Origin of the sequence: Pseudomonas sp. NPDC096950 (assembly GCF_044762525.1) — a bacterium.
GTDB lineage: Bacteria > Pseudomonadota > Gammaproteobacteria > Pseudomonadales > Pseudomonadaceae > Aquipseudomonas.
This window is the reverse complement of the sequence record NZ_JBIWEL010000008.1, coordinates 1-56,142: the sequence shown is the minus strand read 5'-3', so window position 1 is coordinate 56,142 and position 56,142 is coordinate 1. Positions and strand designations below refer to the sequence as shown.

Sequence of the window (56,142 nt, the reverse complement as noted above, 5' to 3'; positions counted from 1 at the left end):
CCAGGTCGGCGCCAACCTCAGTTGCGGCCAGCCCGGCAAGGCGTATCTGGTGATCTAATCGTCCTGATAAATCGGTAACTCGATACAAAACCGCGCCCCATCAACCGAGTTGTTCACACTCAGCCGTCCGCCCATGTTCTCGACAATCCCATAACTCACCGACAGCCCCAGCCCGGTCCCCACACCCACCGGTTTGGTGGTGAAGAACGGCTCGAAAATCCGCTCCAGCAAGCGCGGATCGATACCGCCGCCATTGTCCTCGACCCACAGTCGCACCGATCGCGCATCGCGCTCGGCATACACAGAAATCCACGGCTTGAACTCTCGATCACCCTCGCGCTTGCTCAACAGCGCATCCCGCGCATTGACCATCAGATTGATCAGCACCTGCTCCAGTTGATCGACATAACCGCGCACCTGCACGGTAAACCCGGTTTCGCTGACCCGCAGTTCCACGCCTTTGCCGCGCATGCCTTCGGCCAGCAGCGACAGCGTGCCTTCGATGGCGTCGACCGGGTTGAACGGGTGCTGCTCGACCTCCGAACGACGGCCAAACACGCGCATGTGATCCACCACCCGCGCCGCCCGCTGGACCTGGGCGTCGATGCGGTTGAGCTTGTCGGTCAGGTAATCGATTTGCACCTCGCCGCTGCCCAGGCGCTTGAGCACATTGACGATGGCCATGCGCATCACGTTCAGCGGCTGGTTGATTTCATGGGCCAGCCCGGTGGCCATTTCGCCGAGGGTGGCCATTTTCGCGCTCTGGGTCAGTTGCTGTTGGGAGCGTCGGACCTCGGTGTTGTCGCGGCCCACGGCCTGGATTTCCAGCAAGCGGCCCTGTTCGTCAAACACCCCGCGATCCGACCAGATCCACCAGGCGTGCTCGCGCCCCGGCAGTTGCAGGTTGATTTCGGCGCTGCTGACCGGGTGCTCCAGGGTCAAAAGGCTGAGCCGCTGGAGAAACGCCTCGCGCTGTTCCTCCGACATCCAACTGCCGAGGTTCATGCCGGGCAGTTGTTCAGGTTCACATTCCAGGTAAATCGCCAGCGGCCGGTTGCCGAAACTCAGGGTCAGGTCCGGGCGATAACGGCAGATCATCGCCGGGGAATCCTCCACCAGAATCCGATAACGCTCTTCGCTCTGTTTCACTTGCTCGGCGGCCAGGGTCGCCTCGGTGACATCCAGCCACAGGCCGACGGCTTCCACCGGCAACCCGAGGTCATCGCGCAACAACTTGGCCTCGTCGAGCAGCCAATGGTAATCGCCGCGACAGTCTCGCAGCCGATAACGGGCGCGCACCGAACCTTCGCGCAGCAAGTGGCGAGTGCGTTCGAAGTAGCGGTCGCGGTCCTCGGGGTGGACGCGCTCGATCAACGCCGCAGCGTCACAGTTTTCCAGGCTCCAACCCAACAGCGGCTGGAGGCTGGCGCTGAAAAACGTCGGGTGCAACGCGCCTTCGACATAGCGCTGGACGTAGATCACCGCCGGTGAACTGGCGATCAGGTTGTCCAGCCGCGCATGGGCGGCGGCGGTGTGTTGCTGCTGATTCTTGATGTCGCTGATGTCGAGCATGAAACCCACCAGCCGCTGACTGTCTCCGCTGCCGATGGCCTGGCCTTGCAGCCTGTACCACAGCGGATGGTGCTCGGTGTCGCAGCGGTGCAGGCGCACGCACAGGGTCAACGGCTCGCCGTGTTGTTGCAACGCGTGCAGGCGACTGCGCATCTCTTCACGATCGGCGGGATGAATTTGCAGCAACCAGTCATTCAGCGTCAGGCGGGCACTGTCCAGGTGCAAAGTGGCAGCGAGGGATGGCGCCAAAAGAATCTCATCGCTGGCGCCGAAGGCTTCCCACCATCCCGTGCCCAGCAAGACTTGCAGCGATTCCAGTCGCTCCAGTTGCAAGTGGTGGTGCTGCTCGCGCAAACGACCGAGCAACGGCCCGGCCAGTGCGCTGACCAGCAGCAGCCAGTCGCGGTCACCCAAATCTGGCGCGTGTTCATGCACCGGGTAAAAACCGCACAAAAGCCACGCGGCAACCCCGTGGTCATCGCTATAGGGCACGGCAAAACCCTCGGCGTTGCCGAACACGTCTTGCACGCGCAGGTGTTCGCTGCCGTGACTGATGCTCAAACGCTGGGGGGCGGAGCCGTTCAAGCTGTCGAGCACCGTGCCCAGGCGCTGATCGTTTTGCCACAGCTGTGGAGCGTCATGGGCGCTGAACTGGCGATGGATCTGCCAGCCTTCTTCCTGTTCGTCGAGCAAGGCCAGGGCCACGCACGGCATGTGCCAGCGCTGGGCGATGATTTGCAGTTGTTCGCTGACGATCACCGGCAACCGCGCCAGGCTGCACGCGCGCAGGTGTTCGCTGATCTGCCCGGCCACGGCGTGGCATTCGTCGCGGCTGTGGGCTTGATGGCGTTCGAGCAACAGGTCGCCGATGTCCATCAACTGCAATAACCAGCCACCGGCGCACGGTTGCACCCAGCCGCGCAGGTGCAAGGTCTGGTCGGCCAGCCCGAGGAAATCCAGGTCCAGGCTTTGACCCTGCCAGTCGGCGGGCTGACCCTCGATCGACAGGGTGCTATGAACTTGCACGTAGCGATGCAGCGGCAACGGCTGATCGTTGGGCGGTTGTTGGGCCAGCGAGTGCCGCAGCGGCCCGGCCATGTGCAACACGTGACCTTCGTCATCCAGATGCACATGCAAACCCTGCGGTTGCACCAGCAACGGCTCGGGCGCCTCGACAGCGGGTATGGCGGGGCGCTTGAGCAAGCGAGCGAAAAGCTTGTCCCCGGAGGTCAAAATTGCAGACTCGACGTAGCGCTCAGGTTGGTTGGCAGGTTGGGCACCGTGCCCACGCCCGGCAATACCAGAAACGGCATGACCTGATTCAACTTGCTGGTGGGGTAATTCACGCTGACGGTCAGGGTGCCTTTGCTGGTGTCGTAGACCGCGCTGGTATCCACGCCGATCACCAGGTTCAGCGCGGTCGGCACCCACGCCAATTGCTGTTGCAGCGTGGCGTTCGCGGTGTTTTGCACCACCGTCGCGTAGCCGGGGGTATTGGGATCGACCGCCACACTGCGGCGCACCGCTTCGGCGGTGGCCTGGTTGAATGACTGCATCAGCACGAACGGCAAGCTGTAGCTGACCAAACCGTAAAACACCGCGAAAAAGATCACGAACACCAAGGCGAACTCAATCGCCACAGCGCCTTTTTGCTTGCTGGGGAGGCCTGCTTTCATGAGTGCGTCTACCCTGACAATCACTGCGTAATATCAGCATAGAATCATTCAGCCAAAACGGACGGTTTTTACCGGATGCAGAGCCTTGTCGTGATTGTCTGGCTAACCCTGTGCGCGGTTCAGGATGCGCGCCACCGCCATATCGCCAACGTCCTGACCCTCGGCGCTGGTGCGGCAGCACTGGCGTATCTGCTGTGGACCGGCAGCACCTGGCTCGGAGCGGAGGCAAAGCAGGGCGGTTGGGCGTTTTTACTGGCGCTGGCCTTCACCTTGCCGGGCTACGCGATGAAGCGAATGGGCGCCGGCGATGTGAAACTAATGACAGCTTTGGGCCTGGCGACCGACGGTATTCACGTGCTTGGTGCCTTTATCGGTGCTGGAGCGGCAAGCGTGTTGTGGTTAGTGCTTGCGCCAAAAGTCTGGCTCCATATGAATCAAAGGCTTAAACATGGCGTCCGACATGTAAATCCAAAATGGTCAGAAAAACAGCCATATGCGCCGTTCGTGTTGGTGGGCATGGTGTGTACGCTGTTTTGGATCCATTAGTCGCGAGAAGCCACTAGTTCTATGTACATAGTCGGAAAGTGCGTCTACTTTCAAAGTTAGAGTAGTTATACAACTGGTGGCTATTAGTACAGGAATGGTCAGCTTTCAGCCTGCATGGAGTAGCACGTGAACAAGCTTACGTCTGCGGTAAAAGTCCTTGTGGTTGACGATCAGCCACTGATCGTCGAAGAACTGTGTGAATTCCTGGAGAGCAGCGGTTATCGCTGTGTGCCTTGTGAATCCAGTACGCAGGCCCTGGAGCGCTTCACACAGGATCCGGACATCGGTCTGGTGCTGTGTGATTTGCACATGCCAGACATGGACGGCATTCAGCTTGTACAAGAACTGCAACGGCTGTGCGGGCGACATCGGGCGTTCGAGGCGATCATGCTCACCGGGCGCGCCGACAAACAGGATGTGATCAAAGCCTTGCGCGCCGGGATTGCCGATTACTACCAGAAACCGATTGATCTGGATGAGTTGCTCGAGGGTTTGCAACGTCAGGAAGTGGCGTTGCAGGAGCGCCAGAAAGACGTGCAACTGGGGCACCTGAATCAGAAGCTGCAATACCTGTCCGAGTCGATCGATGATCTTTATCAGGACCTGGACAAAGTGCGCCGCAATCCGCGTTCGACTTCCGGGCCCGGGGATTTCGTGGTCAGCCAGGCCGACCAGGAAGAGATGCCGTCGATCTTCAATCAACTGTCACCCCGGCAACTGGATGTGGCGCGGTTGGTCGGCAAGGGGCAGACCAATTACCAGATTGCCTGTGAGTTGGGGATTACCGAGAACACGGTGAAGCTGTATGTGTCGCAGGTGTTGCGGTTGACCCATATGCACAACCGCACGCAACTGGCGCTGGCACTCTCGCCGAGTAACTCCGGAATGCGCCAGCGCGTCACGGCCCACTAAATCCCCTGGCTGCCCCCAATCAAAACTGTGGGAGCGGGCTTGCTCGCGAAAGCGTCGGCACATTCAACATCAATGTCGCCAGACACACCGCCTTCGCGAGCAAGCCCGCTCCCACAGTTGATTTTCGGCGAACAAAGGATCTGTGAACGGCGCACTACTTGCTGATTTCAATCTTCCCGCCCGCGTCCGGGTCGTACAAATCCGGAATCTCATACCGATACTTCTTCAACCAACGCTGCATCGCCTCTTCCCGCTCCGCCGCGCTCGCGGTTTGCGGTGTTTTGGATGCGGCTTTGTTGCGGCTTTGCAGCACCAGCCAATTCTCGGTTTCCTGCTGTTGCGGTGATGACGGGCCGGCGTCGATGGCCATCGCGCTCAGCGGGAGTATCAACAGGCTCAAGCCGAATAATTTCATCATCGCCAACTCCTATTTAACCGACGTTGGCTGGGCATCCGTCACCGTCGCCACTTGATCACCCACCGCCGCTTTGCCCTTGCCCGGCTGCTTGAGTTTCTCCGCCCGGGCCTGGGCATCGGTGAATTGTTCCGGCGTCAAATGCGAGCGGCTGACCACTTCCGCCGCTTGCTGCCAGTTGTCCTGATACAGCAGCAACGTCACCAGATTCGCCGCCGCCAGCGTGTCGTGCTGCTTGAGTTCGATGGCGGTAAGGAATTCAAAACGCGCGTCTTCGAGGCGCAACTGGTTGAGGTAGACCACGCCCAAATCATTGCGAATTTTTTCGTCAGTCGGCGCCAAGCGAGCGGCGCGTTGCAGGTGGGCCTGGGCCTGGCCGTAGTCGCCCCGCGCGGCGAACAACTGGCCCAGGCCTTGTTCCGCATCCGCCGACAAGCACGTCCCCAACAGGCTGCGATATAACGGTTCCGCCTCGCTGCGCCCCAGCAGGCGATAGACCTTGGCCTTGCGCAAACGTACCTCGCTGAGGTTGTCGGGCAGGCTCTGCAAATTGGCCAGGCTGGCGTGCAGCTTGCCGTCGCTGGCCAGATCATCGGCTAGGTTCAACGCCAATTCCTGATCGGAACTCAACTTGCTGCAACTGGCCGGCGACATCATCGCCGACCACGGCGCCTGGCCGTCAGTGGCGCAACCGGCGAGCATCAGCAGGCTCACTGCAGCGATCAATGCTTTCATCTCTCTCCCTCAATAAGTGCGCGATTCAAGACGCAAACGCCCGGGTAATCGCGGTAAATCCGGGTCCGGCCAGTACGATCAACAGGGCTGGAAACAGAAACAGCATCATCACCACGGACATCTTGGCCGACATTTTCGAAATGTATTCCTGCAGCCGCGTCAGGCGCCGATCGTCGAGCAGTTGCTTGAGCGCCAGCAGGGATTTCATCGCGCCGCCGCCCTGATGAATCAGTTGCTCAAGGATCACGCAGGTGTCACTGAACTCATCCACCGCGAGCATCAGCGCGGCTTTGTGCAATTCCTGGCTGAGCTCCAGACCCGAGTCGACGCGGGTCAGGATCAGACGCAATTCGCTGGTCAGTTCCGGCAGGAGTTTTTGCCCTTCGGTGCTTAGCACTCGCAGCGCTTGTTCGACCGCCATGCCCGACTCGAAGAGGATGCGCAGCAGCGGGATGAAGGTGGAGATTTCCACGGCGATGGTTTGCTGCCGACGTGCAGCCGCATAGGCCAGCAGGCGTTTGGGCAGCAAGTAACCGAGGCCGGTGCCAAACATCGGCAGCAACCAGCCGTTAGCGGCGAGGGGGAAGAACATTTCTTTCAAGAACAGTCCCAGCCCCAACATCAACAACGGCGTGCCGATCTGACACGCCGCATATACCGCGCGCTCATTGGCGCGTCGCCAACCGAGGCGGCTGAGCAGAGTCTGGGTTTCGCTGTCGATGCTGACCGAGCGCTGGCCAAACCTGCTGTTGCCGAGCACCCGCAGCCAACTGCCGAAACGGTTCTCCCGCACCAATTGCCCTTGAAGGCGCTGGGTCACCTGTCGCACTCGCCGACGCTCTTGCAGCAAGTGGTTGGCCACCAGCAGCAAGGCCCCGAGCAACAGCATCAGACTCGCCAGCAAGACCATGTCAGACACTCCGCAACATGCGCCACAGCGCCAGGCAGCCAACCACCTGCAGCACCACCGCGATGATCAACATGGTCTGGCCGCCCGAGTCGTGCCACATGCCGAGCATGTAGCCGGGATTGGTCAGCATGAAGTAACTCACCAGAATCATCGGCAACGAACCCAGCACCCACGCCGTCATGCGGGTTTCACCGGTCATGGCTCGCAATTGCCGGGCGCCCTGGTCCCGTTCGCGAATCAGTTTGATCAGGTTCTCCAGCAACTCGCTGGCGTTGCCGCCGTAGCGATGATTGACCTTCAGGCCGAGGGCAAACATGCGCAGTTCGTCCTGTTCATAGAGCTCGGCGAAGTCACTGACGGCGTCCGGCAAATTCACCCCGAGCTGCACGTTGCGCTGGACCCGGCCCATGGCGCGTTTCAGCGGATCCTCACTGGCCTCGATCCCGCCCATGACCGCGTCGGCCAGGGTGCGTCCGGATTTGAGGCTGCGCACGATGTGATCGAGCAGCTGCGGCAATTGTTCGATCATGCGTTTAAGGCGGCGGCGATACAGCCATGAGATGTACAGCCTTAAAACCAATGGCGGCGCGAACAACAGCGTTAGCAAACCGACCCAATCGGCGAGTAAAAAACCGAGCAACATCGCCACGCCCCACAGTGTCAGCCACAACCCCAGGCGTTCGGTGGGACGACCCAGACCCGCCCGCAAAAACATGCGCTCAAGACCGACCCACGTGGTTTTTTCCGGCGCCAGTTGCGGCTGTCCCTGGGCCAGTCGACTGAGCACCCGTTCGTTGCCGGTCTTGCGGATCCCGTGCACAAACAGCCACACCGAGAGCCCAAGCAGCACCACGCAAATCAGGCTGAGAATCAGCGGGACTATCATGCCGAATGCTCCATGGATTCAGCCCAGGCTCAACTCGTGACGCAGCTTGTCACCCGCCGGATTGACTGCTTCGCGCAGGAAACCGATACCGGTGCGCCGGTCGAGGCGGAACAGGGTATTGGTGACATAGACGTCCTCGCGCACGCCGACCACTTCCACCACTTCGCTGACACAGCGCCGGCCATCGGGCATGCGCGTCAGTTGAATGATCACGTCGAGTGCCGCGCAAATCATCTGGCGCAAGGTGCGCTCCGCCACCGCGCGCCCAGTGAGGCCAACCAGGGTTTCCAGGCGCAGCAACGCGTCCTGGGCGTTGTTGGCGTGCACGGTGCTCATCGAACCGTCGTGGCCGGTGTTCATCGCGGTGAGCACGTCGAGCACCTCGACGCCACGAATCTCGCCGAGGATGATGCGGTCCGGGCGCATCCGCAGGGCGTTGCGAATCAGGTCGCTGGCTTTCACTTCACCGTGACCCTCGGCATTCGGCGGCCGGGTTTCCAGGCGCACCACATGCGGGTGGCCGAGTTGCAATTCGGCCACGTCTTCGATGGTCACCAGCCGTTCGTGAGGGTTGATCAACTGGCTGAGAATATTCAGCAGCGTGGTTTTGCCGGTGCCGGTGCCGCCACTGATCAGGATATTGCAGCGCTTGCCGACGGCGTTTTGAAAGAACTCGAAAATCGATTGGTCGATGGTTTGCATCGCCACCAGGTCGCTGCTTTTGAGCATGTCCTTGCGAAACTTTCGAATCGACAGACAGGGGCCGTCCAAGGCAATCGGCGGAATGATCGCGTTGACCCGGCTGCCGTCCGGCATGCGTGCATCGACCATCGGCGAGGACTCATCAAGCCGCCGCCCCAGTGGTGCGAGGATGCGCTGTATGACCCGCTCCACATGGTGCGCATCGATAAACCGCAAATCGCTCAGGTGCAGTACGCCGTCACGCTCGATGAACACCCGGTGCGGGCCATTGACCAGGATTTCCGTGACTGCGGGATCGCGCAGCAAGACTTCCAGCGGCCCGAAACCGGTGAGTTCGTCGACGATTTCTTCGGCCAGTCGCTCCATTTCATAGCGGGAAATCGCCAGGTGCAGGCGGGCGATGTATTCGGCGACTTTGTCGGTGACGAACTGCGACAGCAGTTGCCGCGAACCTTCCAGCAGGTTTTTCCCGGACTCTTCGATGGCGTCGATGATGTAGCGGTGCAGCACCAGTTTCAGGCCTTCATGATCGGCGTTGCCGGCGGTGCTGCGCTGGGGCGCGCCGAAAAGTTTTTCGCTGCTCATTGCGCGCCCCTCAAGCGGTCGAACCAACCGGTCCTGGGTTTGGCCAGGCCTTCGGAGCGCTTGGCCAGTCGTTCGCCGAGGGTGCGCAGGCTCTGCGTGAGTTTCTCTCTGGGCGCCAGTTCGAACAGGGTGATGCCCTGGTTTTTCGCGTTGAGCCGCACTTCCGGGCTGTAGGCCAGTACAGCGATGACTTCGAGGTTGAAGGTCTTGCCGAGGGTTTCCGAATCCGGGGCGATATGGCCCAGGTAGCGGTCGACCAACAGGCGCCCGTGGTCGAGCTTCATGCCTTTTTCCCGCCACAGGTTGAGCACCGCCAGGTTGCGGCGGCAGTCGAGGACGTTCTGGTCGCTGTACCACAGCAACTTGTCGCAATGGCTGACAAAGGTGCGCAGGGCTTCGCTGTCCGGTTGACCGGTGAGGTTCACCACGATGTGTTGGAAGTGTTGGCGCAGGGCGCTGAGCAGCATGTACAGCTCGGCGGCGCTGGTGCTTTCCAGCGGTGCGTCATTGCTGGCGTAGGCGAGGATCCGCAGCCCGGCTTCGGCGCTGGTAAAGGCGCTGTCGATCAGCGTCGCGTCGAGGCGGCGCAAGTGGCGCAACGCGTCGCCGAAGTGAAACGAACTCTCCAGCCCCAGCAACGCCAGGCTGTCGCCACGGGGCAGCCCGAGGTCCAGCAGCAAGGTTTGTTGCCCGCTCTTTTGCACCACCAGCGCCAGGTGATTGGCCAACAGTGCGCCGTCGCCATTGCTCTGGGTGCCATACAACACGGTGAGGCCACCCAGTTGCGTATTCGGCGTCACGGGCGGCAGGCGTTTGCTCAGGCGCCGCACCAGCCCGGCGACTTCGCTGGAGCGCGAACCATAGGCGACGAAATCCCGCGCCCCGGCGCGCATGGCATTGAGCACCAATTGGTTGTCCATGCCGTCGCCGAGGGCGACGATGGCCAGCATCGGTTTGGCTTCCAGGGCACCTTCGATCAGCGCGCTCTGGGCCACCACGTGTTCGCGGTCGAGGCCGACGAACACCAGGCTGGCGAAGGTCACGTCCACCAGGGCCAGCAACTCGTCGAGGCTGCCACCACCGGCGCTGACCACTTGGCCGAGGGGCGCGAGGGCGCCTTGCAGCCACTCCAGGTCGGTGCTGTTGCGGGTGATGGCGAGAAAGGTCTGGCTCAGGCTCTGGCTCATTGCGACAGTCCGCTGCGTTTGTCGAAGTTGCCGTTTTCCAGGAAAAACATGCGGTAGAAATTCGGGTCGTAGTTGCGCAGTTTCTCCCCCGGCAACGACGGCAATTGAGCGTCGGCGGCCAGGGGTTGAACCAGGTGCGGGGTGACGATCATCAGCAACTCCCGTTCTTCACGATTGATCTGTGAGCTGCGGAAAAATGCCCCCAGAACCGGGATGTCGCCCAGCCCCGGAAACTTGTTCACCTGGGAACTGTTGGTGGTGCTGATCAAGCCGCTGATGACGAAGCTTTCACCGTCGGCCAGGGAAATACTGGTGTCGGTGCGGCGGATGGTCAGGGCCGGGACCGTAGTGCCGGCGATGTTCACGGCGTTGCTGAAATCCAGTTCACTGACTTCCGGCGCGACTTTCAGGGCGATGCGATTGCGGCCGATGATGGTCGGCGTCAGGGTCAGGCGAATGCCGAACTCCTTGTATTCGATAGACACGTTATCGCTGCCGGCGCTAGGCACCGGAATCGGGATTTCGCCACCGGCAAGGAAGCTTGCGCTCTGTCCGCTGAGCGCCACGAGGCTCGGCCGCGCCAGGGTATAGGCGAAGCCGCTGCCTTCCAGCGCATTGATGATCATCATGGTTTTGCCGCCGATCCACGAGAAGTTGAACAGGCTGTTATCCACCGGCAGTTTGGGCGTCACCACACCGTCGATGGCCGGCAAAGTGCCCGGCGCCCCGAACAGGAAATTGCCCCGTGTGCCGATCAATGACGCGGTGGCTTCCTTGAGTTTGGTGCGGCTGACTTCGACGAAGCGGATATCGGTTTGCACCTGTGACGGCAGCGATGGGTCATCGGACGGCAGCAGCGTGTCGCCGGTGAGGGCGGCGGTGGCGCGGCCCTGGACGAACACCATGCTCTGGCGCGGTTCGCTGGCGCAGGCGGTCCAGATCATCAGACTGGTGGCGCCGGGGGCCATGCCGGTCAACAGGAATGCGCTGTTGCCATTGGGGTGCACGTCGGCAATTTTCGGATCGCCGATGGCCAGGCGAGTGATTGCCACCGGCGATTGCAGGTCCTGTTGCAGGCCTTCGCCGATCTCGATCACCGGCGGCAAACGCCCGAGCGCGGCGCAATTGCCGGTCACCGCGAAGGCGCTTTCCAGGGGCAGCGCCAGCAGCATCAAGGCCCAGAATGCGGATTTGAACATCGGCATGGAACGACTCTGCATGCAGCAGCATCCTTGATCAGTCATGGGGTTTGTTGCGTCAGCTGATTGCCGCGAATCACTTCGATGGCGGGCCGTGTTGTCCCGCCATGACCGCCACTGGCCGGGCCTTTTGGCGCGGCGCCGAGGGCCAGTTGAGTGAACTGGAAGAGCTGACTGTTGGCGCTGTCGAGCTTGCCCGGCGACTCGTTTTCGCCAGCCCAGTATTTCGCCAGGCGTTGCTCTTCACTGCTGCGCACCGCCAGGCGCAAAGTGCCGACCTGGGTCGCCAGCATCAACCGGCTCAAGAGTTGTTCGGGCACCGCCAGCACCACGGTGCGCGCGGCGACGCGACGTTGATCCTGTTTGAGTTTGTCGTCGGCGCTCAGGGCCGGCGTGGCCGGTTGACCATCGTTGGTCAGGCCGAATTGTTCACCCACCCCGAGCACGCGCATGGCGGGCACCACGATCTGTGCCGACTGCTGCAAGTTGCTGGTGTCCTGGCGCAGAAACAGCAGCACATCCACGTAGTCCCCCGGCACCAGTTGCCCGGCGGCGCCGATCACTTCGTCCACCGCCACGGCGAGGGCGCGTTCATTGCTGCGGATCATCCGCGCCAGGGTGCCGCCGGCCTCAAAGCTGTCATCGCTGAGCCAGGTGCCGGCGCTGAGGTGGCGCCAGGGCGTGCGGCCGATGGCCTGGTCGAGGTTGTTCAGGCTGCCGGCGGGTGGGTTGCGGAGTTTTTCCACGGCCAGGTCGGCGGCGGTCAGCGGAGTGAACGGCGGCACGTCGTGGGTCAGCACGACCACCGGTTGACGGGTCTGGTCTTCGGCGGCGGCAACGGTTTTTTCCACGCTCACGGCGGCGGTCGGCGGGGAGGCGGGTACAGCGACAGGAACCGGCTGGCGACTGAGCACCAACCCCCAATAACCGACAAAAATCGCCCCGAGCAAAAGCAAGCCGGCAAGGCCTATGGTGACGCGGCTGTTCATGACGGCTCTCCCTTTCCTGCTGCATGAACAACCCGCATTCCTGACGGGGCGTTTTCGCAATCAGGCAGCTATGAACATGCAACTATTTCGCTATTTCCACGCTAGTCGATCTAAATCAAAACGCCATTACGGGCCCGAAAATATCTGTACAAAGTACTGAGAATTGGCCAATTAACCGTAGATTTTCGACCGTGGATTTCGACTAATACTTTGTGATTAATCCGTTGTTACAGTTGTTGGTCGCAGGTTTGTTGGCAATGCTCTGATGGCACAGTGAAACCCTGTCGCAGTACCGTTTCGTCGGCGCCAGAGGCGCGAAGGAGTAGACGTATGATTCTCGAATATCTGTTGCTCAGAGCCCGGTTGTTCTTCAAAAGCACTGAAGGCGCATCGGCGATCGAGTACGCGATTGTGGTAGCCATGGTGGCGGTGGTGGTCGTGGTGTTTGTGTCGCCGGTCAGTACCAAAGTCCTGAACATCTTCAACGCGGTCCTGACATCGCTGGGGGGTACGGCGGTCGTCAAACCTGTGGTGCCTTAGTCGAGGATTTGGATTGATGTTGACTGAGTGCCTGCGGCACAAAGGAGAACGCCATGCTCTTTGAATACCTGATGCTGCGGGCACGTCTATTCCTGAATAACACCGAAGCCGCCTCGGCCATCGAATACGCGATCGTGGTGGCCATGGTCGCGGTGGTGGTCGTGGTGTTCATCACCCCGGTCGGCGCCAAGGTCCTGGCGATTTTCAACAGTGTGCTGGTGGCGTTGGGCGGAACGGCCCAGACCGCGCCGGTGCAAACCCCCTGACCACTGCGAACCGCGCAGTGGGTGAATGACACGCTACACTCGGTCCTACATTCAGTTCTCAGGTACTGCCCATGAACGCTTCCTCGCCGCCGCGCCAACAGTTGCTTCTGGTTGACGACGAAGAGGATGCGTTGCTGGAGCTGGCGGAATTGCTGGAGGGCGAGGGCTTCAGTTGCTTTACAGCCACCTCGGTCAAGCTCGCCTTGCATCATCTGACACGCAACCCCGATATCGCCCTGGTCATCACGGACCTGCGCATGCCGGAGGAGAGCGGCATGTCGCTGATCAAGCGCCTGCGCGAACACACCTCGCGCCAGCACCTGCCGGTGATCGTCACGTCCGGGCATGCGGACATGGAAGATGTCAGCGACATGCTGCGCTTGCAGGTGCTCGACCTGTTTCGCAAGCCGATCTATCACGTGCGGTTGCTGGAGACGCTGAACAATCTGTTTCCGCTGCCGGTGGTGATTGGTGGTTGAGTTTCCAATTTTGTGGCGCTCTCTAAAGCCACCCCTCACCCCAACCCTCTCCCCAGAGGGGAGAGGGGGAAAGGGAGCAGATCTTCAAGCTTTTCAAAGCCTGAGTTCGACTCGGTTCTTCAGGTCGATGTAGCTCGAAAGAACACCTCGGTCAGCCCCCTCTACCCCTTGGGGAGAGGGTTGGGGTGAGGGGTGGTTCTACCTGACTCACTGAAAATCTCGCCTACAACTGATAACTGAAACTCACGCTATACCGCGGCCGTCGGTTGAACGTATCCAGCGCTTCATCCGACATCGGCTTGGCGGCTTCCAGCGCAATGTTGTAGTACTTCGCATCGCCAAACCTCAATCCCACCGCCGCCGAGGACAAGCTGTTGCCTTGCACCGGTAACTGATTGAACCAGGTCTTGGAGCGGTCCAGCACCACATACGGTTGCAGCACCCGCACCCAGTTGCCGTCGCGGTTGAAGCTGTAGTTCACCTCATACGCCACGCCCCAACCCTTGTCGCCGGACGCCTGGTCGTCGGGGTAGCCGCGACCGAAATTCTGTCCGCCGAACACCGCGCGTTCACTGTCGGGCAGGGTGTCGTCGCTCCAGTACAACGCACCCGAGAGCACGCCTTGCCAGTTGTCGAAGAACTTGTCGCTCTGCACCCCCGATAACCGCAGGCGCAAGAAATTCAGGTCCACGTCGGCATTGGTTTTCGCCCCCATGCTGTCGAGGCCCTGATATACGCCCCCACTGAGAATCCGCAGTTGCCGGGCATCGGCCTGGCGCCAGTCGCTCTCAAAGGCGAGGGCGCGGATGTCGGTGCGCACTTCGACGCTGCGTGGGTCGTTAACCACGTCGTAGCGGGTTTTGTCGTTGACCGCATACAGCCGCGCACCGGCGCTGAGTTGTTGCGTCGGCGAGGCGATCAGCGGGTGGCTGAAGCCGATGGAGTAGCGATCGTTTTCCCGGTGCGGCTTGAGTTCCAGGCCATTGTCGAGCAGCACATTGGTGCCGGGATCGGCGCGGTAGCGTGAAGCGGACAAACTCAGTTGCGTGCCCTCGGCGTTGAGGAACTGGTTGTAGTCCGCGCGGTAGTAATGCTCATCGTCATGCCCCGGTGGAAACAATCCGCTGAGGCTCAACTGTTCGCCCATGGCGGTCTGGGAATTGCTGCTGATGCCAAGCAAGGCCTGGGTGCCATTGCGATTGTCTTCGGTGGTGCTCAGGCTGCTGGTGAACGGTTTGCGACTGGCTTGCACCGCCAGGTACGCCGCGCCGTCGGTGGTGCCCGGTGGCGGTACTTGCGCTTGCACGGTTACGCCGGGGATGCGGGTCATCAACGTGGTGTAGCGCTCGAAGGTCTTGCGGGTCAGCGGTCGTTCGGCCTGGAGTTTGGCCACCAGCTTGTCCAGCAGGCCCTTGACCCGTCCGAGGTCGCCCTGCACTTGATAGTCCTTGATGTAGCCTTCCACCAACACCACCCGCGCCACGCCTTGGCTGAAATCCTGCTGCGGCAGAAAGGCGTAGGACAGCAAGTAACCATCCTGTTGATAGCGGCGGGTGATGCCACGGGTGGCTTCGATCAACTCGGCGAGGCTGGTTTCATGCCCGAGCAGGGGTTGATAAAGCGTCGCCAGTTCGTTGAGCGGGTAAAGCGTCCCGCCTTCGATCTGCACGGTCTTGATCGTGACCTTGGTGCCCATCATCAACGGTTGGGCCTGGGGGGCGCCGGGGTCCGGTACCTGCGGCGGCGCGGCTTTCGGGCGGTAAGCGTCGGCGGGCAGGTTCGGCACGGGGAGGTTGCGGATGGTTTCGTTACTGTTGAGAAAAGTGGGAAGGGTGTCGGCGAAAGCGAAAGTACTGACGGTCAGGCACAGCAGGGAAGCCGTAACGCGCATAGGACACTCCATGGTCATATCGCAACACCCCGAGGCTCGTCAGCTGACTGAACCGGAACCGCGAGGTGTCATGCTCCAAAAGAAAAAGCGGAAGACTCCATTCGAATCTTCCGCCTCCAACCAAGCGTAGGCGCCGCAGGTAAGGCCGTCGAATCGGCCAGGTGCAATTCAGCGTTTATTGCCGGTCAGGCCGCCCAGCAGTCCACCAATTCCGCCGGTTGTGCTGCTGCCGGTGGTGCCGTTGCTGACCAGTGCGCCCACCGCGCCCACCGTGGCGCCGACAGTCGTGACCGTATTGCCAACGGCCGCCACCACCGGGTTGGGTGCGGCAGCGGCAATGCTGCTACCGACGTTACCGACTGCGCCGCCGACCTGAGTGACCAGGCTGTTGACCGGGGCGCCGAGGCCGGTGGTGGCGCCTACTTGTTGAGTGAGGCTGGAGACCGCGCTTGTGACGGGATTCAACGCCGTACCGACGGCGCCACCGACACTGGCCAGAGGTGCGGTCGGGGTCAGGTTGGGGGTGCTCGAGCCACCCAATGCACCGCCAATCGAGGCTACCGTGCCGCCCACCGCGCCGAGGTTGACGCCGCCAGCACTGACCACCGGATTGGTATTGCCCGCGTTCAAACCCGCGCCGACATTGGCCACGGCGCCGCCGACGGTTTGCAGCAGGCCCGAGTTGCCAAGACCGCCCAGGCCTCCGGTGCTGCCACCGGTTCCGGAACCGGACGTGGTCACCAGGCCGCCAGCCGTGCCCACGGTGGCGCCCACATTGGCCAGAGCGGTGCCGACGGTGTTGGTCAGCGGGTTACCGTTGCCCGTCGCTGTGACTTTGCTGCCCAGGCCACCGACGGTATCGCCGACTTTAGTGACCAAGCCATCGATTGGAGTGCCCAGGCCGGTTGCGTTGCCGACTTTACCGGTCAGGCCCTCAGCCAGTGTGACCACTGGCACCAGCACCTTGTTGCCGACGTTATTGCTCAATGTCCCCAGGGGACCCGTGCCGGTGGCGACATTCAAGGTATCGCCAAGCATGGTGACTTTTTCACCGACCCCGCCGAGTACCGGGGTGACTTTGCTGACAATACCGCCGACCAGGGGAATGCTGCTGGTGGCCGTCGCCAGTTTGCCGCTGATGTCGGTGACGCCGTTACCGGCGTCAGACACCACGTTGCCGACGATGGCGGTGGTTTTGCTCACGGCCAGAGGGTCGCTGCCGATTTGACCAAGGCCATCGGTCAACCCGTCACCGACGCTGTTGACGACATTGCCTGTGGTCTTGACGGCGCTTTGCAGGACGCCACCCACCACCGGCACGCCGGACACCGAATTGCCGATACCCGAGACGCCATCGCCCACGCCACTGACGGTTGTGCCCAGGCCGGACACCACGGTGCTGGTGACCAGTGGCGACGCGGGGGTGCCGCCCGTTCCTCCCGTTCCGCCGGTGCCTCCAGTGCCTCCGGTTCCACCACCGGTGCTGCCCGTTCCACCCGTTCCACCCGTGCCACCGGTCCCGGCAGTCCCGCCACCTGTGCCGTCAGTGCCACCGGTCCCGGCAGTCCCGCCGCCAGTGCCGTCGGTGCCACCGGTCCCGGCAGTGCCGCCGCCAGTGCCGTCGGTGCCACCCGTCCCGGCGGTGCCTCCGCCTGTGCCGTCAGCACCACCACTTCCGGAACCGCCGCTACCGGTGCCCGCCGTACCCGCCGCACCGTCGGATGAACTGCCGGAAGTACTGTGATGACCACCACCGCCACTGCTGCAACCCGCCAGACCGAGTGACAGGATCAACGCCAAAGCTGTTGCCGACTTGCACCACACTTGAGTGTTCATGAGAGTGATTCCTTGCACCTGTTACAACGTTCGTTGTCTTCGATGGCTTGCCGATCTGTCGCCGGCAATGCCTTCGTCCGTTGTGCACATCACAATCCCGGGGGCGTTTTCGTACCATTCTCAAGTTGGTATTAACCCCTTTATATAGGGGCGTGCGGATGCGTCCTAAGGACTAATGCCTTGGGTGTAAGTCGGGTGGTTGGCTTGAAGTAAATTCGTTTTAAATCAACGGCGAGGGTTTTCAGCGAGGTGAGGGCGGGCGGGGAGGACACTTAAGATATATACACAATTAATCATGTTTGTTCAGTGATCGTTCCCACGCTCTGCGTGGGAATGCAGCCCGGGACGCTCCGCGTCCCTCCAAAGCCGAACGCGGAGCGTCCGTTGAGGCATTCCCACGCAGAGCGTGGGAAAGAGCTTCAGGCAACAGGCCGCCAATGCCCCACCATATGCTCCAGCTCCCCGGCACCAACCAATTGCAAATCCCCACTGGACGCCGCCGCACTGGCGAGCAACGTCACTTCACTGGGCAACCGCACCGGCTTGCGAAACTGTACCGCAATCTCGATGTTCGCCGTCGGCAGATGATCCGCCAGCGCCGCCAATGTCCGGGCCTTATTCCACAACCCGTGGGCAATCGCCGTAGGAAAACCGAACAGCTTGGCGCTGGCCGCACTCAGGTGAATCGGGTTGTAGTCCCCGGACACCTTGGCGTACTGCCGGCCAATATCTGCCGGGGCTTTCCAGCGCATCACTTCGGTCAACGCCAACGTCGGTGCAAATTCATCCTCGACCGGTTCGCCATCGAGTTTGACCCCACGACACAGCATCTGGCTTTCGGCCTCCCACAGCGTGCCCAACTGATCATCCAGGGTCGTGACCAGATCGAACGTCGCGCCCTTGGCGTGGGGTTGCAGGTTCTGCACTTGCACGCTGACCCGCGCACGATGCACACCGCCCATGGGTCGCAAAACGCGGATGCGATTGCTCAAATGAATCAGCCCCAGCAACGGGAACGGAAACTCTTTAGACGTCAGCAATTGCATCTGCAAGGCAAACCCCAGGATATGGGGATACGTCGGCGGCAGCAGGCCGTTATCAGCAAAACCACAGACCTTGCGATAAGCCGCCAGACGTTTCGGGTCGACGTCGAGCCAGCAACGCAACCCCGTATCGGGCAGGGTGGTGCCAGTGATTTTGCGGCGCAGCGCCGCCCGCACGTACAGCTCGGGCAAGCTCGGATCGCGGTTGAGTGTGTGCCAGTCAGTGATCATCGCTACGCCCCCAAGACACTTTGCCCACACACCCGCAACGCCTGCCCGGTAAACGCGCCGGTGCCCGGTTGCGCCAGCCAGGCCACCGCTTCGGCGACGTCTTGCGGCAAGCCGCCCTGGCCCAGGGAACTCATGCGCCGCCCGGCCTCACGCAGGCCGAATGGAATGTGCGCAGTCATCTGGGTTTCGATAAACCCCGGCGCCACCGCGTTAATGCTGATGCCCCGCTCATGCAGCAGCGGCGCCCAGGACTGGGCCAGACCGATCAGCCCGGCCTTGCTCGCGGCGTAATTGGTTTGCCCACGATTGCCAGCGATGCCGCTGATGGAGGCCAGCAGAATCACCCGGCCGTTGTCGCGCAGGGTGCCGGCATCGAGCAGGGCCTTGGTCAGCACTTGCGGCGCATTGAGGTTGACCGCCAGCACGGCGTCCCAGAATTCCGGGGTCATGTTAGCCAGGGTTTTGTCCCGGGTGATGCCGGCGTTGTGGACCACGATGTCGATGCCGTCGGGCAAGTGTTCGATCAACTGCGCGGCGGCGTCTTCGGCGCAGATATCCAAGGTGATGCTTTGCCCACCGAGGCGTGCGGCGAGGGCTTCGAGGTCGGCCTTGGCCGGTGGCACGTCGAGCAGGATTACCTCGGCGCCGTCACGGGCCAGGGTTTCAGCAATCGAGGCGCCGATGCCGCGCGCGGCGCCCGTCACCAAGGCTTTGCGCCCGGACAACGGACGCGTCCAGTCCTGCACCGGCGTATCGCAAGCGACCAGGCGAATCACTTGCCCGGATACAAATGCGCTTTTGGGCGAGAGGAAAAACCGCAGCGGGCCTTCCAGTTGATCCTCGGCCCCTTCGCCGACGTAAATCAATTGCAAGGTGCCGCCGCTGCGCAGTTCTTTGGCGAGGGAACGGCTGAAGCCTTCGAGTGCACGCTGGACACTGGAGGCGATCGGATCGCTGAGGCTCTCCGGTGCCCGTCCCAGGATTACTACGTGCGCGCTGCTATCGAGGTTTTTCATCAGCGGCTGGAAAAACTCGCGCAGTTGCTTGAGTTGATCGGTTTGCACCAGGTGGCTGGCGTCAAACACCACAGCCTTGAGTTTCGGGCCGTGGCCGGGAATCCACGCGGTGGCCAGGGATGGCTCGGCGCCGTAGCTGTAGATCGCATCGGTCAGGCGGTTGGCGAACACGCTGATATTTTCCGCCAGCGGCCCGCCGCCAATCAGCAGTGCCCCTTCGACCGGTCGCAGGCGCCCGGCCTGCCAGCGCTCCAGACGCACCGGCGACGGCAGGCCCAAGGCCCCGACCAGACGGTGGCCGATGGACGAATTGGCGAAGTCGATATAACGGTCTGACATGGAACGCACTCCGGCAGCTGGGGTTCAAAGTGTGGACCACGAATGGCGATCAGTCGTTCGATCCACGAGATTAGGCCTACGCTTGAACACAGGTGATTGATGTGTAGCAGGACTTTCAGCGAAATGCAGACCCTGTGGGAGCGGGCTTGCTCGCGAAGGGGCCTGCACATTCAACATGTTTATTGACTGACCCACCGCTTTCGCGAGCAAGCCCGCTCCCACAGGGGATCGCATTCACCAATAATTTTTAGAAGGAGTTTTTCATGACCCAGCTGCGCCGCGTCGCGATCATTGGCGGTAACCGTATCCCTTTCGCCCGTTCCAATGGGCCGTACGCCACCGCCAGTAACCAGGCGATGCTCACCGCAGCGCTCGAAGGCTTGATCGAACGCTTCAACCTGCACGGTTTGCGCATGGGCGAAGTGGCGGCGGGGGCGGTGCTCAAGCATTCCCGGGATTTCAACCTGACCCGCGAATGCGTGCTCGGCTCGCGGCTGTCGCCGACTACCCCGGCCTACGACATCCAGCAAGCCTGCGGCACGGGCCTGGAAGCGGCGTTGCTGGTGGCGAATAAAATCGCCCTCGGCCAAATCGAGTGCGGCATTGCCGGCGGCGTCGATACCACGTCCGATGCGCCGATCGGCATCAACGAAGGCCTGCGCAAAATCCTCCTGCAAGCCAACCGCGCCAAGACCACCGCCGACAAACTGAAAACTTTCCTGCAACTGCGTCCCGGCCACCTGATCCCCGAATTCCCGCGCAACGGTGAACCGCGCACCGGCCTGTCCATGGGCCAACACTGCGAATTGATGGCCCAGACCTGGAACATCCCCCGCGCCGAGCAGGACCAGTTGGCCCTCGAAAGCCATCAAAAACTGGCGGCGTCCTACACCGAAGGCTGGCACAACGACCTGATGACGCCGTTCCTCGGCCTCACCCGCGACAACAACCTGCGCCCGGACCTGACCCTGGAAAAACTCGCCTCGCTCAAACCGGCGTTCGAGAAAAGCGCCAAGGGCACCATGACCGCCGGCAACTCCACGCCGCTGACCGATGGCGCGTCGCTGGTGTTGCTGGGCAGTGAAGAGTGGGCCAAGGAACGCGGCTTGCCGATCCTCGCCTATTTGCGCGATGGCGAAGCGGCGGCGGTGGATTTCGTCAACGGCGCCGAAGGGCTGCTGATGGCGCCGGTGTATGCCGTACCGCGTTTGCTGGCCCGTAATGGCCTGACCTTGCAGGACTTCGACTACTACGAAATCCACGAAGCCTTCGCGGCGCAGGTGCTGTGCACGTTGAAGGCCTGGGAAGATCCCGACTACTGCAAAACCCGCCTCGGCCTCGACGCGCCGCTGGGCTCCATTGATCGCAGCCGACTCAACGTCAAGGGCAGTTCGCTGGCGGCGGGACATCCGTTTGCGGCCACCGGTGGGCGCATCGTCGCTAACCTGGCGAAGCTGCTGGATGCGGCGGGCAAGGGGCGAGGGTTGATCTCGATTTGTGCGGCGGGCGGCCAGGGCGTCACGGCAATCATCGAACGCTGACCCCCGCACAATCCCTGTGGGAGCGGGCACAAGGAAAATTGTGTTTGTCAGGGCGGTCGAGTTGGCCTAACGTCGGCGTATCTGCCGTCCCGCGACATAAGGCTCATCAATGACGTCCAACGGACAACTTTCCCTCGAGCGCTCCATCCCCGCGCTGACCGCCTTACCGCGCCCATTGTTCGCCCGCGCCGAAAGCCTCAACGCCGGCTCCTGGACACCACCCCATCGCCACGACTGGGTGCAGTTTTCCTACGCCATCAGCGGCGTTCTCGGTGTGCACACCGCTGAAGGCAGTTTCTTCGCGCCACCGCAGTGGGGCATCTGGATTCCTGCCGATCTCGAACATCAAGTCGTCACCTCAATGCGCGCCGAGATGCGCAGCCTGTATGTACGCCGCGAGGATTGCGCCTGGGCTGACGGACGTTGCCGGGTGCTGGAAGTGACGCCGCTTGCTCGGGAGCTGATCAAGAGTTTTTGCCTGCTGCCGGTGGAGTATCCACAGGGCGACAGCCAGGAAGCGCGGCTGGTGAATGTGCTGCTGGATCAGTTGGCGAGTTTGCCTGAGGTCGAGTTCTCGCTACCTCTGCCCCGGCATGAACGCTTGCTCGGGTTGTGCAATGAACTGATCGAAAACCCGGAGCAGAACGTGACGTTGCAGGAGTGGGCGGCGCGGTTGGGCACTTCGGAGAAGACCCTGATGCGGTTGTTTCAGCGCGAGACGGGGCTGAGTTTTCGCGGCTGGCGTCAGCGTGCGCGGCTGCTGTCGTCGCTGAGTTTGCTGGAGGAGGGAGATAGCGTGACCAATGCCGCGCTGGCGTGCGGGTATGACTCGACGTCGGCGTTTATTGCCGCGTTCAAGGGGTTGTTCGGGTTTACCCCGGGGGAATTGTTTCGGCAGTAACACCACCGAACCAATGTGGGAGCGGACTTGCTCGCGAATGCGGTGTGTCAGCCGACATCAATGCCGCTGACACGCCGCATTCGCGAGCAAGCCCGCTCCCACAGGGGTATTGCGGTGTTTTGATCGTTCCCACGCTCCGCGTGGGAATGCAGCCCGGGGCGCTCCGCGTCCCATCCAAAGCCGAACGCGGAGCGTCCGTTGAGGCATTCCCACGCAGAGCGTGGGAACGGTCAAGCCAAACTTCAGGTCCTGAACCGTCGAACCAACCCATCCAGTTCATTCGACAACCCGGCCAGGCTCTGGGAATCCAGGCGCGCCGAGTTGGCCAGTTCCGCCACCAACTGCGCATCGCCATGAATCTGGCTGATGTGCCGATTGATGTCTTCCGCCACCTGATGCTGTTCTTCCGCAGCGGTCGCGATCTGCGTGTTCATGTCGCGGATCACATCCACCGACTCACGAATCTGCCCGAAGCTGCTGCGTGCTTCGCCAATGCGAGTCACGGATTGCTGCGACACTTCCAGGCTCGCATGCATCTGCTGGGTTACCTGGCTGGTGCGTTTCGCCAGGTTGCCGAGCAAGCCGTCGATCTCGGCAGTCGAGTCAGCCGTGCGTTTGGCCAGGGCGCGGACTTCATCCGCCACCACCGCAAACCCGCGACCCTGTTCACCGGCCCGGGCCGCTTCAATCGCGGCGTTCAGTGCCAGCAGGTTGGTTTGTTCGGCAATTGAGCGAATGGTCCCGAGAATCGACTGAATGTCATTGCTGTCGCGCTCAAGCTGTTGCATCGACTGGGCTGACGATTCGATTTCCTGGCTCAAGCGATCGACGCTGGTCACCGCAGCATCAATCTGCTGCTGACCTTCCCGGGCCTGGCGCTGGCCACTGTCGGCCGACTCGGCGGCCTGGCTGCAGGAGCGGGCGACTTCGTTGGCGGTGGCGACCATTTCGTGGAACGCCGTGGACACCATGTCCACCGCTTCACGCTGGCGCCCGGCGGCTTCGGCCATGTCGCTGGAAACACGGGTCGAGCTCTGGGAGGTGGCGAGGATTTTGTTCGCGGCGCCGCCGATGCTCTGGATCAGGTTGCGAATCGCCGCCAGGAACTGGTTGAACCAACTGGCCAGTTGCGCGGTTTCGTCGCTGCCACGGATTTCCAGATTCTTGGTCAGGTCGCCTTCACCTTGGGCGATGCCTTCCAGACCGCTGGCCACGCTACTGATCGGACGCACGATAACGCGGGCGAAACTGGCGCCGACGATGGCGAAGAACACCGCCAGCACTGCGGCAATGCCTGCGATCAGCCAGGTCAGTTGGGTGGCCGAGCTCATCACGTCGGCTTGCTTGATCAGGCCGATAAAGGTCCAGCCCAGTTGCTCCGACGGCCAGACGTTGGCCATGTAGCGTTCACCGTTCAGCTCGACTTCCACCAGGCCTTTGCCGGCCTTGGCCAGTTGCGCGTAACCCTCGCCGAGGCTGCTCAGGGCCTTGAAGTTGTGTTCAGGTTGTTTCGGATCGACCAGCACGGTGCCGCTGTTTTCCAGCAGCATCAGGTAGCCGGTTTCGCCGAGCTTGATCTGTTTGACGATTTCGGTGAGCTGCTTGAGCGTCACGTCAATGCTGACCACGCCGCCGTTGGTGCCCAACTTGTTATCGATGGTGCGCACGGTGCTGACGTAGGACGCGTCATCCTGGGCCCAGTAATAGGCCTCGGTACGAAACGGCTTGCCGGGTTTGGCCTGCGCCGCTTTGTACCAGGGACGCTGGCGCGGGTCGTAGTTGTTCAGTTTTGCGTCGTCCGGCCAGGACACATAACCACCGGCCGCGGTGCCGACGATCGCGTAGGCGTAGGACGGATGGGTGTTGCCCAGGTCCTGGAGCAGCGTGAAGACCTTTTTGTCCATCTCGCCCTGAGGAATGCTCTCGGCGTTGGCGGCCATGTAGGTCTTGAGGCTATCGTCGGTGTTTTTGATCAGCGGCTGGGAGGCCAGGTAATCGACGTTCTGGCTGATGCCGTCGAAAAACAGCTGCATGGCATTCGCGACCTGGCGGATCTCGCGACCACTGCCGTCGACGAAGTCGTCCTTGGCATCGCTGCGCAAGTTCATCACGACCAGGGTGGCGACCAGCACCACCGGCAAGCAGGCGATGATTGCAAACGCCCACGTCAATTTCTGTTTGATGTTCATCCGCGCTCCAGATTTTCTTGTAGGCCCACGCAGTGCAGATGACTCGCGGATTATTGGCAGCCGAAAACGGTATTGATCGACTCGGTTCCTTGAGGGCGGCATCGTCGTTTTAGTCGGGACGATTGTCGGACAAATCCTTTTCTCTCTTAGGACTTCGGCTGAAAAAACGGGAAATTGAGGACCGTTGAGAAAAAACCTACAAATAGGAGGAATACGGATGTCAGCTTCTGTCGTAAATGCCCTGTCATCCCTTCGCCAACAAGTGTCGATGGCTCGGCTATGATCTCCACCGGTCGATGAACGGCGCAGGATTTTCCGGTTAAATTCGGCACATTGTGTGCATCCGCCATGTTCATAGGTCGGTAACCCCTCCCCGAGGTGCGAGGATTGCCGTATAACGAATGACTTTCGCGTGTTTGGTAATAAAGGACCCACAATAAAAGCTGATGAAGACTCCAAAACGCATTGAACCCCTGATCGAGGACGGTCTGGTCGACGAGGTGCTGCGCCCACTCATGAGTGGTAAAGAAGCAGCTGTTTATGTGGTGCGCTGCGGTAACGAGCTACGTTGCGCGAAGGTCTACAAGGAGGCGAATAAACGCAGTTTCCGGCAGGCGGCCGAGTACCAGGAAGGCCGCAAGGTCCGTAACAGCCGCCAGGCTCGGGCGATGGCCAAGGGTTCCAAGTTCGGCAAGAAAGAAACCGAGGACGCCTGGCAGAACGCCGAAGTGGCGGCCCTGTTTCGTCTGGCCGGCGCCGGTGTGCGAGTGCCCAAGCCGTATGACTTCCTCGAAGGCGTACTGCTGATGGAGCTGGTGGCCGATGAATACGGCGATGCCGCGCCGCGTCTGAACGACGTGGTGCTGGAACCGGACCAGGCCCGTGAATACCACACGTTCCTGATTTCCCAGATCGTACTGATGTTGTGTACCGGTCTGGTGCACGGTGACCTTTCGGAGTTCAACGTACTGTTGACCCCGACCGGCCCGGTCATCATCGACCTGCCCCAGGCCGTGGACGCAGCGGGTAACAACCACGCGTTCAACATGCTGGAGCGGGACGTGGGCAACATGGCGTCCTACTTCGGGCGGTTTGCGCCGGAGTTGAAAAAGACCAAGTACGCCAAGGAAATGTGGGCCCTGTACGAAGCCGGCACCTTGCACCCGGCCAGCATATTGACCGGTGAGTTCGATGAGCCGGAAGAGTTGGCCGACGTGGGCGGTGTCATCCGCGAAATCGAGGCTGCACGCCTGGATGAAGAGCGCAAGCAAGCGGTGCGCGCGGCGGATGATGCGCCACCGAGTAAAACCGAAGAACCGCCTCCGCCCTGGATGCAGTGATTGGTTAAAAAGCCCGGCTTCGGCCGGGTTTTTTGTGCCTGCCTGGCGCCAAACCTCCACCCACCGAAGATCCACTGTGGGAGCGGGCTTGCTCGCGAAGAGGGAGTGTCAGACGACATCAATGCAGCTGACACACCGCCTTCGCGAGCAAGCCCGCTCCCACACTGACTCGGTGACGATCACAGTTATTGTGAACACCACATGTCCCCTGTGGGAGCGAGCCTGCTCGCGAAAGGGTTGTCAGATCCAACACCTCTGCTGACTGACACACCGCTTTCGCGAGCAGGCTCGCTCCCACATACTCCTGTTCTTCGTGATCCCCCCCACACTCAAGGATTGAATGTGAACATCCCGTCCACCCGCAACGCCCACCTGATCATCACCGCCCGTCTGATCTCGGATTTCGGCGCGTTCCTCAACATGGTCGCCCTGGCCACTTACGTCTACGTGCTGAGCAACAGCGCCATGAGCGTGGCGATTTTCCTGGCCAGCCGCGTGGCCGGGGGGATTTTTGCCAGTCTGATCGGCACCCCGTTCTATCGTCGCTGGTCCGGGCGCCTGCCGCTGATCGCCTTCGATTTACTGCGCGCCGGGGTGCTCGGCCTGTTGCTGATCCTGCCGGTAGCCCAGCAAGCGCTGTTGCTCCCGGTGATTGCCTTCGGCCTGGGCTTCGGTAATTCGATGTTCGCCATCGGGCTTAACAGCCAGTTGCCGAACCTGATTGACCGCGAACACTTGCTCAAGACCAACGCCTGGATCACTTCGGCGGCGTCGATTGCGATGGTCGCTGGCAGTCTGGTGGCGGGATTGGTCGTCGCGGCGTTTGGTTTTGAAGCAGTGTTCGCGCTGAACGTGGTCACGTACCTGCTGGCGGCATTGCTGCTGGTGCCGCTGCGATTTGGTGCAGCGGCCACCGATGCTGAATCAAAACCTGAACGTGGAGAATGGTCGGCGCTGCTGCAAGGCTTGCGCTCCGCCCCGGTATTGGCAGCGATGCTCGCAGTGGCTATGGCCGACACTCTTGGCAGCGCGGCGCACAACGTCGGGTTCCCGATCATCTCCCGGCTGCTGACACCAGAATCCGCCAGCACCACACTGGGCTTGATGCTGGCGGTCTGGGCCAGCGGCAAACTCATCGGCGCGCGGATCGCCAGCCGCCTCAAGGGCTCGGACAACATCAACCTGGAGCGGCGTTTTTTCTACGGCGTGATGCTGATGTCCTGCGGCTTCATCCTGATGTTCCAGCAACAAACCCTCTACGGTTTGCTGCTGTTCTCGTTGCCCGCCGGGCTGGGCGACGGATTTTCCGAAGTCGGTCTGATGTCGCGCCTGCAACGGGAGCCGGACCACCTGCGTCTGCCGATCTTCAGCTTCCTGACCTTGCTGCAAATGACCGGGTTCGGCATCGGCATGCTGATCGCCGCACCGTTCTACGCCTGGTGGACCCCCGGCGCGGTGGTGCTGTTGTTCCACGGTATTCCCCTCACCACGTTGCTGGTGGTGAAGGGTTTGTCCGTCAGGCGCGGGCAGGTTCGGCGCAGCAACCCGACGCCAGCTCCTTGAGGATCGGGCAGTCCGGACGGTGGTCGCCGTGACAGTGCTCGACCAGGTCCTGCAAGGTGTCGCGCAACTGGCCGAGTTCGCGGATCTTCTGGTTCAGTTCGTCGATGTGCTGACGGGCCAGGGCTTTCACATCGGCGCTGGCCCGCTGGCGATCCTGCCAGAGTGTCAGCAGCTTGCCGACTTCTTCCAGTGAAAATCCGAGATCCCGGGAGCGTTTGATAAAGGCCAGCGTGTGCAGATCATCGTCGCCGTACACCCGGTAACCGCTGTCGGTGCGATGGGCAGCCTTGAGCAAGCCAATGGATTCGTAATAACGGATCATCTTCGCGCTCAGGCCGCTGTGGCGGGCCGCTTGGCCGATGTTCATCGGTTGTCCTCCAGATCCTTGGGTTTCCAGGTTTTCAACAGTAGCGCATTGCTCACCACGCTGACGCTCGACAGTGCCATGGCCGCGCCGGCCAGCACCGGGTTGAGGAAGCCGAACGCCGCCAACGGAATGCCGATCAGGTTGTAAACGAAGGCCCAGAACAGGTTCTGGCGGATCTTCGCGTAGGTCTTGCGACTGATCTCCAGCGCCGCCGGCACCAGCCGTGGATCGCCGCGCATCAGGGTTATCCCGGCGGCGTGCATCGCCACATCGGTGCCGCCGCCCATGGCGATGCCAATGTCTGCGGCGGCCAGCGCCGGGGCGTCGTTGATGCCGTCGCCGACCATCGCCACCACGCCGGTTTTCTTCAGTTCGGTGACGGTGGCGGCCTTGTCCGCTGGGAGGACTTCGGCGTGCACATCTTTAATCCCCAACGCTTCGGCGACGACTTTGGCGCTGCCACGGTTGTCGCCGGTCAGCAGGTGGCTGCTGATGTTGCGCGCGCTGAGTTGTTGCACCGCTTGCAGGGCGCCGGGCTTGAGGGTGTCGCCGAAAGCGAACAGGCCGAGCACGCGAGATTCGGGGCTTTGCTCGATCAGCCAGGACAGGGTCCGACCTTCGGTTTCCCAAGCTTTAGCGGAATCGGCCAGTGAACCGGCGCTCAAACTGCTTTCTTCCAGGAGGCGACGATTACCCAGTGCCAACCGGCGACCGTCGAGCGTGCCGGCAATACCGCGCCCGGTCAGCGATTGACTGTCAGTGACATCCGCCACGTCCAACCCGCGTTCGGTGCAGACATCCAGCACTGCCTTGGCCAATGGGTGTTCGCTGCCCCGTTGCAGCGCGCCGGCCATTTGCAGCAGGGCGGCTTCGTCGCCGTCCAGCGCACTCAAATGAGCGATACGCGGTGCGCCGGAAGTCAGGGTGCCGGTCTTGTCGAACACTACGGCGCTGACTTCATGGGCGCGTTCCAGCGCTTCGGCGTCCTTGATCAAAATCCCGTAGCGCGCCGCGACGCCGGTGCCGGCCATGATCGCGGTCGGCGTGGCCAGGCCCAAGGCGCAAGGGCAGGCGATCACCAACACCGCGACGGCGTTGATCAACGCGGTTTCGATCGGCGCGCCGTACAGCCACCAGCCGATCAAGGTCGCCAGCGCCAGGACCAACACTGTCGGTACGAACACCTGGCTGACTTTATCCACCAGTTTCTGGATCGGTGCTTTCGCCGCCTGGGCGTCTTCCACCAGACGAATGATCCGCGCCAACACGGTTTCCGCGCCGAGGGCCAAGGTGCGCACCAGCAAGCGGCCTTCGCCATTGATCGCGCCGCCGGTGACCTTGTCGCCGGGTTGTTTCGGCACTGGCAGGCTTTCGCCGCTGATCAGCGCTTCGTCGGCATGGCTCTGGCCTTCCACCACTTCGCCGTCCACCGGGAAACGTTCGCCGGGTTTGACCATCACCAGATCATTCAGACGCAGGGCACTGATGGCGACGTCTTGTTCGCGGCCATCGATCACTTGAATCGCCCGTTCTGGCCGTAGCGCTTCGAGTGCGCGAATGGCGCTGGCAGTCTGGCGTTTGGCGCGGCTTTCCAGGTATTTGCCCAGCAAGACCAACGCAATCACCACCGCCGAGGCTTCGAAATACAGATGCGGCATGCGCCCGGCGGCGGTGGCCCATTCATAAAGGCTCAAGCCATAACCGGCGCTGGTGCCCAGGGCGACGAGTAAGTCCATGTTGCCAGCACCGGCGCGCACGGCTTTCCACGCCGCCACGTAAAACCGCGCACCGAAGATGAATTGCACTGGCGTGGCCAAGGCGAACTGCGCCCAGGCCGGCAACATCCAGTGCATGCCGAACGGTTGCAGCAACATCGGCAGCACCAGTGGCAAAGCCAGGGCGATGGCCGCGAGCAAGATCCAGCGCTCACGTTGCAGGCGAGTTTGTTGATTGTCGGTGGGGTGTTCGACTTCCCAGACGCTGGCCGAGTAACCGGCCTTGGTCACGGCGGCGATCAGGGTTTGCGGATCGACCTGGCCGAGCAATTCGAGGTGGGCGCGTTCGTTGGCCAGGTTGACGCTGACGCTCTTCACGCCGGGCACCTTGGTCAGCGCCCGTTCGACCCGGCCGACACAGGAGGCGCAAGTCATGCCGTCGATGCTCAATTCCAGGCTCTGCTGCGGCACGCTGTAGCCGGCCTGCTGCACCGCGTCCATCAGGGCTGGCAGGCTGTCGCTGGGGGCCTGGATGCGCGCCTGTTCCGTGGCCAGGTTGACGCTGACCGCGGTGGCGCCGATGACTTTGCTCAAGGCACGCTCGACACGCCCCGCGCAACTGGCGCAGGTCATGCCGGCAATCGGCAGATCGAAAGTGGTGGATTCGGACATCGGTCACGCTCCCTGTAGAAAGTGCCTACAGGATCAACCTTGCCATGCGGGCAAGGTCAAGCGCGAATCTTTAAATGTGGGAGCGGGCTTGCTCGCGAAGGCGGACTGTCAGTCGACATCATCGTAGACTGACACACCGCTTTCGCGAGCAAGCCCGCTCCCACAGGGTTCGGTGATTAATATTCGAGGGCAGCGGGTTTGAGGTACATCCCTTCCTGCGTCATCGCGATCCGGAACTTCAACACATCGCCAGCCTTGAGGGTGATGTTCTGCGAGCCCGGCGCCAGCATTCCTGCGTTGCAGCCCGGCGCCTGGCCCGGCAGCAGTTTCAGGCGCAGGGACACATTGCCCGGCGGCAGGTTGAACGAGGTGCTCTGTTCCTGGAACAGCCGCGCCGACAACTGGTCCTGGATGTACACGCCAATCTCGCAGGAGGTCGCGACTTCCAGGCGCTCGCGGGAAATGATCAGGACGCCGTAATCTTCCCCGGCGGCATTGGCCGAAGGCAGGGCGGCGAAAAGGCTGAGGAAGCCAAACAGGCTGAGAGCTGACCAGCGCATGGCTGAATCTCCTGAGGTCGAGTCATTGATGATGCAGCTTGGCCGAGCGCGCCGGCGAATGCCAGCCCGGCAGTTTATTCCAGAACTTGACCTTGCCATGGTGGCAAGCTGGAGACTGCCCGCAGTGTTATTAAAAAGCCTCACTCAAGGAGTCATTCCATGCAAGTGTTCAATGTTCAAGGCATGTCCTGCGGTCACTGCGTCAAGGCCATCACCCAAGCCCTGCAAGCGAAGGATCCGGCGGCCAGCGTGCGGGTTGATCTGGCGGCGAAGGAGGTTGGCGTTGAAAGCGCGTTGACCACTGAGCAAGTTATCGCGGCGATCACTGAAGAAGGTTATGACGCCAGGATTGCCTGAGGCCAAGCACAAATCCCCTTGTGGGAGCGGGCTTGCTCGCGAAGGCGGTGTGTCAGATACATAAATGTTGACTGACACTCCCTCTTCGCGAGCAAGCCCGCTCCCACAGGGGGTTGTGGTTATCTGACAGAAAGCAATTGCCTGAGGGTTTTTAATAGTTAGCGACCTATCGGAATGTTCAAGGCGTCCCCGCCCGGCTAGACTGTCGAGCTGCCGACCCACGCCCAACTGGATGCCCGATGAACTTCCGTACCATTCTGATTCTTGGCGCCCTGACCGCTTTCGGTCCGCTGGCGATCGATTTCTACTTGCCGGCGTTCCCGGCCATGGCGCTGGCGTTCGGCACCGACGAAAAACACGTGCAGATGACGCTGGCTGCGTATTTCCTCGGCTTGTCCATTGGTCAACTGCTCTACGGCCCGGTGGCGGATCGTTTCGGGCGGCGTATTCCTTTGCTGACTGGCGTCGGCTTGTTCACGGCGGCATCTCTGGCCTGCGCATTCGCACCGAATCTGGAATGGCTGATGGGCGCGCGTTTCATTCAGGCCCTGGGCGGTTGCGCGGGGATGGTGATTTCCCGGGCGGTGGTCAGCGATAAATGCGATGCGGTGGGCTCGGCAAAAGTTTTTTCGCAACTGATGCTGGTGATGGGACTCGCACCGATCCTGGCACCGATGCTCGGCGGGCTGTTGGTCAATACCACGGGCTGGCAGTCGATCTTCCTGGTACTCACCGGGTTCAGCGCCCTGGCTGCACTGGCCGTGGCCCTCGGGTTGCCGGAAAGCCTGCCGGACTATGTGCCGCGTCAGCCGTTGAAAGGCGCATTGCGACAGTACGGTCGGTTGCTGGCCGATCCGGTCTACCTTGGCCACGCCCTGACCGGCGGTCTTGCCGTCGCCGGGATGTTTGCCTACATCTCCGGTTCGCCGTTTGTCTTCATTAAGCTGTACGGCGTGCCGGCCGAGCATTTCGGCTGGCTGTTCGGCACCAACGCGGCCGGGTTCATTCTGGTGGCGCAGGTCAACGCGCGGCTGCTGGCCAAGCGTGGTCCGGCGTTCCTGCTGGCGCGCGCGGTATGGGTTTATCTGGGTGCGGGCCTGACGTTGCTCGCGGTCAGCTCACTGCACACCGAACAACTATGGCCGCTGCTGATTCCATTGTTTGTCTGCATCGCCAGCCTCGGTTGCATCCTGCCCAACGCTTCGGCCTGCGCCATGAACGGACAGGGCACCCGCGCCGGCAGTGCGTCGGCGCTGCTCGGGTGCCTGCAATTCAGCATCGCCGCCGGGGCGGCATCGCTGGTAGGGGGTTTACACGATGGCAGCGCCATGCCGATGGCCATGGTCATCAGCCTGTGCGGAATTCTGGTGGTGAGCGCCGCGATGCTCACCCGACGTTTGCAAAATGCCCGGGCACTGGCCCAAGCCGCGGTCTGAAACCGGATTTAGCCAGCGGCACGCTGCTGGCGGTCGGGGATTTGATGAGGGGCGTGGAGTCGCGCTTCAAGGGTACGGGTGAAGGCGCGCGCTTCAGCTTCGCTGCGGAACGTGACGGCGTGTTGGTCGAGACGGACTTGCCACTGGGATGTTGCCACTTCTTTTATCAGGATCTTCATTGCTGACCTCCTTAAGTAAAAGACTGTGTCGCAGAGGACTCGATTGTAGACCCGAATACGATCGCAATTGTGACAACGGTCAACTCTCAGACTGACGGTTTGTAAGATCAAAAGATCGCAGCCTTCGGCAGCCCTACAGGGATCGGCGTAAACCCGGATCCTGTAGGAGCTGGCGCAGCCTGCGATCTTTTGATCTGGGGGTTAAAACCCTTCCAGCACAATCTTGCCCTTGGCCTTGCCGCTCTCCAGCAGTTCATGGGCGCGGCGCAGGTTGCTCGCGTTGATCGTGCCGAAGTGCTCGCCCACCGTGGTCTTCAACGTACCGGCATCGATCAGCTCGGCGATACGGTTGAGCAGTTTGTGCTGCTCGATCATGTCGGCAGTCTCGAACAGCGAGCGGGTGTACATGAATTCCCAGTGCAGCGAAATGCTCTTGCGCTTGAGCTTGGTCACGTCCAGCGCCTTCGGGTCATCGATCAGCGCCAGTTTGCCCTGGGGTGCCAAGGCTTCGACCAGTTGATCCAGATGCTCATCGGTCTGGGTCAGGCTGGCGACGTGGGTTACGTGCTTGATGTCCGCACGCTTGAGTTCTTCGCTCAGCGGTTGGCTATGATCGATCACCAGGTCGGCGCCCAACTCACGCACCCAGTCCTGGGTTTGTGGACGGGACGCGGTGCCGATGACTTTCAACCCAGTGAGCTGACTGGCAAGTTGGGTCAGAATCGAGCCCACGCCACCGGCCGCGCCGACGATCAGCAGGCTCTGGCCTTCATCGGTGTTGCCTTCGCGTACTTGCAGGCGTTCGAACAACAATTCCCACGCGGTGATCGCGGTCAGCGGCAGCGCGGCGGCTTCGGCGAATCCGAGGGATTTTGGCATGTGCCCGACAATCCGCTCGTCCACCACATGCAACTCACTGTTGCCACCGGCACGGGCGATGGAGCCGGCGTAGAACACTTTGTCGCCGGCCTTGAACAGCGTCACGTCGCTGCCAACAGCCTTGACCACACCGGCCACGTCCCAGCCCAGTACTTTCGCCGCGCCGCCTTCAGGCTGGACGTTCTGCCGGACCTTGGTGTCCACCGGGTTCACCGAGATGGCTTTGACTTCCACCAGCAGGTCGCGGGGGCCGGCGACCGGTTCTGGCAGTTCGATGTCTTGCAGGGATTTGGCGTCGCTGATCGGCAGGGAGGCGTAGTAGGCAATCGCTTTCATAAAAGGGCTCCGTCGTAATAAAGGAAGAAATCAGGCCAGGGTGCGCAGGCGCTTGAGGTCGAAGTGTTCGAGAAAGTCGCCGGCCTTGGCGCGGAAGTTCTGGATGTGGGCGCTGGCGTCGTGGGCTTGCAGGGCTTCGTCGCTGCTCCATTGTTCGATCATGTAGAAGGCCAATGGGTTGGCGAGGTCCTGGTGCAAATCGTATTGACCGCAACCGGCCTCGGCGCGGGTTGGTTCCAGCAGCGCCCGCAGGTGCTGTTCGAGGGCGTCCTGCTGGCCGGGTTTGGCGATGAGGGTGGCGATAGCGGTAAACGGCTGGGACATGTTCGACTCCTGACGCTGAGTGATTTCGATGGGACAGATGATTGGCTATTTCCCGGCGAGATAAAACCCGCTAAAAGAGCAGTCTCTTTCAATATTTTTTTGATAATCGAGGCTGAGAATGCTGCGTTTCGATGACTTGCAGTTGTTTGTCCGGGCGGCGGACCTGGGCAGTCTGTCGGCGGCGGCACGGGTGATGGACATGTCGGCGGCGGTGGCTAGCGCAGCACTCAAGCGCATCGAACAGCAACTCGGCGCGCGGTTGTTGGCCCGCTCCACCCGCAGCCTGCGCCTCACCGCCGAAGGCGAGGGCTTCCTGGAATATGCGCGGGCGGCCCTGAGCAATCTGGATGAAGGCCGGCGTTTGCTGGCCAGCGGTCAGGATCAGGTCAGCGGGATTCTGCAACTGTCGGCGCCTTCGGATTTTGGTCGCAACCTGCTGCTGCCGTGGCTGGATGAGTTTCAGCGAGAGCATCCGAAGCTGACCGTGCGTTTGCTGCTGGGGGATCGCATCGCCGACCTGTTTCGCCAACCGGTGGACATCGCCCTGCGTTACGGCGAGCCGGAAGACTCAAGCCTGGTGGCGCTGCCCATCGCCCCGCAGAACCGTCGCGTGCTCTGCGCATCCCCCGACTACCTGGCCCGGCACGGCGAGCCCCGGCAACTGGAGCAACTGGCGCAGCACAATTGCCTGCTCTTTATGCTCGGTAGCCGGGTTCACGATCACTGGAGTTTCCACGATGGCAAACGTGAAGTCGGTTTGACGGTCAGCGGTGACCGTTTCAGCGATGACGCCGATGTGGTGCGCCTGTGGGCCGTGGCGGGGGCCGGGATCGCCTACAAGTCCTGGCTCGATGTCGGCGCCGATGTACTGGCCGGGCGCCTGAAAGTGCTGTTGCCGGAGTTGCTCTGTGAGCGTGCACCGCTGAATTTGCTGTGCGCCCATCGCGCACAATTGAGTAAGCCGGTGAACCTTTTGCGTGAAATGCTCGCCAGCCGATGCGCGAAATTGAGTAGTCAATTTCCGTCGTTACCGGGCACTGATCAATAGTCGCAGGCAAATAGCGAAATTTCTGTCACGAACTATCACCACCCGCGGCCTCCCAAGGGCAGGAACCGACGGTCAACCCGCTTATACTAGCGCCCGCCTCATGCCTGCACCGTCGAACCGGCCCGGACGCGCTCACAATCCAGCCGTCCTTGCCCAGGCGCCGGTCCGGGGGCTCGACTGAGCAAATGGTGTGGGTGACTTGCCTGACCGGGTTCATGGCGGTTTTCACGTCTTGGCCGACGACACATTACTGGTCAAGATGTCTGTGAGCAGTAGACGAAACGATTCAACAGGGAGTGAATACATGGAACATGCACCTTGCATCAGCCAGATCGCCACGCTGCTGGCTGACCCCAAGCGCAGCGCAATGATGTGGGCCTTGATGGATGGCACGGCGCGACAAACCGAAGAACTGGCCCTGCTGGCCGGGCTGTCGCCGTCTTCGGCCAGTGCACACCTGGGGCGTTTGTCCGCCGGAGGTCTGTTGAAAGTCGAAGAACGCGGGCGCAAGAGATTCTTCCGCCTGGCCGCTCCCGAAGTTGGCGCGGCCGTGGAGGCGCTGGCGAGTGCCACCCTGGCCAGCACGCCACGGGAAATTCCGCAGACGATCAAGCGCGGCAATCTATTGGGCAAACGCCAGGCCGCGCCATCGTCGCTGTTGCAGGCGCGCCTCTGCGACGACCACTTGGGCGGCACCCTGGCGGCCGACCTGTACCAGAGGCTGCTGGATGCCGGCTGGATCGAGCAGTTCGATCAGCGGGTCGCCATCACCCATAAGGGTTCCAAACAACTGGCCAGCCGTGGGGTATTCATCCAGGCCCTGGCACACCGCAACGGGCAAATTGCCTGTGCCTGCCCCGACTGGAGTGAGCGCCGTCCGCACCTGGGTGGCTCGCTGGGCGCGGCATTGTTGCAGTTGTTCATGCAGTCCGGCTGGTTGACCTTGCCCAACGATTCCCGGGCCTTGCAGATCACCGCGACCGGGCAGCGTGAAGTGCATCGCTTCGCCAGGGGGACCGAGCTGGAAATGGCGTAGTAGACGCGTCGAGACCGGCGTCTGAAGACTCGGACGTCGTTCAGGGTTTCGGACAGGTCGCATCCAGCAATAACCCACAGCCGCTATCGCGCACACTCGATCCGGGGACTTTCGGACGGGGGTGTATCGCATGGAAATACAAGGATTCAGCGCAGCAGAACGCTTGGAACGGCTGCCCATCAGCGGCTATCACCGCATCATTTTCATCATCATTGCCCTGGCGTTTTTCTTCGACTCCATGGACCTGGCGATGATGACGTTCCTGCTCGGTTCGATTAAAACCGAGTTCGGCCTGAGCAGCGCCCAGGCTGGGTTGCTGGCCAGTTCGAGCTTCTTCGGCATGGTGCTGGGGGCGTCGTTGTCCGGCATGTTGGCCGATCGCTTCGGGCGCAAACCGGTGTTCCAGTGGAGCATCGTGTTGTGGGGCCTCGCCAGTTACTTGTGCTCCACGGCACAAAATGTGGAAACCCTGACGCTGTTCCGCGTCCTGCTGGGGATCGGCATGGGCATGGAGTTTCCGATTGCGCAGTCGATGCTTTCGGAGCTGATTCCGGCCAAAAAGCGCGGGCGTTATATCGCGCTGATGGACGGGTTCTGGCCGTTGGGCTTCGTCGCGGCCGGGGTGCTGTCGTACTTTCTGCTGGCGGTGATTGGCTGGCGCGACATCTTCCTGGTGTTGGCGGTGCCGGCAGTGTTTGTCCTGGCGATTCGCTTTTTCATTCCCGAATCCCCGCGCTGGCTGGAGCAGGCCGGGCGACATGACGCGGCGGACAAGGTGTTGCTCGGCATCGAAGAGCGGGTGCGATCGTCCCTGGGGCGAGCGGAGTTGCCGACGCCGATCCGGTTGCCACGGGTGGCGAGTACTCCCGGCAACTTCTTTTCCGCGTTGCGCCAGATCTGGTCGCCGCTGTACCGCCAGCGCACGATGATGATCTGGAGCGTGTGGTTCTTCGCCTTGCTTGGGTTTTATGGACTGACCTCGTGGCTCAGCGCCCTGCTGCAACAGTCGGGTTTTGCCGTGACCCAGTCGGTGTATTACACGGTGCTGATTTCCCTCGGCGGGATTCCCGGGTTTCTGATGGCGGCCTGGCTGGTAGAGCGCTGGGGACGCAAACCGGTGTGCATCGTGACGCTGCTGGGCGGCGGGGTGATGGCGTTTCTCTATGGCCAGAGCGCGGTGTTTGGCGGCAACGTCGCTCTGCTGATCACCTCGGGTCTGTTGATGCAATTCTTCCTGTTCGGCATGTGGGCGGTGCTCTACACCTACACGCCGGAGCTGTACCCGACTTCGGCGCGAGCCACGGGCTCGGGATTTGCCTCGGCGATCGGGCGCGTCGGTTCGTTGCTTGGGCCGCTGGTGACCGGGTTGGTGTTCCCGATTACCGGGCAGGGCGGGGTGTTCGCGTTGGGGGCGATGTGCTTTGCGATTGCGGCGGGGGTGGTGTGGTTGTTCGGGATGGAGACGCGGGGCAAGACATTGGAGGAGTTAACTGAAGCAACACCGATCTAAAAAATGTGGGAGCGGGCTTGCTCGCGAAAGCGGTGTGTCAGCCAACATCTAAATTGACTGACACTCCGTCTTCGCGAGCAAGCCCGCTCCCACATTGGGTTATGCGGTGAGGCTTACGGTTTTACCAACCGCGCATCCAGGCTGTTCTGCGCCAGGCGCTTGGCCTGATCCTGGGTCATGCCCAAATCGGTGTACAGCGCGTGGAAGTTCTCGGTGACGTAACCGCCGAAGTACGCCGGGTCATCGGAGTTCACCGTGACTTTCACGCCACGTTCCAGCATGTCGAGGATGTTGTGCTGGGACATGTGATCGAACACGCAGAGCTTGGTGTTCGACAGCGGGCACACGGTCAGCGGAATCTGCTCGTCGATGATCCGCTGCATCAGACGCTCGTCTTCGATGGCGCGCACGCCATGGTCGATGCGCTGGATTTTCAGCAGGTCGATGGCTTCCCAGATGTATTCCGGCGGGCCTTCTTCACCGGCGTGGGCAACAGTCAGGAAGCCTTCGTGGCGGGCACGATCAAACACGCGCTGGAACTTGCTCGGCGGGTGACCCATCTCCGAACTGTCCAGGCCAACAGCCACAAACGCATCGCGGAACGGCAGCGCCTGGTCGAGGGTTTTCTGCGCTTCGTCTTCGCTCAAGTGGCGCAGGAAGCTCAAGATCAAACCGCTGGTGATGCCCAGTTGCTGCTCGCCATCCTTCAGTGCGGCGGCGATGCCGTTGAGCACCACTTCGAAAGGCACACCACGGTCGGTGTGGGTTTGCGGGTCGAAGAACGGTTCGGTGTGAATCACGTTCTGCGCCTTGCAGCGCAACAGGTAGGCCCAGGTCAGGTCGTAGAAATCCTGCGAGGTGCGCAACACGTCCGCGCCCTTGTAGTACAGGTCGAGAAACTCTTGCAGGTTGTTGAAGGCGTACGCCTTGCGCAGGGTTTCCACGTCGTCCCACGGCAGGGCTATCTTGTTGCGTTCGGCCAGGGCGAACAACAGCTCGGGTTCCAGCGAGCCTTCCAGGTGCAAGTGCAGTTCTGCCTTGGGCAGGGCGTTCAGCCAGTCGTACATGTTCGAATTCTCATCAGGTGCAATGACGGCATTCTACAGATGCTCGCTGCAACAATTGGTAAAACCTGACCAGACGGTTCATCAAACCGCTTCCGGTTGCCGTCGATAGGCGTAGGTATCGGCGAAGCGTGACAGCAGGAATTCGGCGCAGGTGGTCGCGGGATATTTCGCCGGGTGTGCGGTGTCTTGGCAACCGGGCAGGCATTCGATGAGCGTGTCCGGGTGCGGTTCGGCGAAGAACGGCATCGAGTAGCGATCCACACCCAACGGACTGATGACTCGGTGCGGCGTCGACAGGTAACGGTCGTTGCTCCAGCGCGCCATCATGTCGCCGAGGTTGACCACGAAGGTGCCGTCGATGGGCGGCGCATCGATCCATTCGCCGTTCACCTTGCGCACTTGCAGGCCACCGGCGGCGTCCTGGTAGAGCAGGGTGATGCAGCCGTAATCGGTGTGGGCGCCGGCGCCTTGTTGTTCGGCGGAACTGGCGGTGTGGCGCGGTGGGTAATGGATCATCCGCAGCACGCTGACGGGTTGATTGAAGCGGCTGTCGAAGAAGTCGCGCTCGATGCCAAGTGCCATCGTCATCGCCCGCAGCAGGGTTTGGGCGAGCGCCTGCATGTCGATGTAATGCTGCTCCATCAGCGTTTCCCAGCCGGGCATCGATGGATGGCGGTTGGGGCCGCGCAGTGGTTTTTCTGCCCGCACGTCGGGGTGATCGGCCGGCAGGTGCAGGCCCATGTCGAAGGTTTCTTTCAGGTCGCTGGGTTTGCTCGGGTCCAGTTGCTCGGTGGCGATGGCGCCGTAGCCGCGGTGATGCTGCGTCTGGGTGATGTCGATCTTGAGCTTTTCGGTGGCGGGCAGGGCGAAGAAGCGTTGGGCGTGGTCGAGCACGGCGTCGATGCGAGCAGCGCTGATCGGGTGACCCTTGATATAGAAAAAGCCCCAGTTGCGGCAGGCGTGATCGATTTGTATGGCGATGGATTGCCAGGCGTTTTGGTCGGTGCCGTAGAGCGGGGCGATGTCGATGATGGGGAGTTGGTTCATGCGCAGTCCTCAAGAACGCTGAAGATTTAATGTGGGAGCGGGCTTGCTCGCGAAGAGGGAGTGTCAGTCAAACTTTATGTGGCTGACATACCGCTTTCGCGAGCAAGCCCGCTCCCACAGTGGATGGTGTGTGGCGCAGGAGTTACTTCGGAATGTCGGCCTTCATGCCTTCCACGTAGTAGTTCATCGACGCCAGTTCCGCATTGCTCGCCGTCGCACCCGCCGGGATTTTCACCGCGCCCGCCTGGTCCTTGATCGGCCCGGTAAACGGATGCAGCGCACCGCTCTTGATGTCGGCAATGATTTGCTCGGCTTCGGCTTTCACCGGTGCCGGCACCAAATCGCTGATCGGCAGTTCCACCGTGCCTTCCTTCAATCCGCCCCAGTAATCCTGGGATTTCCACGCGTGGTCGAGCACGCTTTGGGTCGCCTGAATGTAGTGCGGGCCCCAGTCGTTGACGATGGAGGTCAGCACCGCTTTCGGCCCGAAGTGCGCCATGTCCGAAGCGTAGCCCACGGCATACACGCCGCGACGCTCGGCGGCCTGGATCGGCGCCGGGCTGTCGGTGTGCTGGAACACCACGTCCACGCCCTGGTCGATCAGCGCGTTGGCGGCGTCGGCCTCTTTACCCGGATCGAACCACGAGTTGACCCACACCACCTTGATCTCGGTGCCCGGGTTGTATTTGTTCAGGGCCAGTTGGATGGCATTGATGTCGCGGATCACTTCCGGGATCGGGAACGAGGCGACGTAGCCGATTTTCTTGGTCTTGGTCATCTTCGCCGCGAGGAAACCGCCGACGTAGCGACCTTCATACGTGCGCGCCAGGTAGGTGCCGAGGTTCTTGTCCTGCTTGTAGCCGGTGGCGTGTTCGAAGGTCACCTTGGGAAATTGCTTGGCGACTTTCAGCGTCGGGTTCATGTAGCCGAAAGACGTGGTGAAGATCAGGTCGTAGTTGTCCTTGGCCATGTTGCGGATCACCCGCTCGGCGTCGGCGCCCTCGGCGACGTTCTCCACGTAGTTGGTGGTGATCTGCGTGCCGAATTTTTCGGCGAGTGCCTTGCGTCCCTGTTCATGTTGATACGTCCAGCCGTGGTCACCGATCGGGCCGATATAGACGAAGCCGACTTTCAGCGGATCGGCGGCACTCGCGGTCAGGCTCGCGCTCAGACCGACGGCCGCGGCAACGGCGCACAGCAGCTTCTTCAACGGACGTTTATGCATGAACTCGAACTCCATTTTGTTTTGAGGATGGCGAGGTCAATGCAAATTACTGACCAACAGGACAACAATAAATCCGAAACCGCGGTGAAGCCTTCGCGAGCAAGCCCGCTCCCACAGGGGACCGCGATCCAATGTGGGAGCGGGCTTGCTCGCGAAGAGGCCCGCAAGGCCAATAAAAGTGCATGGCTCAATACGGCTGCCATCCACTGGTGCGCTAAGGTGTAACGAAACGTTAGCGCCGCCCCGCAGTCAGTAGCTCATCACTCTGATTTCGCTCCACTGTCCAAAAGGCCCGCAATGCTCACACTCCTCAAGCAAGAAAAGTTTCTGTTGCTGGCCCTGGTCGCCGCCGTTGTCGCGTATCCGCTGGAACCGTGGATGCTGCACAACGGCCAGCCCATCGCGCTGGCCGCCGGTTTGGTGCTGATCGCTTTCATCGTCGCCGCCTCGATGCGTGTGGCCCATCACGCGGAACTGCTGGCGGAAAAAGTCGGCGATCCCTACGGCACGATGATCCTGACCCTCGCCGCCGTGTTGGTGGAAGTGGTGATCCTGGCGATCATGATGAGCAACGAGGCCTCGCCGACCCTGGTGCGCGACACGATTTACTCGGCGGTGATGCTCGACATCAACGGCATCCTCGGCCTCGCCGCGTTGATGGGCGGGATCAAGCATGGCGAACAGTCCTACAACGACGATTCGGCGCGCAGCTACAGCGTGATGATCCTCACCGCCATGGGCGTTTCCATGGTGGTGCCGGAATTTATTCCTGAGGCCAACTGGAAGATTTATTCGGGGTTCACCATTGGCGCGATGGTCGTGCTCTACGCCTTGTTCCTGCGCATGCAGGTCGGGCCGCACAGTTATTTCTTCAGCTATAGCTACCCGGAAAAACGCCGCAAGAAAGTCCCGGAAGAAACACCTGAACCGGTCAACGTGACACTGAGTATCGCGACGCTGGTGTTTGGCGTGGTGGTGATCGGCGCGTTGGCCGAGGTGATGTCCAAGACCCTCGATCTGGGCCTGGAAGGCACGGGCGCACCGCCGGTGATCACGGCGATTCTGGTGGCGGCCATTTCTGCGGCACCGGAGATTTTGACCGCGTTGCGCGCGGCGCTGGCCAACCGTATGCAGTCGGTGGTGAACATCGCCATGGGCGCGTCGCTGTCGACGGTGATCCTGACGGTGCCGGTGATGGAAGCCATGGCGCTGTACACCGGTCAGCCGTTTCAGATGGCGATGACGCCGGTGCAGACGGTGATGATTTTTCTGACGTTGATTGTCAGTGCGATCAACCTGAATGACGGGGAAACCAATGCCATCGAGGGCATGACGCACTTTGTGCTGTTTGCGACGTTCATCATGTTGTCGTTGCTCGGGCTCTAACCTCACCACAAAACAATGTGGGAGCGAGCCTGCTCGCGAAGGGGCCAGATCAGTCAACTTCAATGTTGAATGTCAGACCGCTTTCGCGAGCAGGCTCGCTCCCACAGTTTTAATCGGTGTTGTGTCAGGTGCCGGCGATCAGTTGCCGAGCCGCCTGGCTGTGATCCGCAATCAACCCTTTCAGATCCAGCCCTTCAACCTGCCCGTCAATCACTCGCCATTTACCGCCGACCATCACTCGATCCGCCCGATCCGCGCCGCACAGCAGCAACGCCGACACCGGATCATGACTACCAGAGAACCGCAGCTCATCCAGCTTGAACAGCGCCAAGTCCGCCTGCTTGCCCACCGCCAGTTCACCGATATCCGTCCGCCCCAGCAGACTCGCCGAGCCCTTGGTCGCCCAACCGAGAACCAATTCCGGGGTGATCTTCTCCGCGCCGTAACGCAAGCGCTGGATGTACAGCGCCTGTCGGGTTTCGAGCATCATGTTCGACGCATCGTTGGACGCCGAACCATCCACACCCAGACCCAACAGCGCACCGGCAGCGGTCAAATCCAGCGTCGGGCAAATGCCGGACGCCAGGCGCATGTTCGAACTCGGGCAATGGCAGATACCGGTGCCAGCCGCGCCGAGGCGGGCGATTTCGTCCGGGTTGAAATGGATGCCGTGGGCCAGCCAGGTGCGCGGGCCGAGCCAGCCGACGCTGTCCAGGTAATCCACGGTGCGCAGGCCGAAGCGTTGCAGGCAGAAGTCTTCTTCGTCGAGGGTTTCCGCGAGGTGGGTGTGCAGGCGCACGTCGAGTTTATTCGCCAGTTCGGCGCTGGCGGACATGATTTCCGGGGTTACCGAGAATGGCGAGCACGGCGCCAGGGCGATCTGGATTTGCGCGCCATCGCCACGCTCGTGGTACTCGGCGATCAAGCGCTGGCTGTCGGCGAGAATCACTTCACCTTCCTGCACGGTTTGCTGCGGCGGCAGGCCGCCGTCCTTTTCGCCGAGGCTCATGGAACCACGGGTCAGCATGGCGCGCATGCCCAAATCACGAACGCTTTCGACTTGTACGTCGATCGCATTCTCGAGGCCTTCGGGAAACAGGTAATGGTGATCGGCGGCGGTGGTGCAACCGGACAGCAGCAACTCGGCCAGCGCGACTTTGGTGGCGAGGGCGAGTTTTTCCGGGGTGAGGCGGGCCCAGACCGGGTACAGGGTTTTCAGCCACGGGAACAACGGCTGATTGACCACCGGCGCCCAGGCGCGGGTCAGGGTTTGATAGAAGTGGTGATGGGTGTTGATCAGGCCGGGCAGGATCACATGCTCGCGGGCATCGAAGACTTGTCCACAGGGTGCGGACGGTTGCTGGCCGGCGGCGAGCACTTCGACGATCAAACCGTCTTGCAGCACCAGGCCGCCACGGGCATCGAGACCATTGGCAGTGAAAATGGCAAGGGGATTTTTTAACCAGGTACGGGTCGCAGGCATGTTGGCCGGCTCCTCTGAAAGTGGGTTCAGGTTAGCCAGCTCAGTGATTACCCTGTCTGCTGATCCAGGGTCGCCGCGGGGGACGAGGTGCGGAGTTTCGAACAAAACGGCGTTTCGGGCAAGCCCGGCCCGACCAGACGACACAAACCCATCTGTGGAATACGGCCCCTGTGGGAGCGGGCTTGCTCGCGAAGAGGGCGTGTCAGTCGCCATCAATGTTGGATGACACACCGCATTCGCGAGCAAGCCCGCTCCCACATTGGATCTACAGCGTTTACCAGGGAATCGTTTCACCCTTGTAGTTCACAAAATGATGCCCGCCCTTGCCGGTAAACGCGTTCACCTGATCCACCAGCCCACGGGTACTGGTGTCCACATCAATATCGGCGCCTTCACCGCCCATATCGGTCTTCACCCAACCCGGATGCAACGACAGCACCGTCAGTTTCTGCTCGCCCAACTGCGTGACGAAGCTGTTGGTCATGGAGTTCAACGCCGCTTTACTGGCCTTGTACAACGCCAGTTCCGGCGCGTCCGGCATGGTCACGCTGCCCAGCACCGAACTCATGAACGCCAGCACGCCGCTGCCATCCCGAATCTGCCCGACGAAACGCTGGGCCAGGTTGATCGGCGCCACGGCGTTGGTGAAAAACAGTTGCCCGACTTCGGCCAATGTCGCGCCACCCGGCGTCTGGACGTCCGGCCCCTTGACCCCGGCATTCACGAACAGCAGGTCAAACACTTCGCCTTTGAGTTGCTGGCTCAAAGCGATGACCGCTTGCTGATCATCCATGTCGAGTTTTTCGATCCGTACCTTGCCCAGCGCTTGCAGCGCCTCGGCGTTCTGCGGGTTGCGCACGGTGGCGGTGACTTGCCAGCCGTCGGCCAGCAGGGTTTTCACCAGGCCGAGGCCCAAGCCCCGGGAGGCGCCGATGATGAGTGCGGTTTTTGCCGTGGACATGATGGGCTTCCTTGATAAATGAGGATCACGGATTTAAGGGACAACGCTGGCCGAGCCGTTGCTGCAACTCAGTGCGCAGCGCGCCGAGTTCGTCCATTCGGGTCTCGATCAGCTTTAGCTTGTCTTGCAGCAGTTGCGTGACGGCGCTGTCGGGATCGGGCGAATGCCACAACGCGGCCACGCTATTACCGATCTCACCGAGGGTAAAGCCCAGTCGCTGAGCGGTCTTGATGTAGAGCACCAGTTGCACCATGTCCGCCGGATAATCGCGATAACCGTTGGCACTGCGTTGCGCCGCAATCAACCCGCGCTGCTCGTAGAAGCGCAGTGTGTCGCGGCTGACGGCGCTGGCCTGGGCTAATTCACCGATGCGCATCATGACGTCTCGAAGGGGCTTGACCCTGGAGCATACTCCAGGCTTTAGCCTTGTTGCTCCCTGAATTTTTGGAGCAACGCCGATGTGGACTTCAACCCAATATCGCCGAGTGGTGCGCGGCAGTGCCTGGTATGACTTGATCGTGACGGCGGCGTTTGTCACGCCGTGGAGTTTTGCTGCTTTGCATGGATTGCTGTCGGGTTTGAGCCAGGCGTTGAATTTGCCTGGTGAGCTGCCGGTATTCGAGCCGATGCATATGTTGATGGCGAATCTGTTGGGGTCGATTGTGTGTGTTTGGGCGGTGTTGCGGATTCGGGATCCGCAGCAGGTGTTTGGGCGATATGACGCGGCGGGCCGGTTTTTGTTTTCGGCTTGGCAGCTCTATGCCTTGGTGCACGGCGCCAGTTCGTTGTTGGTGATTTTCTTATTCTTTGAAATGGTGTGGGGCGTGGTTCAGGTGTTGCCGGTTCGGGCGCCTTCGCGAGCAAGCCCGCTCCCACAGGGAGTTGTGTGAACTCGATCCATTGTGGGAGCAAACTCACCCCCACAGGGAGTTGTGTGAACTCGATCCATTGTGGGAGCAAGCTCACTCCCACAGGGAGCGATGTGAACCCGATCCAGTGTGGGAGCGGGCTTGCTCGCGAAGAGGCCGAACCTGCAAACCGCTAATGCCCACCCTGCCACGGCTGCCCCAACGAAACCGGCGCATACAACCGCGTGCGCACAGCATCCCGGGACAGCAGCACCAACACCACAATGGTCGCGACATACGGCAGCATCGCCAGCAAACTCGACGGAATCGCCAGCCCCAATCCCTGCGCCACCAAATGCAGGATGCTGGCGAGCCCGAACAGATACGCCCCAAGCAGCAATCGCCACACCCGCCAACTGGCAAACACCACCAGCGCCAGGGCAATCCAGCCACGCCCGGCGCTCATGTTCTCTGCCCACATCGGCGTATACGCCAGGGACAGATATGCCCCGGCCAAGCCGGCCATCGCTCCGCCAAACAACACCGCCAACGTGCGCACGCCCAACACCGGCAAGCCCATGGCACTGGCGGCATCCGGGTTTTCCCCGACCGCTTGAATGATCAACCCGACGCGACTTTTCAGAATCACCCACGCCACCAAGGCAAACAGCGCGAACGACAAGTACACCAACAGATCCTGCGCAAACAGCATCCGCCCGATCAGCGGAATCTCACTCAAGTACGGAATCGCCACCGGCTCAAAACCCGCCAGCGGTTTACCGACCCACGCCGCGCCAACAAAGGTCGACAGGCCCACGCCGAAGATCGTCAGCGCCAGCCCGGTGGCCACTTGATTGGCGTTGAACACCAGCGCCACCAAGGCAAATAGCGAAGACAACAACATCCCGGCCAACATCGCCAGCAACACGCCGAGCCACAAATTGCCGCTGTTTAGCGCAACGATAAACCCGATCACCGCGCCAAACAGCATCATGCCTTCCTGGCCCAGATTGAGGACGCCGCTCTTCTCGCAAATCAGTTCGCCCAAGGCCACCAGCAGCAACGGCGTACCGCAACGGACCATGGCGTAGAAAATATTACTCAGCAGATCGATATCCATCACAGCGCTCCTGCGGGTACGGCGGTGACTGGCGCGCGGCGCGCCCAGCGCACATTCAAACGCGGTCGGTAGAGAATCAGCACATCACTGGCCAGCAGGAAAAACAGCATCATTCCCTGAAACAATTGGGTGATCGCTTGCGGCAGGTTCATGCTCATCTGTGCGCTCTCGCCACCGATGTACAGCAGCGCCATCAACAGGCTGGAAAACAGAATGCCGATAGGATTCAGCCGTCCGAGAAACGCCACGGTGATCGCCGCATAGCCGTAACCCGGCGAGACTTGTGGCACCAATTGGCCGATTGGCCCGGTGACTTCGCAGACCCCGGCCAGTCCCGCCAAACCGCCGCTGATCAACAGCGCCAGCCAGATCAGGCGCTTCTCGCGAAAGCCGACAAACCCTGCCGCACGCTTGTCCAGGCCGAGCACTTTGATCTGGAAGCCGACAAAGCTTTTCTGCAACAACACCCACACAGCGACCAGCGCGAGCAGGGCGAAATACACTCCGGCATGCACACGACCGTCCTCCATCAACAACGGCAAACGGCTGGCATCACCGAACATCGCCGACTCCGGAAAATTGAACCCGGCCGGGTCTTTCAGCGGCCCGTGCACGCAGAACAGCAACAGGTTCAGGGCGATGTAATTGAGCATGATGCTGGTGAGGATTTCATTGGCGTTGAACCGCGTGCGCAACCACGCCGTGAGCCCGGCCCACGCGGCGCCGGCGAGGGTGCCGGTGAGCAGGATCAACACCAGCGCCCAGCGACTTTGCATATCGATAATGTTCACCGCCAGAGCACTGCCGGCCAGGGCGCCGAGCAGCAACTGGCCTTCGGCGCCGATGTTCCAGATTCGTGCCTGATACGCCACCGCGAGGCCCAAGGCGCAGAGCAGAATCGGCAGGGCTTTGACCAGTAATTCCGAGACGCCATACAAGTCGCTGATCGGTGCGATCAACAGCGTGTGCAGCGTCAGCAATGGGTCGTGGCCCAGCGCGATAAACAGCAACGAGCCGCAGCCCAAGGTCAGCGCCGCCGCCAGCAACGGCGAGCACCACAACATCAGGCGCGATTGCTGGCCACGGGGTTCGAGAGAAAGCAGCATGTAAAAAACTCCGTTAAGCCGTTGCAGATACAGGTGATTGAGGCGCGTCGAATTGGCCGGCCATCCAGCCGCCGACATCGGTCAGGCGTGTATCGACGGTGGCCCGGAGCGGTGACAGTCGACCGCTGCACAAGGCACCGAGGCGGTCGCCAATCTGGAACAGTTCATCGAGGTCTTCGGAGATCACCAGAATCGCCGCGCCGGCATCGCGCAAAGCAATCAGCGCGCGGTGAATGGTCGCCGCCGCGCCAACGTCCACGCCCCAGGTCGGGTGCGCAGCCACCAGTAATTTCGGTTGCTGGAGGATTTCTCGACCGAGGATGAATTTCTGCAGGTTGCCGCCGGACAGGCTGCGTGCCGGCGTTTGGGTGTCGGGTGTTTTCACGCCGAAGCGGTGGATGATCTCCTCGGCCAGCGCTTCGACTTTGCCGCGCTGGATCATTCCTTGGCTCACCAACCCTTGTTGAAACGCTGTAAGCAGGGCGTTATCGGCGAGGCTCAGTTCCGGCACCGCGCCATGGCCCAGGCGTTCGGCAGGGACGAAAGCCAAGCCGAGTTTGCGCCGGGCATCGGGGCGCAAATGGGCGACTGCTTGCCCGGCGAAACTGATGGTTTTTGCCTCGTTGCGATTTAGCCGCTCTTCACCGCTGAGCAATGCCAGCAACTCATCCTGGCCGTTGCCCGCGACCCCGGCGATGCCGACGATTTCGCCGCTGCGTACTTGCAGGTTGATGTCTTTGAGCGAGCAACCGAACGGGTCCGGGTTGTGCCAGGACAATCCACTTACGTTTAAAAAAGTCTCACCACCAACGATCTTCGGGTAGTCCGTAATCAACTCGGCCGCTTCACCCACCATCAACCGCGCCAGTTGTTGATCCGAGCACTCGGCCGGCACGCAATGCCCGGCTACTCGACCGCCGCGCAGCACCGTTGCGCTATGGCACAGCGCCCGGACTTCACCGAGCTTGTGACTGATAAACAGAATGCTGCAGCCCTCGGCAGCCAGTCGGCGCAGGGTGATGAACAATTCGTCGGCCTCTTGCGGCGTTAGCACCGAGGTCGGTTCGTCGAGAATCAGTAGCCGGATGTCCTGCATCAGGCAGCGAATGATTTCCACGCGTTGGCGTTCGCCGATGGACAGGCTGTGGACAAGTCGCTCCGGTTCCAGCGCCATGCCGTAGCGCCGGGACACTTCACGAATTTTCGGTTCCAGTTGTTTCGGTGTTCCCGCCGCCGCGCCCATGGCCAGCGCAATGTTCTGCGCCACGCTCAAGGTTTCGAACAACGAAAAGTGCTGGAACACCATGCCGATCCCAAGCCCCCGCGCCTGGGCCGGATTGCGCATGGTCACCCGTTGTCCTTGCCAGATCACTTCCCCGGAATCGGCGTGGGTGACGCCGTAGATAATCTTCATCAGCGTGCTTTTGCCCGCACCGTTTTCGCCGAGCAGGGCATGGATTTCACCGGGGGAGATGCTCAGGTCGATGGCATCGTTGGCCAGGCAACCGGGGTAGCGTTTGCTGATATTGCGCAGCTGCAGGCGTGGGGCTGGATCGGGGATCGGCACGGGGTTGGGCATGACAGGCTCGGGTCGCTTGAAGTTATGCCTGTGGATAAAGCAATTTTCTGGCCATTGAGTCAGGATTTCCCTAAATCCATGCCGTTCAGGGAGTTGCGCAAGCGCCCGAAACTGTTTCGTATCTGAATCAAGCACCACTTGAGGGCGAAGCCGTTGATCAGGCTCCGGTTTTGCCCGCGGCAGTTTGATCAAAAAACGAGCAGTCGGCTGCAAGCTATGCCGGATATGGGGCTGCGCCAGCCATGAACGGGTTATCCACAGATTGCTCCACAGTATTTGTGCGCAAGCCCAACGCTCGGGCATAAGCACTGCGTCGCTATCTTCTAAAGGTGATAAACCACGCTAACTGTTTGTTTTTTCGCGGATTTAGCTTTTTTGCCAGCACTTTGGACGAAAAGTGAACAAAGCCCGCAAAGCCGCATGACAGAAGGGTTACAGCAGAATGTACTCAGGTTATCCACAGGCGGGTGCACAGCAGATGTGGGCAACTGTCGAGTGCAGTGAAATTGGGAGTGCCCCAAAAGATCGCGCTCCAATGTAGGAGCTGCCGAAGGCTGCGATCTTTTGATTTTGCTCTTATCTCTCCAACAAAATCCGCCCGCGACTCAAATCCGCGAGCTGCAATTGCAGAGTTTCGATCTGCGCCTCGCCAATCGCCAATTTCAGATCCACGCCGTTGCCGGTAAAGGATTCTTCCACCACCAAACCGCCGAGCTCCGCCACCCGCAACTTCACCAACACCAACTCGCCAAATCCGCAGGCACAACTCACTGGCACCCGGCTGATCAACTCAACCTTCGGCGCGCCTTGCAGGCACTTGTTCGCACCGCCGCCATAAGCACGGGCAAGTCCACCGGTGCCAAGTTGTATACCGCCGTACCAACGAATCACCAGCACCGCGACCTGATCGCAATCCTGCGCCTCGATCGCCGCCAGAATCGGCCGCCCAGCGGTGCCGCCGGGTTCGCCATCGTCGTTGCTGCGGTACTGGTCGCCAAGCTTCCACGCCCAGCAATTGTGCGTAGCGTTCAAGTCGCTGTGCTGCTCGATGAACGCCTGGGCTTCGGTCGGGCTGCCGATCGGCCCGGCGAGGGTGATGAAACGGCTTTTGCGAATCTCTTCGCGGTATTCGCAAAAACCGCTGAGGGTAAAAGGCATAGTCGACTTAGATAGGAGGTGTCAGGCCGCAGCCCTTGAGGATGATGCGGATCAGGTTGTCGCCGGCGTCTTCCATGTCTTGCTTGGTCAGCTTGGTGCGGCCGCTGACCCGGCAGATCTGGGTGGCGAAGTCGGCGTAATGCTGAGTGCTGCCCCACAGCAGGAAGATCAGGTTCACCGGATCGACCGGGTCCATTTTGCCGGCGTCGATCCACGCCTGGAACACCGCGGCCCGGCCCTGGAACCAGGCGCGATAATCCTGGTTGAAATACTCGGTCAAACATTCGCCGCCGCTGATGACTTCCATGGCGAAAATCCGCGAGGCTTGCGGCTGGCGGCGGGAGAATTCCATTTTGGCGCGGATATAGCGAGTCAGCGCCTCGGCCGGATCATCCTCGGCCGTCAGGGTGTTGAAGGTGCTGTCCCACAATTCGATGATGTTGCTCAGCACCGCCACGTACAACCCAAGCTTGTTGGTGAAGTAATAATGCAGGTTCGCCTTGGGCAACCCGGCATTCACGGCGATGGTGTTCATACTGGTGCCTTTGAACCCGTGTCGGGCGAATTCATCTTCGGCGGCTTTGAGGATCGTCTCTTCGTTCTTTTGACGAATGCGGCTGGCAGGTTTGCCGCCGTGGGCGGGGACTTCAAAGGTCATAGGCACTTCCGAAATAGTCTGTGGGTGCAACCACTGCGTTGATAGCGCACCCACAGGTTTCAGACAAGTCCCGACAGCAGGTTTCCTGGTTTTTCAACGCGTCGCCGCCAGGCTCTCCAGAAAGCTTTCCAGCACCAAATGTGGGCGACGACCCTTGCGCGTGACCGACGCGAGGCTCAGGTCATAAAACCGCGCGGTAGGTTTGAGGGCGCGCAATCGGCCTTGCTGCACCCAGAGGCTGGCGTAGTGATCGGGCAGGTACCCGATATAGCGTCCGGTCAGGATCAGGAACGCCATGCCTTCACGGTCGGAGGCACTGGCGGTGCAATTGAGCGCCTGGTAATGCGCCTGGATCTCGGCGGGCAGGCGGAAGGTCGGGGCGATCGCGTCCTGGCTGTTCAGGCGCTCGTCGTCCAGTTGCTTGTCGTCGACATAAAACAACGGGTGGCCCACCGCGCAATACAGCAGCGAACGTTCGCTGTAGAGCGGTTGATATTCCAGCCCGGACAACGCGCTGGCCTGTGGCACCACACCGACATGCAAGCGTCCGTCGAGCACCCCTTGTTCGACTTCATTGGGCGCGATCATTCGGATCTGGATCTGCACGTCCGGCCCGCGCTCCTTCAATTGCGCCAACGCATGGGTGATGCGCATGTGGGGCAGGGTGACCAGGTTGTCGGTCAGGCCGATGGTCAGCTCGCCGCGCAAGTGTTGATGCAGGCCGTTGACCTCAGTGCGGAAACTTTCCAGCGCACTTAATAGCTGCAGCGCCGAGTGATAAACCTCGCGCCCCTCTTCGGTCAGGGAAAACCCGGCGCGACCCCGTTGGCAGAGGCGCAGGCCGAGGCGTTGTTCCAGGTCGCTCATTTGCTGGCTGATGGCCGAGCGGCCGATGCCCAGTACCGATTCCGCTGCGGAGAAGCCGCCGCATTCCACCACGCTGCGGAAGATCCGCAACAGGCGAATATCAAAGTCGCTGACTTGGGCCAGCGGATCGGGGCGGCGGCTGCTCATAGTTTAGTGAAGCCCTGACTGAAGGTTAGAAGAGTTGGATTTCACCGACTTTATCCCCGTGGCAATTTAGCTGCAAGAACGCTTTTGATCTCTACGCCGCTTATTGCCCTGCGAGGTTTTAATCATGAACTTGCCCGAAAACGCCCCGTCTTCCCTGGCCAGCCAGCTCAAGCTCGATGCGCACTGGATGCCCTACACCGCCAACCGAAATTTCCAGCGCGATCCGCGACTGATCGTCGCCGCCGAGGGCAGTTGGCTGACAGACGACAAGGGCCGCAAGGTCTACGATTCGCTCTCGGGTCTGTGGACCTGTGGCGCGGGGCACACGCGCAAGGAAATCCAGGAAGCGGTCGCCAAGCAACTGGGCACTCTCGATTACTCGCCGGGCTTCCAGTACGGCCATCCGCTGTCGTTCCAGTTGGCCGAGAAAATTACTGACCTGACGCCGGGCAATCTGAACCACGTGTTCTTCACCGACTCGGGTTCCGAGTGCGCGGACACCGCAGTGAAAATGGTCCGCGCTTACTGGCGCCTGAAAGGCCAGGCGACCAAGACCAAAATGATCGGCCGTGCCCGTGGTTATCACGGTGTGAACATTGCCGGCACCAGCCTTGGCGGTGTGAACGGCAACCGCAAACTGTTCGGCCAGGGCCTGATGGACGTCGATCACCTGCCGCACACCTTGCTGGCCAGCAACGCTTACTCCCGTGGCATGCCGAAAGAGGGCGGTATCGCCCTGGCAGATGAACTGCTGAAGTTGATCGAATTGCACGATGCTTCGAACATCGCAGCCGTCTTCGTAGAACCAATGGCCGGTTCCGCTGGCGTGCTGGTTCCGCCTGAGGGCTACCTCAAGCGTCTGCGTGAAATCTGCGACCAGCACAACATCCTGCTGGTGTTCGACGAAGTGATCACCGGTTTCGGCCGTACCGGTTCGATGTTCGGCGCTGACAGCTTTGGCGTGACTCCGGACCTGATGTGCATCGCCAAGCAAGTCACCAACGGCGCGATCCCGATGGGCGCGGTGATTGCCAGCTCCGAGATCTATCACACCTTCATGAACCAGGCGACGCCGGAGTACGCGGTGGAATTCCCCCACGGCTACACCTATTCCGCGCACCCGGTTGCCTGTGCCGCTGGCCTGGCGGCACTCGACCTGCTGCAAAAGGAAAACCTGGTGCAGAGCGTGGCCGAAGTCGCGCCGCATTTCGAAAATGCGCTGCACGGTCTGAAAGGCTCGAAGAACATCATCGACATCCGCAACTACGGCTTGGCCGGTGCAATCCAGATTGCCCCGCGTGACGGCGACGCGATTGTGCGTCCGTTCGAAGCCGGCATGGCGCTGTGGAAGGCCGGGTTCTACGTGCGCTTCGGCGGCGACACCCTGCAGTTCGGGCCAACCTTCAACAGCAAGCCGCAAGACCTTGATCGTCTGTTCGACGCGGTTGGCGAAGTGCTGAACAAGATCGACTGATTTCTCCCTCTATATAAGAAGGGCGTCCGTAGACGGGCGCCTGTGAACAATTTTCTGGAGTACCGCATGAGCCTCATCCCGCATTTGATCAATGGCGAACTGGTGACCGAAGACGGTCGCACGGCTGACGTGTTCAACCCGTCGACCGGCAAGGCCATCCATAAGCTGCCGTTGGCCAGCCGCGAAACCATTCAGAAAGCCATCGATTCGGCCAAGGCTGCATTCCCGGCCTGGCGCAACACGCCTCCGGCCAAACGTGCGCAAGTGATGTTCCGTTTCAAGCAATTGCTGGAGCAGAACGAAGCGCGCATCGCGCAGTTGATCAGCGAAGAACACGGCAAGACGCTGGAAGATGCAGCGGGCGAGTTGAAGCGCGGGATCGAGAACGTCGAGTTCGCGTGCGCGGCGCCGGAAATCCTCAAGGGCGAATACAGCCGTAATGTCGGGCCGAACATTGATGCGTGGTCGGACTTCCAGCCATTGGGCGTGGTCGCGGGTATCACCCCGTTCAACTTCCCGGCCATGGTGCCGTTGTGGATGTATCCACTGGCGATCGTCTGCGGCAACTGCTTCATCCTCAAGCCGTCCGAGCGCGATCCGAGTTCGACGCTGCTGATCGCTCAGTTGTTGATCGAAGCGGGTCTGCCTAAAGGCGTGCTGAGCGTGGTGCATGGCGACAAGGCAGCGGTGGATGCGCTGATCGAGGCGCCGGAAGTCAAAGCGCTGAGCTTTGTCGGTTCGACGCCGATTGCCGAATACATCTACGCCGAAGGTACCAAGCGCGGTAAACGCGTCCAGGCACTGGGCGGCGCGAAGAACCATGCGGTGCTGATGCCGGATGCGGATCTGGATAACGCGGTCAGCGCACTGATGGGCGCGGCGTATGGTTCTTGCGGTGAGCGCTGCATGGCGATCTCGGTGGCCGTGTGCGTCGGTGACCAGGTGGCGGATGCGCTGGTGGCCAAGTTGGTGCCGCAAATCAAGGCGCTGAAAATCGGGGCCGGGACTTCGTGTGGCCTGGACATGGGGCCGCTGGTTTCCGGTCAGGCTCGCGATAAAGTCAGTGGCTATATAGAAGACGGTGTTTCTTCTGGCGCAACCCTGGTGGTGGATGGCCGCGGATTGAGCGTGGCGGGTCATGAGGAAGGTTTCTTCCTGGGTGGCTGCCTGTTCGATAACGTCACGCCTGAGATGCGCATCTATAAAGAAGAGATCTTCGGGCCGGTGCTGTGCGTTGTTCGGGTGAACAGCCTGGAAGAGGCGATGCAACTGATCAACGATCACGAGTATGGCAACGGCACCTGTATCTTCACCCGTGATGGTGAGGCGGCGCGGTTGTTCTGCGATGAGATTGAAGTCGGCATGGTTGGGGTCAACGTGCCGTTGCCGGTGCCGGTGGCTTATCACAGCTTTGGTGGCTGGAAGCGTTCGCTGTTTGGTGACTTGCACGCTTATGGTCCGGACGGTGTGCGTTTCTATACCCGTCGCAAGGCCATCACCCAGCGTTGGCCGCAACGGGCGAGCCATGAAGCATCGCAATTCGCGTTCCCTAGCTTGTAAGTAGAAGGGGAGAAGGCCGGCCCGTCAGGGCCGGCCTTCGTGTTTTCGGGGCTTTTCTGACCTATGTGACAGAATTGTGAAAATAGGGGTTGACGGCAGATTCTGGAAGTCTATAATTCGCCCCACTTCCGGCGCAGTCGAAACGGAAAACTCCTTGGTAAACAAAGAGTTACGCAGGTTTCGGCAGCGAGTTGCTTCAGCTCATCGAAGCGCGAAAGGGGTTGAAAAAGAGGTGTTGACAGCAGCGAGTAACGCTGTAGAATTCGCCTCCCGCTAACGAGAGATCGAAAGCGCAAGTGGTTGAAGTTGCAAAGGAAACTTTGAAAACTTCGGAAAATAACCGCTTGACAGTAACTGGCGCTGCTGTAGAATGCGCGCCTCGGTTGAGACGAAAGAATCAACCCACCGCTCTTTAACAACTGAATCAAGCAATTCGTGTGGGTGCTTGTGGAGTCAGACTGATAGTCAACAAGATTATCAGCATCACAAGTTACTCCGCGAGAAATCAAAGATGTAACCAACGATTGCTGAGCCAAGTTTAGGGTTTC

52 protein-coding genes and 1 pseudogene (1 of these 53 only partly in view) are annotated in these 56,142 nt (G+C 61.1%); 19 read left to right on the top strand and 34 right to left on the bottom strand.

Features of this window, described 5'->3' with window-relative positions:
* Positions 1-58, top strand: the 3' end of a protein-coding gene (locus ACIQY3_RS14880) for a pilus assembly protein TadG-related protein (protein ID WP_403020603.1). It extends 1,775 nt beyond the left edge of the window; the window shows 58 of its 1,833 coding nt (coding positions 1,776-1,833); its start codon lies beyond the left edge, outside the window; it ends in the stop codon at positions 56-58.
* On the opposite strand, the gene ACIQY3_RS14875 is transcribed toward ACIQY3_RS14880, so the two are convergent.
* Positions 55-2,805, bottom strand: a complete 2,751-nt coding sequence (locus tag ACIQY3_RS14875; RefSeq protein WP_403020601.1) for an ATP-binding protein — start codon at positions 2,803-2,805, stop codon at positions 55-57. The two genes, ACIQY3_RS14880 and ACIQY3_RS14875, sit on opposite strands and share 4 nt — an antisense overlap.
* A complete protein-coding gene (locus ACIQY3_RS14870) occupies positions 2,802-3,248 on the bottom strand; it encodes a TadE/TadG family type IV pilus assembly protein (protein ID WP_403020599.1) in 447 nt (148 codons plus the stop codon). The genes ACIQY3_RS14875 and ACIQY3_RS14870 overlap by 4 nt, the downstream gene beginning before the upstream one ends.
* Positions 3,249-3,323: 75 nt before the next feature.
* Here ACIQY3_RS14870 and ACIQY3_RS14865 point away from each other — a divergent pair, with 75 nt between their 5' ends.
* Complete coding sequence (locus ACIQY3_RS14865) at positions 3,324-3,794, top strand: prepilin peptidase (RefSeq protein WP_403020596.1); 471 nt, start codon at positions 3,324-3,326, stop codon at positions 3,792-3,794.
* 126 nt (positions 3,795-3,920) lie between these two features.
* Positions 3,921-4,706: a response regulator transcription factor gene (locus ACIQY3_RS14860; RefSeq protein ID WP_403020593.1), complete on the top strand. Its 786-nt coding sequence runs from the start codon at positions 3,921-3,923 to the stop codon at positions 4,704-4,706.
* A gap of 154 nt (positions 4,707-4,860) precedes the next feature.
* Here the strand turns inward: ACIQY3_RS14860 and ACIQY3_RS14855 are convergent, their stop codons facing one another.
* The 8 genes from ACIQY3_RS14855 to cpaB are packed head-to-tail and all read right to left on the bottom strand — an operon-like array spanning position 4,861 to position 12,314.
* Positions 4,861-5,124 (bottom strand): DUF3613 domain-containing protein, encoded by a 264-nt coding sequence (locus ACIQY3_RS14855; RefSeq protein ID WP_403020590.1) that lies wholly within the window; start codon positions 5,122-5,124, stop codon positions 4,861-4,863.
* A 9-nt stretch (positions 5,125-5,133) separates the two neighbouring features.
* Entirely contained in the window at positions 5,134-5,856 is a 723-nt protein-coding gene (locus tag ACIQY3_RS14850; RefSeq protein ID WP_403020587.1) for a tetratricopeptide repeat protein, read from the bottom strand.
* A 25-nt stretch (positions 5,857-5,881) separates the two neighbouring features.
* A complete protein-coding gene (locus ACIQY3_RS14845) occupies positions 5,882-6,766 on the bottom strand; it encodes a type II secretion system F family protein (RefSeq protein WP_403020585.1) in 885 nt (294 codons plus the stop codon).
* Between the two features lies 1 nt (position 6,767).
* The gene (locus ACIQY3_RS14840) at positions 6,768-7,652 is read right to left on the bottom strand and encodes a type II secretion system F family protein (protein ID WP_403020583.1); all 885 of its coding nucleotides are present in this window, start codon (positions 7,650-7,652) and stop codon (positions 6,768-6,770) included.
* Between the two features lie 18 nt (positions 7,653-7,670).
* Positions 7,671-8,939 (bottom strand): CpaF family protein, encoded by a 1,269-nt coding sequence (locus tag ACIQY3_RS14835; protein WP_403020581.1) that lies wholly within the window; start codon positions 8,937-8,939, stop codon positions 7,671-7,673.
* Positions 8,936-10,126 (bottom strand): CpaE family protein, encoded by a 1,191-nt coding sequence (locus tag ACIQY3_RS14830; RefSeq protein ID WP_403020579.1) that lies wholly within the window; start codon positions 10,124-10,126, stop codon positions 8,936-8,938. The genes ACIQY3_RS14835 and ACIQY3_RS14830 overlap by 4 nt, the downstream gene beginning before the upstream one ends.
* Positions 10,123-11,346 (bottom strand): type II and III secretion system protein family protein, encoded by a 1,224-nt coding sequence (locus tag ACIQY3_RS14825; RefSeq protein WP_403020576.1) that lies wholly within the window; start codon positions 11,344-11,346, stop codon positions 10,123-10,125. The genes ACIQY3_RS14830 and ACIQY3_RS14825 overlap by 4 nt, the downstream gene beginning before the upstream one ends.
* Positions 11,347-11,366: 20 nt before the next feature.
* Positions 11,367-12,314: a Flp pilus assembly protein CpaB gene (gene cpaB / locus ACIQY3_RS14820; RefSeq protein WP_403020573.1), complete on the bottom strand. Its 948-nt coding sequence runs from the start codon at positions 12,312-12,314 to the stop codon at positions 11,367-11,369.
* Between the two features lie 330 nt (positions 12,315-12,644).
* Here cpaB and ACIQY3_RS14815 point away from each other — a divergent pair, with 330 nt between their 5' ends.
* From ACIQY3_RS14815 to ACIQY3_RS14805, 3 genes are all read left to right on the top strand, one after another.
* The gene (locus ACIQY3_RS14815) at positions 12,645-12,854 is read left to right on the top strand and encodes a Flp family type IVb pilin (protein WP_054043993.1); all 210 of its coding nucleotides are present in this window, start codon (positions 12,645-12,647) and stop codon (positions 12,852-12,854) included.
* A 53-nt stretch (positions 12,855-12,907) separates the two neighbouring features.
* Entirely contained in the window at positions 12,908-13,120 is a 213-nt protein-coding gene (locus ACIQY3_RS14810) for a Flp family type IVb pilin (RefSeq protein ID WP_403020569.1), read from the top strand.
* A gap of 71 nt (positions 13,121-13,191) precedes the next feature.
* Complete coding sequence (locus ACIQY3_RS14805) at positions 13,192-13,599, top strand: response regulator (RefSeq protein ID WP_403020564.1); 408 nt, start codon at positions 13,192-13,194, stop codon at positions 13,597-13,599.
* A gap of 223 nt (positions 13,600-13,822) precedes the next feature.
* On the opposite strand, the gene ACIQY3_RS14800 is transcribed toward ACIQY3_RS14805, so the two are convergent.
* From ACIQY3_RS14800 to ACIQY3_RS14785, 4 genes are all read right to left on the bottom strand, one after another.
* The gene (locus ACIQY3_RS14800; RefSeq protein ID WP_403020562.1) at positions 13,823-15,490 is read right to left on the bottom strand and encodes a ShlB/FhaC/HecB family hemolysin secretion/activation protein; all 1,668 of its coding nucleotides are present in this window, start codon (positions 15,488-15,490) and stop codon (positions 13,823-13,825) included.
* Positions 15,491-15,658: 168 nt separating this feature from the next.
* Positions 15,659-17,326, bottom strand: a complete 1,668-nt coding sequence (locus ACIQY3_RS14795) for a collagen-like triple helix repeat-containing protein (RefSeq protein ID WP_403020559.1) — start codon at positions 17,324-17,326, stop codon at positions 15,659-15,661.
* A 419-nt stretch (positions 17,327-17,745) separates the two neighbouring features.
* Positions 17,746-18,600: a MaoC family dehydratase gene (locus ACIQY3_RS14790; RefSeq protein WP_403020556.1), complete on the bottom strand. Its 855-nt coding sequence runs from the start codon at positions 18,598-18,600 to the stop codon at positions 17,746-17,748.
* A gap of 2 nt (positions 18,601-18,602) precedes the next feature.
* Positions 18,603-19,955, bottom strand: coding sequence for a 3-oxoacyl-ACP reductase (locus tag ACIQY3_RS14785; protein ID WP_403020553.1), 1,353 nt, complete (start codon positions 19,953-19,955; stop codon positions 18,603-18,605).
* 263 nt (positions 19,956-20,218) lie between these two features.
* Between ACIQY3_RS14785 and ACIQY3_RS14780 the strand changes: the two genes are divergently transcribed.
* Both ACIQY3_RS14780 and ACIQY3_RS14775 read left to right on the top strand, forming a co-directional pair.
* Positions 20,219-21,496 carry an acetyl-CoA C-acetyltransferase gene (locus ACIQY3_RS14780; protein WP_403020550.1) on the top strand — a complete coding sequence of 426 codons (1,278 nt, stop codon included), beginning with the start codon at positions 20,219-20,221 and terminating at the stop codon, positions 21,494-21,496.
* A gap of 109 nt (positions 21,497-21,605) precedes the next feature.
* Positions 21,606-22,397, top strand: a complete 792-nt coding sequence (locus tag ACIQY3_RS14775) for a helix-turn-helix transcriptional regulator (RefSeq protein ID WP_213942304.1) — start codon at positions 21,606-21,608, stop codon at positions 22,395-22,397.
* Between the two features lie 242 nt (positions 22,398-22,639).
* Here the strand turns inward: ACIQY3_RS14775 and ACIQY3_RS14770 are convergent, their stop codons facing one another.
* Positions 22,640-23,368: a methyl-accepting chemotaxis protein gene (locus ACIQY3_RS14770; protein ID WP_401329489.1), complete on the bottom strand. Its 729-nt coding sequence runs from the start codon at positions 23,366-23,368 to the stop codon at positions 22,640-22,642.
* Positions 23,369-23,497: 129 nt separating this feature from the next.
* Positions 23,498-24,505: pseudogene (locus tag ACIQY3_RS14765) on the bottom strand (cache domain-containing protein); the annotation flags it as partial.
* 527 nt (positions 24,506-25,032) lie between these two features.
* Between ACIQY3_RS14765 and ACIQY3_RS14760 the strand changes: the two are divergent.
* Together ACIQY3_RS14760 and ACIQY3_RS14755 are read left to right on the top strand one after the other, a co-directional pair.
* Positions 25,033-25,926, top strand: coding sequence for a PA4780 family RIO1-like protein kinase (locus tag ACIQY3_RS14760; protein WP_403020547.1), 894 nt, complete (start codon positions 25,033-25,035; stop codon positions 25,924-25,926).
* Positions 25,927-26,274: 348 nt separating this feature from the next.
* The gene (locus tag ACIQY3_RS14755) at positions 26,275-27,489 is read left to right on the top strand and encodes an MFS transporter (protein ID WP_403020896.1); all 1,215 of its coding nucleotides are present in this window, start codon (positions 26,275-26,277) and stop codon (positions 27,487-27,489) included.
* Here the strand turns inward: ACIQY3_RS14755 and cueR are convergent.
* The 3 genes from cueR to ACIQY3_RS14740 form a co-directional block, all read right to left on the bottom strand.
* Positions 27,443-27,856: a Cu(I)-responsive transcriptional regulator gene (gene cueR / locus ACIQY3_RS14750; protein ID WP_054043982.1), complete on the bottom strand. Its 414-nt coding sequence runs from the start codon at positions 27,854-27,856 to the stop codon at positions 27,443-27,445. The two genes, ACIQY3_RS14755 and cueR, sit on opposite strands and share 47 nt — an antisense overlap.
* Positions 27,853-30,243: a heavy metal translocating P-type ATPase gene (locus ACIQY3_RS14745; RefSeq protein WP_403020543.1), complete on the bottom strand. Its 2,391-nt coding sequence runs from the start codon at positions 30,241-30,243 to the stop codon at positions 27,853-27,855. The genes cueR and ACIQY3_RS14745 overlap by 4 nt, the downstream gene beginning before the upstream one ends.
* Before the next feature lie 176 nt (positions 30,244-30,419).
* Complete coding sequence (locus ACIQY3_RS14740) at positions 30,420-30,803, bottom strand: hypothetical protein (RefSeq protein WP_054043980.1); 384 nt, start codon at positions 30,801-30,803, stop codon at positions 30,420-30,422.
* Between the two features lie 159 nt (positions 30,804-30,962).
* Here ACIQY3_RS14740 and ACIQY3_RS14735 point away from each other — a divergent pair, with 159 nt between their 5' ends.
* Both ACIQY3_RS14735 and ACIQY3_RS14730 read left to right on the top strand, forming a co-directional pair.
* Positions 30,963-31,160 carry a cation transporter gene (locus ACIQY3_RS14735; protein ID WP_403020541.1) on the top strand — a complete coding sequence of 66 codons (198 nt, stop codon included), beginning with the start codon at positions 30,963-30,965 and terminating at the stop codon, positions 31,158-31,160.
* A 239-nt stretch (positions 31,161-31,399) separates the two neighbouring features.
* Positions 31,400-32,596, top strand: coding sequence for a multidrug effflux MFS transporter (locus tag ACIQY3_RS14730; protein ID WP_403020538.1), 1,197 nt, complete (start codon positions 31,400-31,402; stop codon positions 32,594-32,596).
* Between the two features lie 8 nt (positions 32,597-32,604).
* Here the strand turns inward: ACIQY3_RS14730 and ACIQY3_RS14725 are convergent, their stop codons facing one another.
* The 3 genes from ACIQY3_RS14725 to ACIQY3_RS14715 form a co-directional block, all read right to left on the bottom strand.
* A complete protein-coding gene (locus tag ACIQY3_RS14725; protein WP_166656054.1) occupies positions 32,605-32,775 on the bottom strand; it encodes a hypothetical protein in 171 nt (56 codons plus the stop codon).
* A gap of 201 nt (positions 32,776-32,976) precedes the next feature.
* Positions 32,977-33,990, bottom strand: a complete 1,014-nt coding sequence (locus ACIQY3_RS14720; RefSeq protein WP_403020536.1) for a zinc-binding alcohol dehydrogenase family protein — start codon at positions 33,988-33,990, stop codon at positions 32,977-32,979.
* A 30-nt stretch (positions 33,991-34,020) separates the two neighbouring features.
* Positions 34,021-34,314, bottom strand: coding sequence for a putative quinol monooxygenase (locus ACIQY3_RS14715; protein WP_213942103.1), 294 nt, complete (start codon positions 34,312-34,314; stop codon positions 34,021-34,023).
* Positions 34,315-34,432: 118 nt separating this feature from the next.
* Here ACIQY3_RS14715 and ACIQY3_RS14710 point away from each other — a divergent pair, with 118 nt between their 5' ends.
* The 3 genes from ACIQY3_RS14710 to ACIQY3_RS14700 all read left to right on the top strand — a co-directional run bounded on the left by ACIQY3_RS14710 (position 34,433) and on the right by ACIQY3_RS14700 (position 37,908).
* Positions 34,433-35,362 carry a LysR family transcriptional regulator gene (locus tag ACIQY3_RS14710; RefSeq protein ID WP_403020533.1) on the top strand — a complete coding sequence of 310 codons (930 nt, stop codon included), beginning with the start codon at positions 34,433-34,435 and terminating at the stop codon, positions 35,360-35,362.
* Between the two features lie 304 nt (positions 35,363-35,666).
* Entirely contained in the window at positions 35,667-36,398 is a 732-nt protein-coding gene (locus ACIQY3_RS14705) for an ArsR/SmtB family transcription factor (protein ID WP_403020531.1), read from the top strand.
* A 130-nt stretch (positions 36,399-36,528) separates the two neighbouring features.
* Positions 36,529-37,908 carry an MFS transporter gene (locus tag ACIQY3_RS14700; RefSeq protein ID WP_403020529.1) on the top strand — a complete coding sequence of 460 codons (1,380 nt, stop codon included), beginning with the start codon at positions 36,529-36,531 and terminating at the stop codon, positions 37,906-37,908.
* A 113-nt stretch (positions 37,909-38,021) separates the two neighbouring features.
* Here ACIQY3_RS14700 and ACIQY3_RS14695 read toward each other — a convergent pair whose 3' ends face one another.
* The 3 genes from ACIQY3_RS14695 to ACIQY3_RS14685 form a co-directional block, all read right to left on the bottom strand.
* The gene (locus tag ACIQY3_RS14695) at positions 38,022-38,975 is read right to left on the bottom strand and encodes an adenosine deaminase (protein WP_054043972.1); all 954 of its coding nucleotides are present in this window, start codon (positions 38,973-38,975) and stop codon (positions 38,022-38,024) included.
* Between the two features lie 81 nt (positions 38,976-39,056).
* Positions 39,057-40,022: a 2-oxoglutarate and iron-dependent oxygenase domain-containing protein gene (locus tag ACIQY3_RS14690; RefSeq protein ID WP_403020527.1), complete on the bottom strand. Its 966-nt coding sequence runs from the start codon at positions 40,020-40,022 to the stop codon at positions 39,057-39,059.
* Between the two features lie 142 nt (positions 40,023-40,164).
* The gene (locus ACIQY3_RS14685; protein WP_403020525.1) at positions 40,165-41,247 is read right to left on the bottom strand and encodes a BMP family ABC transporter substrate-binding protein; all 1,083 of its coding nucleotides are present in this window, start codon (positions 41,245-41,247) and stop codon (positions 40,165-40,167) included.
* Between the two features lie 297 nt (positions 41,248-41,544).
* Between ACIQY3_RS14685 and ACIQY3_RS14680 the strand changes: the two genes are divergently transcribed.
* Positions 41,545-42,633, top strand: a complete 1,089-nt coding sequence (locus tag ACIQY3_RS14680) for a calcium:proton antiporter (protein WP_403020523.1) — start codon at positions 41,545-41,547, stop codon at positions 42,631-42,633.
* A 124-nt stretch (positions 42,634-42,757) separates the two neighbouring features.
* On the opposite strand, the gene ACIQY3_RS14675 is transcribed toward ACIQY3_RS14680, so the two are convergent.
* The 3 genes from ACIQY3_RS14675 to ACIQY3_RS14665 all read right to left on the bottom strand — a co-directional run bounded on the left by ACIQY3_RS14675 (position 42,758) and on the right by ACIQY3_RS14665 (position 45,453).
* Positions 42,758-44,116, bottom strand: a complete 1,359-nt coding sequence (locus tag ACIQY3_RS14675) for an 8-oxoguanine deaminase (protein ID WP_403020521.1) — start codon at positions 44,114-44,116, stop codon at positions 42,758-42,760.
* A 274-nt stretch (positions 44,117-44,390) separates the two neighbouring features.
* On the bottom strand, positions 44,391-45,077 hold the full coding sequence (locus ACIQY3_RS14670; protein ID WP_403020519.1) for an SDR family oxidoreductase: 687 nt from the start codon (positions 45,075-45,077) through the stop codon (positions 44,391-44,393).
* Positions 45,078-45,102: 25 nt separating this feature from the next.
* Entirely contained in the window at positions 45,103-45,453 is a 351-nt protein-coding gene (locus ACIQY3_RS14665) for a MerR family transcriptional regulator (RefSeq protein ID WP_403020894.1), read from the bottom strand.
* A gap of 82 nt (positions 45,454-45,535) precedes the next feature.
* Between ACIQY3_RS14665 and ACIQY3_RS14660 the strand changes: the two genes are divergently transcribed.
* Positions 45,536-45,967 carry a hypothetical protein gene (locus tag ACIQY3_RS14660; RefSeq protein WP_403020516.1) on the top strand — a complete coding sequence of 144 codons (432 nt, stop codon included), beginning with the start codon at positions 45,536-45,538 and terminating at the stop codon, positions 45,965-45,967.
* Positions 45,968-46,118: 151 nt separating this feature from the next.
* On the opposite strand, the gene ACIQY3_RS14655 is transcribed toward ACIQY3_RS14660, so the two are convergent.
* The 6 genes from ACIQY3_RS14655 to ACIQY3_RS14630 form a co-directional block, all read right to left on the bottom strand.
* Complete coding sequence (locus ACIQY3_RS14655; RefSeq protein WP_123514976.1) at positions 46,119-47,045, bottom strand: ABC transporter permease; 927 nt, start codon at positions 47,043-47,045, stop codon at positions 46,119-46,121.
* Positions 47,045-48,151, bottom strand: coding sequence for an ABC transporter permease (locus ACIQY3_RS14650; RefSeq protein WP_403020513.1), 1,107 nt, complete (start codon positions 48,149-48,151; stop codon positions 47,045-47,047). The genes ACIQY3_RS14655 and ACIQY3_RS14650 overlap by 1 nt, the downstream gene beginning before the upstream one ends.
* 13 nt (positions 48,152-48,164) lie before the next feature.
* Positions 48,165-49,730 carry an ABC transporter ATP-binding protein gene (locus ACIQY3_RS14645; protein ID WP_403020511.1) on the bottom strand — a complete coding sequence of 522 codons (1,566 nt, stop codon included), beginning with the start codon at positions 49,728-49,730 and terminating at the stop codon, positions 48,165-48,167.
* Between the two features lie 576 nt (positions 49,731-50,306).
* Positions 50,307-50,888 carry an IMPACT family protein gene (locus tag ACIQY3_RS14640; RefSeq protein WP_403020510.1) on the bottom strand — a complete coding sequence of 194 codons (582 nt, stop codon included), beginning with the start codon at positions 50,886-50,888 and terminating at the stop codon, positions 50,307-50,309.
* A gap of 7 nt (positions 50,889-50,895) precedes the next feature.
* Positions 50,896-51,546 (bottom strand): TetR/AcrR family transcriptional regulator, encoded by a 651-nt coding sequence (locus ACIQY3_RS14635; protein ID WP_403020508.1) that lies wholly within the window; start codon positions 51,544-51,546, stop codon positions 50,896-50,898.
* A 93-nt stretch (positions 51,547-51,639) separates the two neighbouring features.
* The gene (locus ACIQY3_RS14630) at positions 51,640-52,560 is read right to left on the bottom strand and encodes a LysR family transcriptional regulator (protein WP_403020505.1); all 921 of its coding nucleotides are present in this window, start codon (positions 52,558-52,560) and stop codon (positions 51,640-51,642) included.
* A 124-nt stretch (positions 52,561-52,684) separates the two neighbouring features.
* Here ACIQY3_RS14630 and ACIQY3_RS14625 point away from each other — a divergent pair, with 124 nt between their 5' ends.
* Complete coding sequence (locus tag ACIQY3_RS14625; protein WP_163908219.1) at positions 52,685-54,034, top strand: aspartate aminotransferase family protein; 1,350 nt, start codon at positions 52,685-52,687, stop codon at positions 54,032-54,034.
* A 66-nt stretch (positions 54,035-54,100) separates the two neighbouring features.
* A complete protein-coding gene (locus ACIQY3_RS14620; protein ID WP_123598942.1) occupies positions 54,101-55,594 on the top strand; it encodes a CoA-acylating methylmalonate-semialdehyde dehydrogenase in 1,494 nt (497 codons plus the stop codon).
* Positions 55,595-56,142 lie beyond the last annotated feature (548 nt).

Coding starts and splice junctions, on each gene's coding strand:
- ACIQY3_RS14870 (WP_403020599.1), bottom strand. CDS start 3,248: ATGAAAGCAGGCCTCCCCAGCAAGCAAAAAGGCGCTGTGGCGATTGAG.
- ACIQY3_RS14865 (WP_403020596.1), top strand. CDS start 3,324: ATGCAGAGCCTTGTCGTGATTGTCTGGCTAACCCTGTGCGCGGTTCAG.
- ACIQY3_RS14855 (WP_403020590.1), bottom strand. CDS start 5,124: ATGATGAAATTATTCGGCTTGAGCCTGTTGATACTCCCGCTGAGCGCG.
- ACIQY3_RS14850 (WP_403020587.1), bottom strand. CDS start 5,856: ATGAAAGCATTGATCGCTGCAGTGAGCCTGCTGATGCTCGCCGGTTGC.
- ACIQY3_RS14845 (WP_403020585.1), bottom strand. CDS start 6,766: ATGGTCTTGCTGGCGAGTCTGATGCTGTTGCTCGGGGCCTTGCTGCTG.
- ACIQY3_RS14840 (WP_403020583.1), bottom strand. CDS start 7,652: ATGATAGTCCCGCTGATTCTCAGCCTGATTTGCGTGGTGCTGCTTGGG.
- ACIQY3_RS14835 (WP_403020581.1), bottom strand. CDS start 8,939: ATGAGCAGCGAAAAACTTTTCGGCGCGCCCCAGCGCAGCACCGCCGGC.
- ACIQY3_RS14830 (WP_403020579.1), bottom strand. CDS start 10,126: ATGAGCCAGAGCCTGAGCCAGACCTTTCTCGCCATCACCCGCAACAGC.
- ACIQY3_RS14825 (WP_403020576.1), bottom strand. CDS start 11,346: ATGCAGAGTCGTTCCATGCCGATGTTCAAATCCGCATTCTGGGCCTTG.
- cpaB (WP_403020573.1), bottom strand. CDS start 12,314: ATGAACAGCCGCGTCACCATAGGCCTTGCCGGCTTGCTTTTGCTCGGG.
- ACIQY3_RS14815 (WP_054043993.1), top strand. CDS start 12,645: ATGATTCTCGAATATCTGTTGCTCAGAGCCCGGTTGTTCTTCAAAAGC.
- ACIQY3_RS14810 (WP_403020569.1), top strand. CDS start 12,908: ATGCTCTTTGAATACCTGATGCTGCGGGCACGTCTATTCCTGAATAAC.
- ACIQY3_RS14805 (WP_403020564.1), top strand. CDS start 13,192: ATGAACGCTTCCTCGCCGCCGCGCCAACAGTTGCTTCTGGTTGACGAC.
- ACIQY3_RS14800 (WP_403020562.1), bottom strand. CDS start 15,490: ATGCGCGTTACGGCTTCCCTGCTGTGCCTGACCGTCAGTACTTTCGCT.
- ACIQY3_RS14795 (WP_403020559.1), bottom strand. CDS start 17,326: ATGAACACTCAAGTGTGGTGCAAGTCGGCAACAGCTTTGGCGTTGATC.
- ACIQY3_RS14790 (WP_403020556.1), bottom strand. CDS start 18,600: ATGATCACTGACTGGCACACACTCAACCGCGATCCGAGCTTGCCCGAG.
- ACIQY3_RS14785 (WP_403020553.1), bottom strand. CDS start 19,955: ATGTCAGACCGTTATATCGACTTCGCCAATTCGTCCATCGGCCACCGT.
- ACIQY3_RS14780 (WP_403020550.1), top strand. CDS start 20,219: ATGACCCAGCTGCGCCGCGTCGCGATCATTGGCGGTAACCGTATCCCT.
- ACIQY3_RS14775 (WP_213942304.1), top strand. CDS start 21,606: ATGACGTCCAACGGACAACTTTCCCTCGAGCGCTCCATCCCCGCGCTG.
- ACIQY3_RS14770 (WP_401329489.1), bottom strand. CDS start 23,368: ATGGTGTCCACGGCGTTCCACGAAATGGTCGCCACCGCCAACGAAGTC.
- ACIQY3_RS14760 (WP_403020547.1), top strand. CDS start 25,033: ATGAAGACTCCAAAACGCATTGAACCCCTGATCGAGGACGGTCTGGTC.
- cueR (WP_054043982.1), bottom strand. CDS start 27,856: ATGAACATCGGCCAAGCGGCCCGCCACAGCGGCCTGAGCGCGAAGATG.
- ACIQY3_RS14745 (WP_403020543.1), bottom strand. CDS start 30,243: ATGTCCGAATCCACCACTTTCGATCTGCCGATTGCCGGCATGACCTGC.
- ACIQY3_RS14740 (WP_054043980.1), bottom strand. CDS start 30,803: ATGCGCTGGTCAGCTCTCAGCCTGTTTGGCTTCCTCAGCCTTTTCGCC.
- ACIQY3_RS14735 (WP_403020541.1), top strand. CDS start 30,963: ATGCAAGTGTTCAATGTTCAAGGCATGTCCTGCGGTCACTGCGTCAAG.
- ACIQY3_RS14730 (WP_403020538.1), top strand. CDS start 31,400: ATGAACTTCCGTACCATTCTGATTCTTGGCGCCCTGACCGCTTTCGGT.
- ACIQY3_RS14725 (WP_166656054.1), bottom strand. CDS start 32,775: ATGAAGATCCTGATAAAAGAAGTGGCAACATCCCAGTGGCAAGTCCGT.
- ACIQY3_RS14720 (WP_403020536.1), bottom strand. CDS start 33,990: ATGAAAGCGATTGCCTACTACGCCTCCCTGCCGATCAGCGACGCCAAA.
- ACIQY3_RS14715 (WP_213942103.1), bottom strand. CDS start 34,314: ATGTCCCAGCCGTTTACCGCTATCGCCACCCTCATCGCCAAACCCGGC.
- ACIQY3_RS14710 (WP_403020533.1), top strand. CDS start 34,433: ATGCTGCGTTTCGATGACTTGCAGTTGTTTGTCCGGGCGGCGGACCTG.
- ACIQY3_RS14705 (WP_403020531.1), top strand. CDS start 35,667: ATGGAACATGCACCTTGCATCAGCCAGATCGCCACGCTGCTGGCTGAC.
- ACIQY3_RS14700 (WP_403020529.1), top strand. CDS start 36,529: ATGGAAATACAAGGATTCAGCGCAGCAGAACGCTTGGAACGGCTGCCC.
- ACIQY3_RS14695 (WP_054043972.1), bottom strand. CDS start 38,975: ATGTACGACTGGCTGAACGCCCTGCCCAAGGCAGAACTGCACTTGCAC.
- ACIQY3_RS14690 (WP_403020527.1), bottom strand. CDS start 40,022: ATGAACCAACTCCCCATCATCGACATCGCCCCGCTCTACGGCACCGAC.
- ACIQY3_RS14685 (WP_403020525.1), bottom strand. CDS start 41,247: ATGCATAAACGTCCGTTGAAGAAGCTGCTGTGCGCCGTTGCCGCGGCC.
- ACIQY3_RS14680 (WP_403020523.1), top strand. CDS start 41,545: ATGCTCACACTCCTCAAGCAAGAAAAGTTTCTGTTGCTGGCCCTGGTC.
- ACIQY3_RS14675 (WP_403020521.1), bottom strand. CDS start 44,116: ATGCCTGCGACCCGTACCTGGTTAAAAAATCCCCTTGCCATTTTCACT.
- ACIQY3_RS14670 (WP_403020519.1), bottom strand. CDS start 45,077: ATGTCCACGGCAAAAACCGCACTCATCATCGGCGCCTCCCGGGGCTTG.
- ACIQY3_RS14665 (WP_403020894.1), bottom strand. CDS start 45,453: ATGCGCATCGGTGAATTAGCCCAGGCCAGCGCCGTCAGCCGCGACACA.
- ACIQY3_RS14660 (WP_403020516.1), top strand. CDS start 45,536: ATGTGGACTTCAACCCAATATCGCCGAGTGGTGCGCGGCAGTGCCTGG.
- ACIQY3_RS14655 (WP_123514976.1), bottom strand. CDS start 47,045: ATGGATATCGATCTGCTGAGTAATATTTTCTACGCCATGGTCCGTTGC.
- ACIQY3_RS14650 (WP_403020513.1), bottom strand. CDS start 48,151: ATGCTGCTTTCTCTCGAACCCCGTGGCCAGCAATCGCGCCTGATGTTG.
- ACIQY3_RS14645 (WP_403020511.1), bottom strand. CDS start 49,730: ATGCCCAACCCCGTGCCGATCCCCGATCCAGCCCCACGCCTGCAGCTG.
- ACIQY3_RS14640 (WP_403020510.1), bottom strand. CDS start 50,888: ATGCCTTTTACCCTCAGCGGTTTTTGCGAATACCGCGAAGAGATTCGC.
- ACIQY3_RS14635 (WP_403020508.1), bottom strand. CDS start 51,546: ATGACCTTTGAAGTCCCCGCCCACGGCGGCAAACCTGCCAGCCGCATT.
- ACIQY3_RS14630 (WP_403020505.1), bottom strand. CDS start 52,560: ATGAGCAGCCGCCGCCCCGATCCGCTGGCCCAAGTCAGCGACTTTGAT.
- ACIQY3_RS14625 (WP_163908219.1), top strand. CDS start 52,685: ATGAACTTGCCCGAAAACGCCCCGTCTTCCCTGGCCAGCCAGCTCAAG.
- ACIQY3_RS14620 (WP_123598942.1), top strand. CDS start 54,101: ATGAGCCTCATCCCGCATTTGATCAATGGCGAACTGGTGACCGAAGAC.